Here is a 54,941-nt window from a genome sequence, read left to right on the forward strand (position 1 = left end):
TGACGACCATAGCGAGTGGGAACCACCTGATCCCTTGCCGAACTCAGAAGTGAAACCGCTCAGCGCCGATGGTAGTGTGGGGTCTCCCCATGCGAGAGTAGGTCATCGTCAGGCATTTATTCAGAAGAACCCCGATTATCGAGAGATGGTCGGGGTTTTTCGCATGCATGGGTCGACCCCGCTTTTTATGTGTGGGGCCGCGCCGATAACCGCCTCGGCGCGGTCCGGCCTGGCTCTTCTCAAGGGCGGGCTCGTGGCGTTCGCCACCCCTTGCAGCTTCGCTGCAGCCGTTGTAAAGAGCTCCAGGGTGGCTCACCCCCATGCGAGAGGCAAGCTGCCTGGTTGCTAGTACCTCTGCGGATATCGGGATTTTCCACAAGGTCAAGATCGTTTCCATAGACGAGTGCGGGTCGATGGCTCCCTCGGCGTGGACCGGCCTGGTCCTTCTCAAGGGCGGGCTCGTGGCCCTCGCCACTTCTTGCAGCTTCGCTGCAGCCGTTGTAAAGAGCGCCAGGGTGGCTCACCTACATGCGAGATCAGGCATTTATTCAAAAGAGGCCCGGCTATCTAGAGATGGCTGGGCTTCTTTTATGACGTCCGCCTTTTCCGTCTAGCCGAAGCTTGGCGTAGCGGAAGGCGGGCGTTGGCTCTCTGCAGCCGTACGTTGAAGGCCGCATAAGGCGGCTGTGCATTGGCACCATCTGAACCGACAGATATCGTGAGCACCGCGACGATACTGACGTCACCATTCATTTAGAGGAGCATACATGGATCTTGCAATGATTGGCCTTGGGCGCATGGGCGCCAACATGGCAGAACGTCTGGTTCGCGGCGGTCATCGTGTCATTGGTACAGACCCTGGCGCTGAGGCACTCTCCAGCGCGCAGCAGCGAGGAGTTGAGCCAGCACAGACTCTGGCAGAGGCGGTCGAGCAACTTCCTTCCCCGCGTATCGTATGGCTGATGGTACCTGCGGGGGAAGCCGTTGATGCACTGCTCAAGGAGCTGACATCGCTGCTGTCCCCTGATGACATCGTCATCGATGGTGGCAACTCCATGTACAAGGACAGCGTGCGACGTGCCGCTGAGCTGCGTGAACATGGCTTGAGCTATGTGGATGTGGGAACCAGCGGTGGCGTGTGGGGGCTGGCAGAGGGCTACAGCATGATGGTCGGCGGTGATGATGCCGTGGTCGAGAGGCTCAAGCCGCTGTTCGAGACCCTGGCCCCGGCTGCCGACAAAGGGTGGGGACACGTAGGGCCCAGCGGGGCAGGCCACTTCACCAAGATGGTCCACAATGGTATCGAGTACGGCATGATGCAGGCGTTTGCGGAAGGCTTCGCCATCATGGAGAAGAAGACCTCCTTCGGGCTGGACCTGCATCAAGTCGCTGAGATCTGGCGTCATGGTAGCGTCGTACGGTCCTGGCTGCTCGACCTGACCGCCAATGCCCTCGACAAGAACCCGACCTTTGACGGCATCGCCCCCTACGTCTCTGATTCCGGCGAAGGGCGTTGGACGGTGAGCGAGGCCATCGAACTCGACGTCAGTGCCCCGGTCATCACGATGTCCCTGCTTGAGCGGCTGCGCTCCCGTGAATCCGACTCCTATGCGGACAAGATGCTCGCTGCCATGCGCAATGAGTTTGGCGGCCACGCCATCAAGTCATCCTGAGCATCATTGCGCAGCTATTAGCCTCCCTGGTAGCTCCGGCCGGGGAGGCCAACATTATCTGGTAGCGTGTGCTGATGAGCGCTGACCAGCGACGGATGATCTCCTAGCGCTGAAACAGATTTTTATTGCTGTCTTGACAAGACGGGAAGCGGGCAGTGGCGCGGGCTCCAGCGGTGCCCAAAGTTGTCCACAGGGAATACACAGAAAAAAACTATATCTGTGCTTGGAAAAATCTCCCTCTACCATATATAGTGCCCTACCGAAGGCGGGGAGTACGGCCTGGTGCCGTGACTCCACCGACCGCCCATGTCCACGCCATCCCCTATGATGGGCGTATCATCACGTCACGGACGGTAACGATTATCATGACCATCACGATCTATAGCAAACCCGCCTGCGTCCAGTGCAACGCCACCTACCGCGCCCTGGACAATCAGGGAATCGACTATACCGTGGTCGATCTGACCCAGGACGCCGATGCCATGCAGCGAGTCCAGGAGCTGGGCTACCGCCAGGTGCCCGTCGTCGTCGCTGGCGAGGATCATTGGGCCGGCTTTCGCCCGGACAAGATCAGTACGCTGGTCGCCTGATAACGTCCTTCGCACGTAAGTTCTTCGTATCTAGCGGATGTGCGCGGCGATGGCCGCGTCACGTCCGAGGCTTCAGGGATGCAGGAGAATCGTCTTGGCTGAGCTGGTCTATTTCTCGACAAAGTCTGGCAATACACGACGCTTTGTAGAAAAGCTGGGTCTGTCTGCCAGGCGTATTCCGCTCAGTCGTGACGACGGTCCTCTGCGTGTCGATCAGCCATATATTCTCGTTGTGCCGACCTACGGCGACGGTGACCCGATGAGCTCGGTACCGCCACAGGTGATTCGGTTTCTCAACGATGCACACAATCGGTCCCTGATTCGGGGCGTGATCGCGGGTGGCAACACCAATTTCGGCGCAGCCTTTGGCCTGGCCGGGAGAGTGATCGCGCAGAAGTGTCAGGTGCCGCTTCTTTATCGGTTTGAACTGATGGGCACGGATGAGGATGTCCATCGTGTTCTTGCAGGGGTGAAAGAATTTTGGAAACGCTCAGCCTAGAAAAGGATGCGGCAACGCGACCCGCTGCCGATCACAACGCCAAGACACTCGACTATCACGCGCTGAATGCGATGTTGAACCTGTACGATGCCGAAGGGCGTCTGCAGCTCGACAAGGATCGCGAGGCCGCGCGTCAGTACTTCCTGCAGCACGTGAACCAGAACACCGTGTTCTTTCACTCGCTGCAGGAAAAGCTCGATTACCTGACGGAGCAAGGCTACTACGAGCGCCAGGTGCTCGATCAGTACGACTTTGATTTCGTTACCGCGTTGTTCGATCAGGCCTATGCGGTCAAGTTCCGGTTCCAGAGCTTCCTGGGAGCGTTCAAGTACTACACCAGCTATACCCTCAAGACGTTCGATGGCAAACGCTATCTTGAGCGCTTCGAGGATCGCGTCTGCATGGTCGCGCTGTCGCTCGCGCGTGGCGACGAGACGTTGGCGAAGCAACTGGTCGATGAGATCATCCACGGCCGCTTTCAGCCGGCGACGCCGACGTTCCTCAACTGCGGCAAGCAGCAGCGGGGCGAGTTGGTCTCCTGCTTCCTGCTGCGGATCGAGGACAACATGGAGTCCATCGGGCGCTCCATCAACTCGGCTCTGCAGCTGTCCAAGCGGGGCGGCGGTGTCGCCTTCTCGCTTTCCAACGTGCGCGAGTCTGGTGCTCCGATCAAGCGTATCGAAAACCAGTCTTCAGGCATCATTCCGATCATGAAGATGCTGGAGGATGCGTTCTCCTATGCCAACCAGCTTGGCGCTCGCCAGGGCGCTGGTGCGGTCTATCTCAACGCACACCACCCGGATATCCTGAACTTCCTCGACACCAAGCGCGAGAACGCCGACGAGAAGATTCGCATCAAGACCCTTTCACTGGGGATCGTGATGCCGGATATCACGTTCGAGCTGGCCAAGCGTAACGAGGACATGTATCTGTTCTCGCCCTATGACGTCGAGCGCGTCTATGGTGTGCCTTTTGGCGACATCAGCGTGACCGAGAAGTACGACGAGATGGTCGCTGACGGTCGTATTCGCAAGAAGAAGATCAACGCTCGTGAGCTGTTTCAGACCATTGCCGAGCTGCAGTTCGAGTCTGGCTATCCGTACCTGATGTTTGAGGACACAGTGAACCGCGCCAACCCGATCGATGGCCGGATCAACATGTCCAACCTCTGCTCGGAAATCTTGCAGGTCAATACACCTACCGAATACGACGATGACCTGGGCTATCGCAAGATCGGTGAGGATATTTCCTGCAACCTTGGTTCGCTCAACATCGCCAAGGCCATGGACTCTCCTGACTTCGGTGCGACGGTAGAGACCGCTATCCGTGGATTGACCGCGGTTTCCGAGATGAGCAACATCAGCTCAGTGCCGTCGATTGCCGAGGGCAATGCCAAGTCTCACGCCATCGGCCTGGGCCAGATGAACCTGCACGGTTACCTGGCTCGCGAGCATATCTACTACGGCAGCGAAGAAGGGGTGGATTTCACCAACATCTACTTCTACACCGTAGCGTTTCACGCCATTCGTGCGTCCAACCGCATCGCCATTGAGCGCAACCGTCACTTTGCCGGTTTCGAGAAGTCGAGCTATGCCAGCGGCGAGTACTTCGACAAGTACACCGAGCAGGCGTGGGAGCCGAAGACCGACAAGGTACGCGCGCTGTTCGACAAGAGCGGGATCCATATTCCGACTCAGGAGGATTGGCGTGAGCTGAAGGCGTCGGTGATGGCTCATGGGTTGTTCAATCGCAATCTGCAGGCGATTCCGCCCACCGGGTCCATTTCCTACATCAACAACTCCACGTCGAGTATTCACCCGGTCACGGCCAAGGTGGAGATTCGTAAAGAGGGTAAGTTGGGACGTGTGTACTATCCGGCCCCCTACCTGACGGACGAGAATCAGGACTACTATCAAGACGCCTATGAGCTTGGTCCTGAGAAGATCATCGACACCTATGCTGCCGCCACGCAGCACGTTGACCAGGGGCTGTCGCTGACGCTGTTCTTCCGCGACACGGCGACCACCCGCGACGTCAACAAGGCGCAGATTTACGCCTGGCGCAAGGGCATCAAGACGATCTACTACATCCGTCTGCGTCAGGCGGCGCTGGAAGGGACGGAAGTGGAAGGTTGCGTGTCCTGCACCCTGTAATGATGAGCCGTGATGGCGAAGCCGTCACGGAGTAGGCGGAAAGACAGGCCAAGGCGAAGTCACGGGTAGGAGTCTCTGGCACGATGCCGTGAGCCCTACCTGTCTTCGCCGCTCCTTTGCCAGCGAGACTACTGTTGTGGAATTCGCACGGGCAAAGGGACTGAAGGCCGTCTTGGTCGCCGTTTTTTGCTTCAATCGAGCGACGCGCCGTGCTCAGGGCCCGGCGCCAACCGAACGAGAACCCTCTCATGGATATGCCCGCTACCTCTGCTGCCCGTCGTTTGAGCCGGGTCGACGCGATCAACTGGAACAGACTCCAGGACGACAAGGACCTCGAGGTCTGGAACCGTTTGACCGGTAACTTCTGGTTGCCGGAAAAGATCCCCTTGTCCAACGATATCCCGTCGTGGAATACCCTGACGGAACATGAGCAGCAGCTCACCATTCGTGTCTTCACGGGCCTCACCCTGCTCGATACCATCCAGGGCACGGTGGGGGCTCCTGCGCTGATCGAGGACGCGGTAACGCCTCATGAAGAAGCCGTACTGACCAACGTCAGCTTCATGGAGTCGGTACACGCGCGTTCTTACAGCTCGATCTTTTCCACGCTGTGCGCGACCCGTGATGTGGATGATGCCTACCGCTGGAGTGAAGAGAACCCCTTCCTGCAGAAGAAGGCCGAGTTGATCCTGGAGCGTTACCGCGCCGAGGACCCGCTCATGCGCAAGGTGGCGAGCACCTTCCTTGAGTCCTTCCTGTTCTACTCTGGCTTTTATCTGCCGATGTACTGGTCAAGCCGCGCCAAGCTGACCAACACCGCCGACCTGATTCGTCTGATCATTCGTGATGAGGCTATCCATGGTTATTACATCGGCTACAAGTTCCAGCGTCAGCTGGCCCAGCAGCCGCAGGAGCGTCAGGAAGAGATCAAGGCTTACGCATTTGAGCTGCTGTTCGAGCTCTATGAGAACGAGGTGAAGTACACCGAGGCGCTGTACGACGACGTTGGTCTGACCGAGGACGTCAAGAAGTTCCTGCATTACAACGCCAACAAGGCGTTGATGAATCTTGGCTTCGAGGCACTGTTCCCGTCCAGCGTGACCGATGTGAGCCCGGCCATTCTGGCCGCGCTGTCTCCTGGCTCCGATGAGAACCATGACTTCTTCTCTGGTTCAGGGTCTTCCTATGTCATCGGCAAGACGGTGAGCACCGAAGACGAAGATTGGGCATTCTGACCGTCGTGTGTTGTCACTCACAGCGGAGTGACGTCTGACGACAGGGCCACGGCGATCGCCGTGGCCCTTTTTTTTGCTCCTGGAACGTCGCGCTGTCGCGTCTCGGGGGCAATGCCGATGCGGTGCCTTAGCTGGCGGCGTCTGTGCTGAGTTCGCGCTGAGCGTGACGCCGGCACTGTGCCGGACCTTCACCAAAATGTTGCTTGAAGGCGGTGGCGAAGTTGGCGGCGTGCCGGTAGCCGGCGATACTGGCCGCGGTATCGACGCTGACGTTCTCGTCTTGCAGCGCCGCTCGGGCGCGCAGCAAGTGCTGCTGTCGCAGTCCGGCACTCAACGGCAGCCCATATTCCCGGTGATAACGCCGCTGCAGTTGTCGCAGACTCATCCCCAATCGGCTTGCCATGTCGGCGGGCGACAGGTGCAGCGACTCGCCGCTGGCGATCCAGCCGGCCAGGCGTTGCTGCCAGGCCTTACCATCGTGGGACACAGCAGGGGTCGTCTGGTGCGCCAACGCCTCGGACACCATGGCAAGGGCGATCGATTCGCGCTCCAGGTTAAGGACCGTCGTCATGTCGGCGGTCTGACTCACGCTGTTCAGGCGTGCCACCAGGTCGCTTGACGGTGTCCACCTCAGATGGCCGAGGTGCTGCCTGAGGCCGTGACAGCAAACACTGGGCAGCGGAGAGCCCAGACGACGCTGGAGCCAGTCCGAGGTCAGGCTCAGTACGGCACTGAATTCCACTGCGCCACGCCTGCCGTGGCGGACGAAGGTGGTGGGCTCGTCGACCGCTATCAGCAGGCCGCAGGCTCGCTTGTTGGCATCGAGTGTAAAGCTATGCTCGTCGAAGCTCACGCAGGCCTCTCCGCGCCAGACCAGCGAAATCTTGAGACCTGGATGCAGCCGTGCCCGGGGCGTTACACCGTGGCGGTCACGCAGACGATTGAGCCGCAGGTACATGCCACGCTGGACCTCATGCTGTTGCACGATGCCATGCAGCGGCGCTCCAGTGGCCTGGTGGTCGGCCGCGGTGCATTGATACTGGCTGGTCAGTACGCCCGCCAGTGACGTCAGGTCATGCTGATGAATCCAGCCGGCCTGGGGGGCTTTCGGCTGCGTCGTGGTGAAGGTTGTCGTCATGCCAAAGGTCGCTGGTCAAAGGGCAAAGGTATCGGGGTGCCGTCAGTGACAGAATGTCGCTCCAGGGATTTGAATGCAATAGATTCGCATTAAGTTTTGGAGGTGGCATGAAGGGCAACATGTTGTTGGCGTGGGTGCTTGCCGGAGCGGGGGGTGCGCTGCTGGCCACCGCTGCCCAGGCGCAGGATATCGCCGAGCAGAGGGCAGAGGGTCGGGGAGCAGAGGCCCAGGGGGCTGGGGGGATAGGCGCTGATGATCCGGGAATCGAGGATCAGGAGCTGGACGTTACCCGGGTGATCGGTGTGCGCCTGTACGACATGTTGGCCAGCGAGCAGACCGGGGGCTATAGCGTTGATGCGGCCACGGTGGGTACCAAGGTGCCGGCCGCCCTGCGAGATATCCCGCAGTCGGTCAGCGTGGTCACCCACGATGCCATCGAGGACCAGGGGTTTGTGACCTTGGATCAGTTGGCGGCACGCACGCCGGGGGTGCGGGTACTCAGCAACGATTATGGTCGTTCCTCCATCTTTGCCAGAGGCTATGAGTACGATGCCTACAGCATTGATGGGCTGCCTGCGCCCATGAGCAGTATCCTCGGGTCAGTGCCGAGCCTGACCGCGTTCGACCGGGTCGAAATCATGCGCGGGCCGTCGGGGCTGTTCAACAGCACCAGCGAACTGGGCGGCATCGTCAACCTGGTGCGCAAGCGTCCGACCGAGACCTTCCAGGCTGAGGTGTTCGGCAGCCTGGGCACGCTGGACGATGGTGCGCTGGGAGTGGATGTGGCGGGGCCCATCGATGAGGCCGGCCGGGTAAGAGGGCGGTTTGTGGCACGCTCCACGGAGAACGCACAATGGGTCGATGACAACGATAACCGGCAGGATGACCTTTACGCAGCGGTAGATATCGACCTGACCGATGCCACCGAGCTCTCCCTTGGCATCATTCATAATGCCAAGGACATCACGGTCAACAACGGCCAGCCGACCGATGCCGATGGGGATCTTCTGTATACCCGTCGTAGCGCCTTCTATGGGGCTGACTGGAACGACTTTGACAGTGAGTCCACGGATGTACTGGCAGAGCTGACACATCGCTTTGCCAACGATGGCTACGGTCGCGTTGCGGCCCGCTACTCCGACCGAGATGCGGACTACAACTATGCCTTCGGCGCCGGTGCGGTGGATGATCAGGGCAGGCTGAATGCTGCCGGTTTCGGGGGTAAGACCGACGAGACGTCGCTGTCACTGGACGCCAGCTACACCCAGGCGTTTGACGCTTTTGGCAATGACAACGAGTTTGTGGTCGGGCTCGACCATAAGGACTACGACCAGGACAATCGCCAGGGGCGGGCGCGCGGGCTTGGAAGCAGTCTCAGCGTCGGTCAGCTCAATGATCTGGCCTACGTCAATGTCCTGGACAGTGCCCAGGCTGGCCTGTCCGGCTTCAGTCTTACCGACACCCGCAGCGAGCTGGAAGAGACCGGTGCCTACGCCAAGGTAACGGTCAGACCGATCGCCCCTCTGGCCTTGATCGCCGGCGGCCGCTTCAGTCATTTTTCCACCGAATACGACGACCGCACCAGTGATAGCGAAAGCTCTCGCAGTGACAGCGAATTTACGCCCTATGCAGGGGCTGTGCTGGACCTGGATGCTCAGCACTCCCTCTATGCCAGCTATTCGCGGGTCTTCAAGCCTCAGACGGCGTTCAACGAGGACAATGATCTGATCGATCCCCGTGAGGGCGATCAGTACGAGGTCGGTATCAAGGGCAGTTACCTGGGGGGGCGGCTGAATGCACGCGCCAGCGCCTACCAGCTCGAAGACAGCCATCGTGCAGCCGCGTCGAGTGATCCCGGTGCCAGCTATTCCGTGGATACCGGTGAAGTGCGTATTCGCGGTGCCGAGCTGGAAGTCACTGGAAGTCTCACCGACCAGTGGGACCTGATCTTTGGCTATACCTATACCGATACGGAGATCGAAAAGGCATCCAGTGCCCGGGATGATGGCATCTTCCTGCTGATGCCCGAGAACATGGTCAACCTATGGTCGCAGTATCGTTTCCAGCAAGGGATGCTCAATGGCCTGTCACTGGGCGGCGGGATCACCGCCATGAGCGACTTCAGTTCGAGCAGCGGCGTCGAGGCACCCGGCTATGCAGTGGTGGACGCGATGCTTGGCTATGAATTTACCCCGCAGCTGAGCGGCCAGCTCAACGTCTACAACCTGTTCGACCGTGAGTATTACCTGCGTGCAGGGGGCGAGGGCTCCTTCAACTTCGTGGGTCAGCCAGCCAGCGCCCTGGCCACCTTGCGCTATGCGTTCTAAGGCGTGGCAGATCATCGCGGGCTGGCCCCTGGGCATGCTGGTGCTGGTGTCACTGTTAGCGTCTCTCGTCGACAGCGCTGTCGCCATGGATGACGGCAGCGTGATGCCTGAGCTTGATGGGTCTCGGGTGGTGGTGGACGCGCAGACAGGCCTGTCCTATCAGGTCGAGGTGTCGATGCCGGATGCGCCTCGGCCAGCGCAAGGATACCCCGTGCTGGTGGTGCTGGATGGCAATGCACGCTTCCCGTTGCTGCGTGAGGCGCGGGACACGCTGACGCGAAAAGGTCCTGAGGGCAGCGCCCTGCCTCTGGTCATCGTCGGTGTCGGCTATCCCGGCGCTGAGCGCTTTGATTCCCAGCGACGTCGCTGGGATTTCACGCCCCCTGTGCCAACGGATATCGCCGCGCACGCGGCTGAGGCCGGCGAAGAGGGGGCATCAGCGAAGGGGCAGGAATCTGTGCAGGAAGGAGGGGCAGACCAGTTTCTTCACTTCTTGAGTGCTCAGTTGCTGCCCATGCTCGAGCGGGACTTGACGCTGGATCCGGAGCGTCGCGCGCTGCTGGGTCACTCGTTGGGAGGGCTGTTTGCGCTCTACGCTCAGCAGCGCTGCCCCGAGTGCTTTCGCCGGCTTTTCGCCATCAGCCCCTCGCTGTGGTGGGGTCAGCGTTATCTGGTCCAAGCGCTGGATGCCCGGCTGCAGGATGCTGAGTGGTGCGAGGCGCTTGAGGGAACATCGTTGCTGGTGGGGGTCGGTGCGCGTGAACAGTCACCACGCGAAGGCCATGTCGGGTCCCAGCGAGATCGCTTGCGCCTTCGGCGAGCCATGGTAGATGAAGCGCGTGACTACCAGCGCCGGCTACAGCAGCGCTGCGTTTCCCTGTCGAGTGAACTGATGATCTTTGCCGGTGAAGATCATGGCAGTGTGATGTGGCCAGCGGCGCGACAGGTCGTGGAAAGGCTGGCTGATCACGAGCAGGAGTCGCGTTCTGGGGAGAGTCTTCGCGACAGGGGTAGCAGCTGAAACGGCATACGGGTTGAAGTCTGGGGACTGCATCACTATCTTGTACAAGTGCGTGACAGAGCTTAAGAGAATGTCCAACTTATCTCTACAAGGAGGATGTCATGACGCAGCAAGTGGAAGGCAAACGAGTCGCGATCTTGGCCACTCACGGATTCGAGGAATCCGAGCTCGCGGTGCCAAAGGCCAAACTGCAGCAGCAGGGCATCGTCGTGCACGTGGTCTCGCCTGAGGCGAAAGGCATCAGAGCCTGGGCGGAAAGCGACTGGGGCGATACCTATGGCGTGGACGTGGCCCTGGAAGACGCCAGTGAGCACGATTATCACGCACTGGTGCTGCCCGGTGGCCTGTTCAACCCCGACGCCTTGCGTCTGGATGAAGCGGCCCTGGCGTTTGTCCGAGCGTTCTTCCAGGCGGGCAAGCCCGTTGCCGCGATTTGCCACGCCCCTTGGATCCTGATCAATGCTGATGTAGTAAGCGGGCGCAAGCTGACGTCCTACCCCAGTGTGGCCCAGGATCTACGCAATGCTGGCGCCGAATGGGTGGATCAACAGGTGGTGGTCGACAATGGCCTGGTGACCAGCCGCAAGCCCGATGATTTGGACATCTTCTGCCACAAGCTGGTGGAGGAAATCGGCGAGGGTCGGCACGCTAAGCAGCACGCCTGAGGCAGATCACACGCGGTTGATTCAAGGCCCCCGACGATGCCTTCGTCGGGGGCCTTGTGCTTAGCTGTCACTGGGTTGGCCGAGGAGCCTCCCGCGTGGAAGCAGCTGGCTCGCATGGGGCGGACTCGGTGGCGGCGAGTCGGCGGACGCCGTACCAGCCCGTCCAGGGGCCGATCATCGCCAGCAGGATCGAGAACACAATGCCCAGGTAGTTGAACAGGGCCCAAGGTGCGTAATCCAGGGTGGCGACGCCCAAGGTGCCGGCCATGTAGATGGCAGAGACGGTCCAGGGGGCCAGTGGCTCGGGAATCATGCCGCCATCCTCCATGCTGCGTGACAGTACCAGCGGGTGCAGGCGGCGTTTTTGGTACTGCTCGGCGAACAGTTCTCGGGTAAGGAAGAAGGTCACGTAGCTGTTGCCGGTGGCCAGAATGATGGTGCAGCTGGCAGCCAGTGACGCCAGGATCGTGCCACGTGCCGAGCGCACGTAGGCCAGACTGCGGTCAAGCACCACTTTGAGGATGCCGGAGGCCTCAAGGGCTGAGGCAAAGAAGAAGGCACACAGAGCGAACAGCACCGCACCGTGCATGCTGTAGAGGCCGCCGCGATTTAGCAGACTCGCCAGTGCCGCTGGCAGGGTGGAAACGTCAAGGCCCGGGTTGAAGCTGGTCAGCAGACTGACGTTGAAGCCGGACACTGCTGCCTGAGCGACCGCCTCAAGGCTCGCGCCCTGAACGATCATGGCCAGCAGGGCGGCGCAGGCCGAAGCCAGAAACAGCACCACCAGGGTGGGTTTCTTGCGAATCGATCCGTAGAGCACGATGGCCACCGGCAGCAGCAGCAGCGGGTTGAGGCGATAGAGGCCGTCAAGGGTATTGGCACTGGCAGCGATGGCGGCCGGCATACCCGCGCCCAGCTCCATGTTGAGCCCCAGCATCAGGTAGACCACCGCCGCCACCAGGGCGGCGGGGAGTGAGGTGTACATCAGGTTGCGAATATGGCGATAGAGGTCCTCGCCCACCACCATGGAGGCCATGATGGTGGTGTCCGACAGCGGTGACAGCTTGTCGCCGAAGTAGGCGCCGGAGAGCACGGCGCCGGCGGTGATCGCCAGGTTGATGTCCATGGCTGCAGCGATGCCCATGATGGCCACGCCGAGGGTGCCGGCGGACCCCCAGGAGGTGCCGGTGAAGGTGGAGACGATGGCGGTGCCAAGAAATGCCATGACGTAGAGGTAGCGAGGGTCGATCAGCTCCAGGCCATGGTAGATGAAGTAGGGAATGGTGCCCGAGATCATCCAGCTGCCGATGATGATGCCGATGCTGTAGAGCACCAGCAGGGCGGACAGGGCGGTTTTGACCTTGGCGCCCATGATGTCCATGACCCCTTCCCAGGTTCCGCCATGAAGAAGGCTGAACAGGGTGGCGGCGGCACCTAGGGTAATCAGTACCAGCTCGGTGGGAAGGCCCGCTACCACGATGCCGTAGACGATGGCGAAGGCGATGGCGGTGAGCAGCAGCAGGGATGGAGCAAGGCCAGGTTGTCGTTGTGTTGCTGGCATGGGATGTCCTCCTCAGGGTGATCAGTGATCGAGCGCGGTGAACCCCCGCTCCAGGTCGGCGATGATCTCGTCAATGTCTTCCAGCCCGATGGCCAGACGGATCAGTGGCTGGCCGCTACCGTCGGGACGCAGCGGAGACAGGGCGAGGCTTTCGTAGCCACCCCAGCTCACCCCAATTCGCATCAGCTGCAGGGCATTGATGAAGCGTTCCACCCGCGGGTAGCTGGGATCGTGCAAGGCGAAGCTGAGCAGGCCCGAGTGGCCCTTGAGCTGACGTGCCGCCCACTCAGCCGCCGGACCCTGGGCAAGGCTTGGGTGATACACCGCGGCCACCTGTGGATGGGCGTCAAGGAAGGCGGCAATCGCCTGGCCGTTGCGCAGGTGTTCTGCCATTCGCACCGGCAGAGTGCGCAGGCCACGCAGGATCAGCGACGCGCTGTGGGGCGAGAGCGCCGCTCCCAGCAGCTGGTGACCATTAGCGAAGAGCCTGTCGATCACCTCGGCGTTGCCGATGACGGCGCCACCGACCACGTCGCTGTGGCCGCCGATGTACTTCGATAGCGAGTGCACCACCAGGTCGACTCCATGGGTGATCGGCTTCTGGAACAGCGGAGTCGCCCAGGTATTGTCGATCAGCGTCAGAATGCCGTGCTTTCTGGCGATGCGGGCGATGGCCTCGAGATCGGCCAGTTCCATGCGCAGCGATGAAGGGCTCTCTATGTAGATCAGGCGTGTCTCGGGGCGCAGGTGGGCGCCAATGTCCTGGTCGCCGCTGATGCCGTCATGGCTGACGCCGTAGCGTGCCATCTGGTCGAGCAGCTCCACCGCGGGGCCATAGATCTGATTGATGCGCAGGAGAGATCAGCGCCTACATCGCCGCGCAGGAGCTGGCGCCGGGGACACAGCTACCCTCAATGGGAGAGTGGATGGAGCGTCTCGAGGTAGGTCGCTCGACCCTGAGAGAGGGACTCAAGAAGCTGGAGGCGGAAGGCATCATCGACATCGTCAATGGCAAGGGCCTGTTTGTCAGCGAGCAGCGCACCTTCCAGTTGCTGGCGAGTCTCGGGATCAAGGACGCCAAGGCCCACTTGATCGAGATGCTCGAGGTCCGCGAGGCGCTTGAGGTCCAGGCGATCGTGCTGGCGATACGCCACGCCGCCGATCACCAGCTCGACGCCATGGCCAGCCATCTGGACGATTACCGTCGCGCCAGGGAAAAGGAGGACTTTCTGGGAGTGAGCGAGGCCGACGCCGCCTTTCACCTGGCCATCTACCACGCCTGCGGCAATCGTGTGCTGGTGGGATTGATCCAGATGATGCATGACGAACTGTATCTGTCCTGGGACTCACCGGAAGATCGACTCCGGGTATTCGATGCCGGTTTTCCGTTTCATGAAGCCCTGCTGGAGGCCATGCAGCAACGGGACGAGCCGGCGGCGCGGGCTGCGTTTACCCACTTGATCGCGGCAACCCGCCAAAGCGTCGACGCCCTCTCTGCCTGAGCCCTCACAGGTTGTCGAGCCTGCGTCGACGGGGTGACGGCGGCGCCGCGGCCACTGGGGCATTCACCTCCCAGCCTGGGGCGATTCACGCATCCGGGGCCGGCGTCGCAGGGTTCTGAATGGCGATTATCCTAGGAAGGCGACCGAGAGCCGCGTCTGCTCAAGCGTGAGCCGGAATGCGCGCGCATTTCCGGCGCAAGCTGTCTTTCGATAGACTATGCCCTTTTCCCGCGTAAGGGGCGAGGAATGACCATTGGTGAGCTGATCCGGCTGTTGAGTGATGGCGAGTTTCACTCTGGACAGCAGCTGGGCGAGAAGCTGGGGGTGTCCCGAGCGGCGGTGTGGAAGCAGCTGCGCAAGCTCGAGGATCTTGGCATTCCCATGCAAGCGGTGAAAGGGCAGGGGTATCGCCTGGCAGAGCCGTTGGAACTGCTTGAAGGACCGGCGGTGGTGGCGGCGCTGTCCCGTGACTCGCGTCAGCACCTCGCTCGCCTGTTCGTGGAAGACACTCTTCCATCCAGTAACGAGTTTCTGCGCGAGCGCTTTCGTCAGGGGGCTGGGCATGGCGAGGCTTGCCTGGTCGAGCAGCAGTCTGCGGGACGCGGACGACGTGGCCGGATCTGGACGACCCCCTGGGGGCGTACCCTGATGTGCTCCGTGGGCTGGCGCTTTGACGCCGGCGTTGCGGCGCTGGAAGGGCTCAGTCTGGCGATCGGCGTGGTGCTGGCCCAGATGCTGGAGCGCCACGGCTTGAATCCCGCCTTGAAATGGCCGAATGACGTACTGCTTCCCGATGGCCAGGGTGGCTTTGGCAAGTTGGCCGGCATCCTGGTGGAAATGAGCGGAGATGCCGCGGGCCCCTGTGAGGTAGTGCTGGGGATGGGAATCAACGTGGATCTGCCTGATAGCTTCCGGGCGCGCATCGATCAGCCGGTCGCCTGTGTACATGATCAGGCGCCAGGGCTTTCCCGCAACGTCATGGCGGCAGAGCTGATGGACGGCTTGTTGACCATGCTGGCAGGCTTTGAGGAGAACGGGTTTGCGGCCTGGAAAGACGAGTGGAACGCGCGCCACGCCTTTGCTGGCTGGGATATCGAGATCATCAGGGGTGAGCGCCGGGAGCTCGCCCGGGCGGGAGAAGTGGATGACAACGGCAATCTCTGGGTGCGCAAGGATGAGCAGGATGAGCGCCTTGTCGGAGGAGAGATCAGCGTGCGAGCGCGCCCATGATTCTTGACCTGGATATCGGCAATACTCTGTCCAAATGGCGCCTCAAGGATGCTGATAGCAGCGAGATACGCTCGCGCGGTGCGGTATGGACCCGGGAGGAGTGGAAGCCTGGAGCGGACATCCCGGATCTCGACGTGGTCGAGACCGTGCGGATTTCCAGCGTGGCGCGTCGTTCGGTGCTGGCCCAGACGGAATCGTTGCTGAAGGACAGGGTACGCTCCGTCCACGTGGCACGTTCCTGTCGTGAGGCCCTTGGGGTCACCAACGGCTACCACGAACCTGGACGATTGGGCGTGGATCGCTGGATGGGGGTCCTGGCCGGTTATCAACTGGCGGGAGCCAGCTGCACGGTGGACTGTGGTAGTGCCATCACGGTGGATTTCGTGCTGCCTGGGGGGCGTCATCTTGGGGGCTATATACTCCCTGGGCTTCGTCTCATGAAGGAAAGCCTGAAACTCGGCACACGTAACGTGGCCATCGATCCGGACAGCGAGGCGGACGAGCTGCTGGCGCCAGGCCGGCGCACAGTGGAGGCCGTGAATCACGGGATTTATATGGCGGCTGTGAGTGCCGTCAACCGGATTTACAGTGAAGTGTGCGATCGCGAAGGGGTTGCCCTGCCGATGCTGGTCACGGGAGGGGATGCCCGAGTCGTCTCGAGGGGTATCCAGGTGCCCCACGCCATTTGGCCAGATATGGTCTATGCGGGACTCGAGGCGTGCTTTCCGCTCACCGCAGCAGAGCGTGCTGGCAAGATGGCTGGCGCCCCAGTGCCGCCTGCGCCAGTGGCGCTGGAAAAGATTCGTGCCGGATTAGCCTTCTCGATGCTGCTGTGACAAGGCCGGGAGCCGCGAGCCCCTGGTGTGCTCAGCGACGATGGGTGGGGCGGCTGTCGCCCAGGTCGGGGAGCCGCTCGGGGAAGTCGAGAGTCCTTTTGTCCCACGCCAACAGGCGAGAAGGATGTGGTGTCCGAGCGAAAAAAGCGTTGAGGGCCTTGCGTTATTCGTTGGGCTTTGACACAATGCGCCGCGTTCCAAGGCAGGCGGCGAGGCCGCTGTCCTGTGTCGAGAAGGTGAAAAAGAATCTAGAGGAGCCGATTCTTTTTAAAACAGCCACTTGACATCTTGGGGTGAGGCGATAAAATACGTCGCCAGTTGGAGGGGTTCCCGAGTGGCCAAAGGGAGCAGACTGTAAATCTGCCGCGAAAGCTTCGAAGGTTCGAATCCTTCCCCCTCCACCAGATTTTTTTCGATTGCCCTTGGGTGGTCGAAGCGGAGCAGGCGGTCGGACGCTGCCAGGCTGGTCGGGTTCGATGAGCATGTTTCAGCAAGAATGACCTTGGGTCATGATGCGGGCATAGTTCAATGGTAGAACCTCAGCCTTCCAAGCTGATGATGCGGGTTCGATCCCCGCTGCCCGCTCCAGGTTTCGGCGTGTGCCGTGTGTGTTGCGCCAAAGAGTGCGCTCATGTAGCTCAGGGGTAGAGCACACCCTTGGTAAGGGTGAGGTCGACGGTTCAAATCCGTCCATGAGCTCCATATAGAAAAGCGAGCCTTGGCTCGCTTTTTCTTTCTCCATCGCGTCTGCAGGGTGGAGTAGGGGTTGCCAGGCAAGCGTTGCTTCGCTATCATGGCGCCCGCTGTTGCAGAGGCTGCCCGCAAAGGGTGGTTTGCATCGAGTACAGGCCAGTAGCTCAATTGGCAGAGCAGCGGTCTCCAAAACCGCAGGTTGGGGGTTCGATTCCCTCCTGGCCTGCCAGTCTTCCCCAGGCTGGCAGTTTTTTATATACTTTCGTGTTTCGATTGCCGCGCCCTGAGGAGTCTCGTTTTCATGAAGCATAACGCCGAGGTGCAGGAGTCGCGCCACGACGGGCTCAAGTGGGCGGTTGTCGTCGTTCTTCTGGTGCTGGCCGTTGTCGGCAACACCTATTTTGCCGACCAGCCGCTTCTGTATCGTGTCCTGGGCGTTGTCGCCCTGTCTGTCGTTGCCGCTCTGGTGGCGCTGATGACCACCAAGGGGCGTGAGCTGGTCGAGCTTGCTCGTAGCGCCAGAAAGGAAATTCAACGTGTCGTCTGGCCGACGCGCCCTGAGACCATTCAGACCACTGCCATCGTGCTGGTGGCGGTGCTGGTAGTCGGGCTGCTGCTCTGGTTGATCGACACGCTGCTCAGCTGGGCGATGTCCGGCGTCATCGGTTAGGAGTCTTCATGTCCAAGCGTTGGTACGTCGTCCACGCCTACTCCGGCTTCGAGAAGCACGTCATGCGCTCGCTGATCGAGCGTGTGAAGATGCATGGCATGGAAGATCGCTTCGGTGAGATTCTGGTGCCGACCGAGGAAGTCGTCGAGATGCGCGACGGCAAGCGCCGCAAGAGTGAGCGCAAGTTCTATCCCGGCTACGTTCTGGTCGAGATGGAGATGGTTGACGAGACCTGGCACCTGGTCAATGAGACTCCGCGAGTCATGGGGTTCATTGGCGGTACCAAGGAAAAGCCGGCGCCGATCACTCAGCGTGAAGCTGATGCCATCCTTAGTCGTGTGAGAGATGGTGCGGAAAAGCCGCGGCCCAAGACCATGTTCGAGCCTGGGCAGTCTGTCCGCGTTATCGACGGGCCCTTTGCCGACTTCAATGGCGTGGTCGAAGAGGTCAATTATGACAAGAGCCGTCTGCAGGTCAGTGTGCTGATCTTCGGGCGTGCGACTCCGGTCGAACTGGAATTTTCCCAGGTCGAGAAGGAGTAAGGCGAACAGCGCGCGGTGGGTCTGTCTAGGCAGGCCCGCCGCGGTGTGCTGTCCGCCTGTAGTCAGTAGGGGTCGTCTGGAATCAGGCGGCCGTTTTGTCCGGGGAGCCGCAAGGCGCTATTACCCAACTGGAGTCCATCATGGCCAAGAAAGTACAGGCTTACATCAAGCTGCAGGTTGCAGCCGGTAAAGCCAATCCGAGTCCCCCCGTGGGTCCCGCGCTGGGTCAGCACGGTGTCAACATCATGGAGTTCTGTAAGGCGTTCAACGCTGAAACGCAGAACATCGAGCCGGGTCTCCCGACTCCCGTGGTCATCACCGTCTACTCCGACCGCAGCTTCACCTTCGTCACCAAGACTCCGCCCGCTGCGGTGCTGCTGAAGAAGGCTGCTGGCATCAAGTCCGGCTCTGGCGAGCCGAACAAGAAGAAGGTCGGTACCGTGACCCGTGAGCAGCTCGAAGAGATCGCCAAGACCAAGGAGCCGGATCTGACGGCTGCCGATCTCGACGCCGCGGTGCGTACCATTGCTGGTAGCGCCCGTAGCATGGGCCTCAACGTGGAGGGTCTCTGATCATGGCTAAGCTTACCAAGCGCGCAAAGCAGATTCGCGACAAGGTTGACGCCAACAAGGCTTACTCTGTCGACGAGGCCGTGGCACTGCTCTCCGAGCTGTCCACCGTCAAGTTCAAGGAATCCCTGGACGTCGCTATCAACCTGGGTGTTGATCCGCGTAAATCTGACCAGGTGGTTCGCGGTGCAACCGTGATGCCTAACGGTACTGGCAAGGACGTGCGCGTTGCCGTCTTTACCCAGGGTGCCAACGAAGAAGCCGCCAAGGAAGCCGGTGCCGACATCGTCGGTATGGACGACCTGGCCGAGCAGGTCAAGAAAGGCCAGCTCGACTTCGACGTGGTCATCGCTTCTCCTGACGCCATGCGTGTGGTCGGTCAGCTGGGTCAGATCCTGGGTCCGCGCGGCCTGATGCCGAACCCCAAGGTCGGTACCGTGACCCCTGACGTTGCTACCGCCGTCAAGAACGCCAAGGCCGGTCAGGTGCGCTTCCGTACCGACAAGAACGGCATCATCCACGCTACCCTGGGCAAGGTCGATTTCGACGCCGACGCCATCAAGGGCAACCTGGATGCGCTGATCGCCGACCTGAAGAAGCTCAAGCCGAGCACTTCCAAGGGCGTGTACTTCAAGAAGATGACCCTGTCCACTACCATGGGCCCGGGTCTGACTGTCGATCACTCCGCGCTGGTGTGATGCGACACAACAGGCAAGACACTTTGCGGTCCCCGTGCCGGGTGAATCACCCGGCCGGCGGGGCACCGTCAAAGACCGCAGGCGCCGCCGTCTGACCCTCGGGTTGAACGCGGCTTAATCGCCCTCAGGGCACCTGCGCAGATGGTGTTGCCGCCAGGCATCTGGTGAGCACCATCCAAGAAGCCCCTCTTCTTTGAGTTATCGAGAAGGGGAGATGGTAACCACCGGAGCCCTCGGGTTCCGGCACGAAGGAGTGATCACAGTGGCACTAGCACTCGAAGGCAAGAAGGCAATTGTTGCCGAGGTCAGTGAAGTCGCCAAGGATGCACTCTCCGTCGTAGTTGCCGACTCTCGCGGCGTCGCGGTCCACAAGATGACCGAACTGCGCAAGCAGGCTCGCGAGAATGGCGTCCAGGTGCGCGTTGTGCGCAACACCCTGGCACGCCGCGCCCTGGCCGGTACTCCCTGGGAGTGCCTGTCAGAGTCTTTCGTAGGTCCGACCATGCTGGCCTTCTCCAATGAGCACCCGGGCGCTGCCGCCCGTCTGTTCAAGGAGTTCGCTAAGGATGAGAAGAACTTCGAAGTCAAGGCGCTGGCCTATGAAGGTGAGCTGATCCCGGCAAGCGATATCGACCGTCTGGCAACTCTGCCGACGTACGATGAGGCGATCGCCAAGCTGATGTCCGTCATGAAGGAAGCTTCTGCCGGCAAGCTGGTTCGTACCCTCGCTGCGCTGCGCGACCAGAAGCAGGAAGAAGCCGCTTAAGGCTCCCTGTCGACCGACCACGATCCACGCGTTCTCGGAAAACCGGGACGCCCGCAAAGTTAGGAATCTAGACAATGGCACTGACCAAAGAAGATATCATCAACGCCGTCTCCGACATGTCCGTGATGGAAGTTGTCGAGCTGATCGAAGCGATGGAAGAGAAGTTCGGCGTTAGCGCTGCCGCCGCTGTTGTGGCTGGCCCGGGTGCTGGCGGCGACGCCGGTGCTGCCGAAGAGCAGACCGAGTTCGACCTGGTGCTGACCTCTGCTGGCGACAAGAAAGTGAACGTCATCAAGGCCGTCCGCGAGATCACTGGTCTTGGCCTGAAGGAAGCCAAGGGCGCCGTCGACGGTGCTCCGGCGACCATCAAGGAAGCGATGAGCAAAGACGACGCAGAAGAAGCCAAGAAGAAGTTGGAAGAAGCCGGCGCTTCCGTGGAGCTCAAGTAATCCTTGTGCCCATGGCTTCACGCGCTGCGTAAGCTTCCACGGCTGGTGGCGGGACGCCCGCTACCGGCCTTTTTCTGTTGTCACTAGCTGCCTGTCCAACATCGGTCATGTAGCTTGCAGAATTCCGACGGCGAGTCACTCATTCCGAGGACTTGCCGTCAGCGCCTGACGGAGACCGTCCGTCGGGTGGCGCCGACACGCATCGGTCACCCATGGTGAACAAGCTGGGGAATACAGATGGCTTACTCATACACTGAGAAAAAACGCATCCGCAAGGATTTCGGCAAACTGCCCCAAGTGATGGATGTGCCTTACCTGCTGGCCATCCAGCTTGATTCCTACTACGACTTTCTCCAGCAGGACCGCTCCCCTGAGGAGCGCATGGAGGTAGGCCTGCACGCCGCCTTCAAGTCCGTGTTCCCGATCGAGAGCTTCTCCGGCAACGCCGCGCTCGAGTACGTGAGCTACCGCTTCGGCACTCCGGCGTTCGACGTCAAGGAATGCCAGCTGCGCGGTGTCACCTATTCCGCTCCCCTGCGTGTCAAGGTCCGCCTGATCATCTACGACAAAGAGTCGTCGAACAAGGCCATCAAGGACATCAAGGAGCAGGAAGTCTACATGGGGGAAATCCCCCTGATGACCGAGAACGGTACCTTTGTCGTGAATGGTACCGAGCGGGTCATCGTGTCCCAGCTGCACCGTAGTCCCGGCGTGTTCTTTGATCACGACAAGGGCAAGAGCCATAGCTCCGGCAAGCTTCTGTACTCTGCACGCGTGATTCCTTACCGCGGCTCCTGGCTGGACTTCGAGTTTGATCCGAAGGACAACGTCTTCGTGCGTATTGACCGTCGCCGCAAGCTGCCGGCATCTGTGCTGCTGCGCGCGCTGGGCATGAGTGCCGAAGAGATTCTCGACGAGTTCTTCGACACCAGCACCTTCCACATCGAGAAGTCTGGCTTCTCTGTGGAGCTGGTGCCGTCGCGTCTGCGCGGCGAAACGGCCACCTTTGACATCAAGGGTGCCGACGGTGAGGTCATCGTCGAGGAAGGTCGTCGTGTTACTCAGAAGCACATTCGTCAGCTGGAGAAGGCTGGCCTTGAGCGTCTTGAAGTGCCGATGGATTATCTGTTCGGCAAGACCCTGGCCAAGGATCAGATCAATCCGGCCACGGGTGAGCTGATCTGCCCCTGCAACACCGAGATCACTCCAGAAATCCTGGAAGGCCTCGGGCAGGCCGGCATCACTACCATCGAAACGCTCTATACCAACGATCTGGACTGCGGTCCCTTCGTCTCCGACACGCTGAAGCTGGATACTACCGGCTCGCAGCTCGAGGCGTTGGTGGAAATCTACCGCATGATGCGTCCTGGCGAGCCGCCCACCAAGGAAGCCGCCGAGACGCTGTTCAACAACCTGTTCTTCACTGAAGACCGTTACGACCTGTCCGGCGTCGGTCGCATGAAGTTCAACCGTCGTCTGCGTCGTGAGTCCGACACCGGTTCCGGTGTGCTTGACCGTGCTGACATCCTGGATGTGCTGCGCGAGTTGATCAACATCCGTAACGGCTTCGGCGACGTCGATGATATCGACCACCTGGGTAACCGTCGTATTCGCTGCGTCGGTGAAATGGCAGAAAACCAGTTCCGTGTTGGCCTGGTGCGCGTCGAGCGTGCGGTCAAGGAGCGTCTGTCCATGGCCGAAAGCGAAGGCCTGATGCCCCAGGACCTGATCAATGCCAAGCCGGTGGCCGCTGCGGTGAAGGAGTTCTTTGGCTCCTCCCAGCTGTCCCAGTTCATGGACCAGAACAACCCGCTGTCCGAGGTGACCCACAAGCGTCGTGTGTCCGCTCTCGGCCCGGGTGGTCTGACCCGTGAGCGCGCAGGCTTCGAGGTGCGTGACGTTCACGCGACTCACTACGGCCGTCTGTGCCCGATCGAGACCCCTGAAGGTCCGAACATCGGTCTGATCAACTCGCTGGCGACCTACAGTCACACCAACAGCTACGGTTTCCTCGAGACCCCGTACCGTAAGGTCGTGGACGGTGTGGTCACCGACGACGTGGTCCACCTGTCGGCCATCGAGGAAGGTGACTTCGTCATCGCCCAGGCGTCTGCCACCGTCAACGGTGACAACAAGCTGGTCGACGACCTGGTCCAGGTCCGTCACCGCGGTGAAACCACCTTCATGCGTCCTGAGCAAGTGACGCTGATGGACGTGTCTCCGCGTCAGGTCGTCTCTGTGGCAGCGGCGCTGATCCCGTTCCTTGAGCACGATGATGCTAACCGCGCCCTGATGGGTGCGAACATGCAGCGTCAGGCGGTGCCCACCCTGCGTGCCGACAAGCCGCTGGTCGGTACCGGCATGGAGCGCTTCGTCGCCCGTGACTCCGGCGTCTGTGCCGTGGCTCGTCGTGGCGGCGTGATCGACTCGGTCGACGCCAAGCGCATCGTGGTGCGGGTCAATGAAGATGAGATCATCGGCGGTGAAGCCGGCGTCGATATCTACAACCTGACCAAGTACCTGCGCTCGAACCAGAACACCTGTCAGAACCAGCGCCCGATCGTGCGTCCTGGTGACAACGTGGCACGCGGTGACATCCTGGCCGACGGTCCGTCTGTCGACATGGGTGATCTGGCGCTTGGCCAGAACATGCGCATCGCCTTCATGCCCTGGAACGGCTACAACTTCGAGGACTCCATCCTGCTGTCCGAGCGGGTCGTCCAGGAAGACCGTTTCACCACCATCCACATCCAGGAACTGACCTGTGTGTCGCGCGACACCAAGCTGGGGCCGGAAGAAATTACTTCCGATATCCCCAACGTCGGTGAGTCGGCACTCGGCAAGCTGGATGAAGCCGGCGTCGTGTACATCGGTGCCGAGGTGGGTGCAGGCGATATCCTGGTCGGTAAGGTCACCCCTAAGGGTGAAACCCAGCTGACTCCGGAAGAGAAGCTGCTGCGTGCCATCTTTGGTGAGAAGGCGTCCGACGTTAAGGACACCTCCCTGCGTGCCCCCACCGGCATGAAGGGTACCGTCATCGACGTTCAGGTGTTCACCCGTGACGGCGTCGAGAAGGACTCCCGTGCGCTGTCCATCGAGCAGATGCAGCTCGACGAAGTGCGCAAGGACCTTCAGGAAACCTACCGCATCGCGGAAGATGCCACCTTCGAGCGTCTCAAGCGCACGCTGTCTGGTCAGCCGGTCAACGGTGGTCCGCGTCTGTCCAAGGGCGACGTGCTGTCCGACGCCTATCTCGAGGAGCTCCCGCGTCAGCAGTGGTTCAAGCTGCGCATGCAGGACGAGAAGCTCAATGAACTGCTGGCCCAGGCCGACGAGCAGCTCGAGAACCGTCGCAAGGAAATGGACGAGCGCTTTGAAGACAAGAAGCGCAAGCTGACTCAGGGCGATGACCTGGCGCCGGGCGTGCTCAAGATCGTCAAGGTCTACCTGGCCATCAAGCGTCGTCTGCAGCCCGGTGACAAGATGGCCGGCCGTCACGGTAACAAGGGTGTCATCTCGGCCATCATGCCGATCGAGGACATGCCGTTCGACGATAACGGTGAGCCGATCGACGTCGTGCTGAACCCGCTGGGTGTACCGTCGCGTATGAACGTTGGTCAGATCCTCGAGACCCACCTGGGTATGGCTGCCCGTGGGCTTGGTGTGAAGATCGAGCACATGCTGCGTGACGCTCGCGAGCAACAGCTCGGCCAGCTGCGCGAGTTCCTGGGGCAGGTGTACAACTCCACCCAGGGCACTCGCGTCGAAGAGATCGAGTCGCTGACCGATGACGAGGTCATCGCGCTGGCCAAGAACCTGAAGAAGGGCGTGCCGATGGCGACGCCGGTGTTCGACGGTGCCAAGGAGCACGAGATCAAGCACCTGCTGAAGCTGGCCGACCTGCCGGATTCTGGTCAGATGACGCTGTATGACGGGCGTACCGGTGAGTCGTTCGATCGTCCGGTGACCGTGGGCTACATGTACATGCTCAAGCTCAACCACCTGGTCGACGACAAGATGCACGCGCGTTCCACCGGCTCCTACTCGCTGGTCACCCAGCAGCCGCTGGGCGGCAAGGCGCAGTTCGGTGGTCAGCGCTTTGGTGAGATGGAGGTCTGGGCCCTGGAGGCCTACGGCGCCGCTTACACTCTGCAGGAAATGCTCACGGTCAAGTCCGATGACGTGGAAGGTCGTACCAAGATGTACAAGAGCATCGTGGATGGCGATCACACCATGCAGGCGGGCATGCCGGAATCCTTCAACGTACTCGTGAAGGAAATCCGCTCGCTGGGCATCGATATCGAACTGGAGAGCTGAGGCGGCCCGAAAGGCGCTTCAACGAATGACGGTCCGCGGGGGCGCAAGCCCCCGCCCATGACAACTCCGCAACGGAGCCGACCTAATGAAAGATTTGGTGAAAGTCCTCAAATCGCAGTCTCAGTCCGACGAGTTCGATGCGATCAAGATTACGCTCGCGTCGCCGGACATGATCCGCTCCTGGTCCTTTGGCGAGGTCAAGAAGCCGGAGACTATCAACTATCGGACGTTCAAGCCCGAGCGTGATGGCCTGTTCTGTGCCAAGATCTTTGGCCCGGTGAAGGACTACGAGTGCCTGTGCGGCAAGTACAAGCGCATGAAGCACCGCGGCATCATCTGCGAAAAGTGTGGCGTTGAAGTCACCAAGGCCGCCGTGCGTCGTGAGCGCATGGGGCACATCGAGCTGGCAAGCCCTGTCGCGCACATCTGGTTCTTGAAGTCACTGCCGTCGCGTATCGGCATGCTGATGGACATGACCCTGCGTGACATCGAGCGTGTGCTCTATTTCGAGAGCTTCATGGTCGTCGATCCCGGCATGACCACCCTCGAGCGTGGCCAGCTGCTCAACGACGAGCAGTATTTCGAGGCCCTCGAGGAATTCGGCGATGACTTCGATGCCCGCATGGGTGCCGAAGCCGTCCAGGCCATGCTCAAGGATATCGATCTCGAGGAAGAGATCGAGCGCCTGCGTGAAGAGATTCCGCAGACCAATTCCGAGACCAAGATCAAGAAACTGTCCAAGCGCCTCAAGCTGCTCGAAGCCTTCCAGGGCTCTGGCAACGACCCGGCGTGGATGGTGATGGAAGTGCTGCCTGTTCTGCCCCCGGACCTGCGTCCGCTGGTGCCGCTGGACGGTGGTCGCTTCGCGACCTCGGACCTGAACGATCTGTACCGTCGCGTGATCAACCGTAACAACCGCCTGAAGCGTCTGCTCGACCTCAACGCGCCGGACATCATCGTGCGCAACGAGAAGCGCATGCTGCAGGAGTCCGTGGATGCGCTGCTCGACAACGGTCGTCGCGGTCGTGCCATCACCGGTTCCAACAAGCGCCCGCTCAAGTCGCTGGCCGACATGATCAAGGGTAAGCAGGGGCGTTTCCGTCAGAACCTGCTGGGTAAGCGTGTCGACTACTCCGGTCGTTCCGTTATCACCGTGGGTCCGACCCTGCGTCTGCACCAGTGCGGTCTGCCCAAGAAGATGGCGCTGGAGCTGTTTAAGCCGTTCATCTACTCCAAGCTGCAGGCAAGCGGCCAGGCGTCCACCATCAAGGCCGCCAAGAAGATGGTCGAGCGCGAGCTGCCGGAAGTGTGGGACATCCTCGCTGACGTCATTCGCGAGCACCCGGTGCTGCTGAACCGTGCGCCGACCCTGCACCGTCTCGGCATCCAGGCCTTCGAGCCGCTGCTGATCGAAGGTAAGGCGATCCAGCTCCACCCGCTGGTGTGTGCTGCCTACAACGCCGACTTTGACGGTGACCAGATGGCCGTTCACGTACCGCTGACGCTGGAAGCCCAGCTCGAGGCGCGTGCGCTGATGATGGCCACCAACAACGTGCTGTCGCCGGCCAACGGCGAGCCGATCATCGTGCCTTCCCAGGACGTGGTGTTGGGTCTGTACTACATGACCCGCGAGCGCATCAACGCCAAGGGCGAGGGCATGGTGTTCTCCGACCTCAACGAGGTCGAGCGTGCCTTCGGCACCCAGAGTGTATCGCTGCACGCCCGCGTCAAGGTTCGTCTGGACGAAGTGGATGTCGACGAGGAGACCGGCGAGCGCAGCGAGCACCGTCGCCTGCGTGACACCACGGTCGGTCGTGCGCTGCTGTTCCGCATTCTGCCGGAAGGGGTGCCCTTCGACCTGGTCGATCAGGCCATGAAGAAGAAGGCCATCTCCAAGCTGATCAACGAAGTGTATCGCCGTGCCGGTCTCAAGGCAGCGGTCATCTTTGCTGACCAGCTGATGTACACCGGTTTCCGCCTGGCGACCTGGTCTGGCGCCTCCATCGGCGTCAACGACTTCGTCATCCCGGACGCCAAGGCCGAGATCGTCGAGGCGGCTGAGGAAGAGGTCAAGGAAATCGAGGACCAGTTCTCCTCCGGTCTGGTGACCGCGGGCGAGAAGTACAACAAGGTCATCGATATCTGGGCGCGTGCCAACGACCAGGTGGCCAAGGCCATGATGGCGGGCATCTCCAAGGAGACCGTGGTCGATCGTGAAGGCAAGGAAGTCGAACAGGACTCCTTCAACAGCGTCTTCATCATGGCCGACTCCGGTGCTCGTGGTAGTGCCGCCCAGATCCGCCAGCTGGCGGGTATGCGTGGCCTGATGGCCAAGCCGGACGGCTCGATCATCGAGACCCCGATCGTCGCCAACTTCCGTGAAGGCCTGAACGTACTGCAGTACTTCATCTCGACCCACGGTGCACGTAAAGGTCTGGCGGATACGGCCCTCAAGACGGCCAACTCCGGTTACCTGACACGCCGTCTGGTCGACGTGGCGCAGGACATGGTCATCACCGAGACCGACTGTGGTACCGAGCACGGCCTGACCCTGCACCCGGTCATCGAAGGCGGTGACATCATCGTCTCGCTGGCTCAGCGTGTACTCGGCCGCGTGGTCGCTCAGGACGTCATCGACCCGAGCACCGACGAAGTGCTGATCCCGCGCGGCACCCTGTTGGACGAGGCCTGGTGTGCCCAGCTCGACACCATGGGCGTCGACGAGATCATCGTGCGCAGCACCATCACCTGTGAAACCAGTCACGGTGTGTGTTCTTCCTGCTACGGTCGTGACCTGGCCCGTGGTCATCAGGTCAATATCGGTGAGTCGGTCGGCGTTATCGCCGCCCAGTCCATCGGTGAGCCTGGTACCCAGCTGACCATGCGTACCTTCCACATCGGTGGTGCCGCCTCGCGGGCCTCTGCGGTGGACAGCGTTCAGGTCAAGCACGGTGGCAAGGTCCGCCTGCACAACATCAAGTATGTTGAGCGCGCCGACGGCAAGCTGGTGGTGGTGTCTCGCTCCAGTGCCCTGGCGGTAGCCGATGAGCACGGTCGTGAGCGCGAGTACTACAAGCTGCCCTACGGTGCTGAGCTGTCGGTACGTGACGGTGATGCAGTGGACGCCGGTCAGTCAGTGGCCAAGTGGGATCCGCACACTCACCCGATCGTGGCCGAGGCAGAAGGGCAGGTGCACTACGTCGACATGGACGAAGGCCTGACCATGCACCGCAGCGTCGATGAGATGACCGGTCTGTCCTCGATCGAAATCATCGAGTCCGCCGCTCGCCCGATGGCCGGTCGCGACAAGCGCCCGATGATCATGCTCAACGACGCTGGCGGCAAGCCGGTGACCGTGACTGGTAGCGATACGCCCGTGCAGTATCCGCTGCCTGGTAACGCCATCGTCACCGTCGACAATGGATCAGCCATCGGCGTGGGTGAAATCGTCGCTCGTATCCCGGTGGAAGCGTCCGGTAACAAGGACATCACCGGTGGTCTGCCGCGCGTGGCCGACCTGTTCGAAGCGCGTAAGCCGAAAGAGCCGGCGATCCTGGCCGAAATCAGCGGTGTGATCAGCTTCGGCAAGGAAACCAAGGGTAAGCGTCGCCTGACGATCACCCCGTCCGAAGGCGATCCTTTCGAGATGCTGATTCCCAAGTGGCGTCAGATTGCCGTCTTCGAGGGTGAGTCGGTCGAGAAGGGTGAGGTGATCTCGGACGGCCCGAGCAACCCCCATGACATCCTGCGCCTGCTCGGCATCGCCGAACTGGCCAAGTACATCGTGGCCGAAGTTCAGGACGTCTATCGTCTGCAGGGCGTTGGCATCAACGACAAGCACATCGAAGTGATCGTGCGTCAGATGCTGCGCAAGGTCGAAATCACTGATGCTGGTGATTCCGACTTCATCCCGGGTGATCAGGTCGAGCTGGTCCGCGTGCTGGAGCAAAATGGCGAGCTCCAGACGAAGGACAAGTTCCAGGCCAAGTACCAGCGCCTGCTGCTGGGTATCACCAAGGCCAGCCTGGCCACCGAGTCGTTCATCTCTGCGGCCTCCTTCCAGGAGACAACCCGCGTGCTGACCGAGGCGGCGGTAACCGGCAAGCGCGACTATCTGCGCGGCCTGAAGGAAAACGTGGTGGTGGGACGTCTGATCCCGGCCGGTACCGGTCTGACCCATCACGAGGAGCGTCGCCGCAAGCGTGAAGACGCCGAGCGACTGCTTCAGCCGTCTGCGTACGATGTCGAGCAGGAGCTGGGTGCCCAGCTTACCGCGCTGGACTCGGACGACGACGAGATCTGATGTCGGCATAAGCCTGGAGCCTTTGCGGCTCCGGGCTTGACGCGCCTTGGCATCAGCCAGTAGAATGCGCAGCCTTTAACAGTGGGGTGGGTGTATCCGCGCCACTGTGAAAAGGCTTAGGCAACCCATTGGAGTCAGCTAACAGCTATGGCAACGATTAATCAGCTCGTGCGCAAGCCGCGCAAGCGCCAGGCCGCGAAGACCGACGTGCCTGCGCTTCAGGCCTGCCCGCAGAAGCGCGGCGTCTGTACCCGCGTCTACACCACCACCCCGAAGAAGCCGAACTCCGCACTGCGGAAGGTCTGCCGTGTGCGCCTGACCAACGGCTACGAGGTGTCCTCTTACATCGGCGGTGAAGGCCACAACCTGCAGGAGCACTCCGTGGTCCTGATCCGTGGCGGTCGAGTAAAGGACCTTCCGGGTGTGCGTTATCACACCGTTCGCGGCGCTCTCGACACCTCCGGTGTCCAGAACCGTAAGCAGGGCCGTTCCAAGTACGGTACCAAGCGTCCGAAGTCCTAAGGGCTACGTCGCTTCCATTACCAGATTGACCCGGTCTGATAAGAGTAAGGTCGAGCCGCATATATAGCGTGTCTCGGGTTTACCTGAAGGACCCTTCAACCGAGGGCTTATCATGCCTAGAAGAAGAGTTGCGGCCAAGCGCGAGATTCTGCCGGATCCTAAGTTCGGATCCGAGCGTCTGGCCAAGTTCATGAACCACCTGATGATCAGCGGCAAGAAGTCCGTAGCTGAGCGTATCGTCTATGGTGCGCTGGACAGGGTTGCCGAGCGTTCCAATGAAGAGCCGCTGGAGATCTTCGACAAGGCGCTGGAAACTATCCAGCCGATGGTCGAGGTGAAGTCTCGCCGCGTTGGCGGTGCGACCTATCAGGTGCCGGTCGAAGTCCGTCCGTCCCGCCGCCAGGCGCTTGCCATGCGCTGGCTGGTGGACGCCGCTCGCCGTCGTGGCGAGAAGACCATGGTGCAGCGTCTGGCTGGCGAAATGCTGGATGCAGCCGAAGGCAAGGGTTCGGCAGTCAAGAAGCGTGAAGACGTGCATCGCATGGCAGAAGCCAACAAGGCCTTCTCTCACTACCGCTTCTAAAGCGCATCGCCAACCAACGGGAGTTACATCGTGGCTCGCAAGACTCCGCTTAAGCGTTACCGCAATATCGGTATCGTGGCCCACGTCGACGCCGGTAAGACGACTACTACCGAGCGTGTCCTGTTCTATACCGGTCTGTCCCACAAGGTCGGTGAGGTCCATGAGGGCGCTGCCACCATGGACTGGATGGAGCAGGAGCAGGAGCGTGGTATCACTATCACCTCCGCGGCGACTACCTGCTTCTGGCAGGGCATGAACAAGCAGTTCGATGAGCACCGCATCAACATCATCGACACTCCTGGACACGTTGACTTCACCATCGAAGTCGAGCGTTCCCTGCGTGTTCTTGACGGTGCCGTCGTCGTGCTGTGTGGCTCCTCCGGTGTGCAGCCGCAGACCGAGACCGTCTGGCGCCAGGCCAACAAGTACGAAGTTCCGCGCATGGTGTTCGTCAACAAGATGGACCGTAGCGGCGCTGACTTCTTCATGGTCGTCAACCAGCTGAAGGATCGTCTTGGCGCCAACGTCGTGCCGATCCAGATCAACTGGGGCTCCGAGGACGAGTTCAAGGGCGTTATCGACCTCATCCAGATGAAGGCCATCCTGTGGGATGAAGACAACTTCGGGATGAACTACGACCTCGTTGATATCCCGGCGGAGCTCCAGGAGACCGCTGAAGAGTATCGCGAGCAGATGGTCGAGGCCGCCGCCGAGGCGTCCGAAGAGCTGATGGAGAAGTACCTCGAAGAGGGCGAGCTGACCATCGACGAGATCAAGGCTGGTCTGCGTCGTCGTACTCTCGACAACGAGATCGTGCTGGTCACCTGTGGTTCTGCGTTCAAGAACAAGGGTGTTCAGGCCGTTCTCGATGGCGTCATCGAGTACATGCCGTCTCCCACCGAGGTCAAGGCGATCGAAGGTGAGCTGGACGACAAGGACGGCACCATCGCGACTCGTGAAGCCGACGACAGCGCTCCGTTCGCTGCGCTGGCATTCAAGATCGCGACCGACCCCTTCGTTGGTACCCTGACCTTCATTCGCGTCTACTCTGGCGTGCTGAAGTCCGGTGACAGCGTCTACAACTCCGTCAAGCAGAAGAAGGAGCGCGTCGGTCGTATCGTCCAGATGCACTCCAACTCTCGCGAGGAGATCAAGGAAGTTCTGGCTGGCGACATCGCCGCCTGTATCGGCCTGAAGGACGTGACCACCGGTGACACCCTGTGCGACCTGAACGACAAGATCGTTCTCGAGCGCATGGAGTTCCCGGATCCGGTTATCTCTGTCGCGGTCGAGCCTAAGTCCAAGGCTGACCAGGAAAAGATGGGTATTGCACTGGGCAAGCTGGCCCAGGAAGATCCGTCCTTCCAGGTCAAGACCGACGAAGAGACTGGCCAGACCATCATCTCCGGCATGGGTGAGCTTCACCTGGACATCATCGTTGACCGCATGCGTCGCGAGTTCAAGGTGGAAGCCAACATCGGTAAGCCGCAGGTGGCCTATCGCGAGACGATTCGTCAGAGCGTCGAGCAGGAAGGCAAGTTCGTTCGTCAGTCCGGTGGTCGCGGTCAGTACGGTCACGTACACCTGCGTATCGAGCCGTTGACGGCCGAAGACAAGGGCGACGACGAAGATATGCACTTCAAGTTCGCTTCCGAGATCGTCGGCGGTGTGGTTCCCAAGGAATACGTACCGGCCGTCGAGAAAGGGGCCTATGAGCAGCTCCAGAACGGTGTCATCGCGGGCTACCCGATGATCGACGTTAAGGTGACGCTGTTCGACGGTTCCTACCATGACGTGGACTCCAACGAGACCGCGTTCAAGGTCGCCTCTTCCATGGCGATCAAGCAAGGCGCACCCAAGGCCAAGGCAGTTCTGCTCGAGCCGGTGATGAAGGTCGAGGTCGTGACCCCTGAAGAATTCATGGGTGACGTCATGGGCGACCTGAACCGCCGTCGGGGCCTGGTCCAGGGTATGGATGACTCTTCCTCTGGTAAGGTCATTCGCGCCACCGTGCCGCTGGCTGAGATGTTCGGTTACGCAACCGATCTGCGCTCTCAGACCCAGGGCCGCGCAAGCTACACCATGGAGTTTGCGGACTACGAAGAGGCGCCGTCCAGCGTCGTTGAAGCCGTCATCAACCAGAACGGTTAACCGTTAGCTAACGAAAGAGGTCATAGCAGTGGCTAAGGAAAAATTCGAACGTTCCAAACCGCACGTCAACGTCGGCACCATCGGTCACGTCGACCACGGTAAGACTACCCTGACGGCGGCCCTGACCCGCGTTTCTGCCGAGGTATTCGGCGGTGACTGGCGCGAGTTCGACACCATCGACAACGCTCCGGAAGAGCGTGAGCGTGGTATCACCATCGCGACCTCTCACGTCGAGTATCAGTCCGAGGAGCGTCACTACGCTCACGTCGACTGCCCGGGACACGCTGACTACGTCAAGAACATGATCACCGGTGCTGCCCAGATGGACGGCGCTATCCTGGTCTGTTCCGCCGCTGACGGCCCCATGCCGCAGACTCGCGAGCACATCCTGCTGTCTCGCCAGGTTGGCGTTCCGTTCATCGTCGTGTTCCTGAACAAGGCCGACATGGTCGACGACGAAGAGCTGCTCGAGCTGGTCGAGATGGAAGTTCGTGAACTTCTGTCCGAGTACGACTTCCCGGGCGACGACACTCCGATCATCACCGGCTCTGCCCTGATGGCTCTGGAAGGCAAGGACGACAACGGCATGGGTACTACCGCCGTTGCCAACCTGATCAAGGCCCTGGATGCTTACATCCCTGAGCCGGAGCGTGCTGTCGACCAGCCGTTCCTGATGCCGATCGAAGACGTGTTCTCCATCTCTGGTCGCGGTACCGTTGTGACCGGTCGTGTTGAGCGCGGCATCGTCAAGCCGGGCGAAGAGATCGAGATCGTTGGTATCAAGGACACCACCAAGACTACCGTTACCGGTGTCGAGATGTTCCGTAAGCTGCTCGACGAAGGTCGTGCAGGCGAGAACGTCGGTGCCCTGCTGCGTGGTACCAAGCGTGACGAAGTCGAGCGTGGTCAGGTTCTGGCCAAGCCGGGCACCATCACTCCGCACACTCAGTTCGAGGCGGAAGTGTACGTGCTGAGCAAGGACGAAGGTGGTCGTCACACTCCGTTCTTCAAAGGCTACCGTCCGCAGTTCTACTTCCGTACCACTGACATCACTGGTACCTGTGAACTGCCGGAAGGCGTTGAGATGGTTATGCCGGGCGACAACGTCCAGATGACTGTCAACCTGATCGCCCCGATCGCCATGGACGAAGGTCTGCGCTTCGCCATCCGCGAAGGCGGCCGTACCGTCGGCGCTGGCGTCGTGGCCAAGATCCTGGTCTAAGTTAGACCGGTGATCACCGAAGGGGGCTCCGCAAGGAGCCCCCTTTTCTGCGCATCGTCATTGAGGGTTTGACTCTCGGTGGCGTGGCGCATATAATGCGCATCCTTTGAATGCGTGGGTTGACGGCTCGCGCCGTCAAGTTCCATTGGAGTTAGGGCAAATGCAGAACCAGAAGATTCGCATTCGGTTGAAGGCTTTCGACCATCGCCTGATCGACCAGTCCGCTGCGGAAATCGTTGATACCGCCAAGCGTACCGGCGCCCAGGTTCGTGGTCCGATTCCTCTGCCGACTAATCGCGAGCGTTACACTGTGCTGGTTTCCCCGCACGTGAACAAGGACGCCCGTGATCAGTACGAGATTCGTACCCACAAGCGTGTGCTCGACATCGTTGAGCCGACCGAGAAGACTGTCGATGCCCTGATGAAGCTCGACCTCGCCGCTGGCGTGGACGTGCAGATCAAGCTCGACTGATATCACTAGACACTCGCGGCCCAGCGTTCCTCGAGATGAAAGATGAGGTTCAGCAGCCGCCACGCCGGGATGGCGTTACACAACGTGCTAGTGGAATGCTCTGGAAAGGGCAGCCATAGCGGGTGATAGCCCCGTACACTATAGGAGACTAAGCATGACTATCGGTTTGGTCGGTAGAAAGGCCGGTATGACCCGTGTCTTTACCGAAGACGGCGCATCTGTGCCCGTGACCGTTATCGAGGTTGAGCCCAACCGCGTGACCTGCGTGAAGTCTGTCGAATCCGACGGCTACGCTGCGGTTCAGGTGACAACCGGCTCCCGCAAAGCCAAGCATCTGTCCAAGGCCCAAGCTGGCCTGTACGCCAAGGCAGGTGTTGAGGCTGGTCGTTCTCTGATGGAGTTTCGTCTGACTGAAGGCGAAGACGCTCCTGAAGTGGGCGGCGAACTCACCGTATCCCTCTTCGAAGCTGGTCAAAGCGTTGACGTGACCGGCACTTCCAAGGGTAAGGGCTTCCAGGGCGCTGTTAAGCGCTGGAACTTCCGTACCCAGGACAACAGCCACGGTAACTCTCTGTCCCACCGTGCCCCCGGTTCTATCGGCATGTGCCAGACCCCGGGTCGCGTATTCAAGGGCAAGAAGATGGCCGGCCAGATGGGCAACGCACGTTGCACCGTTCAGAGCCTGGAAATCGTCCGTGTCGATGCCGAGCGCAACTTGCTGCTGATCAAAGGTGCCGTTCCTGGCGCTACTGGCAGTGATGTCATCGTGCGCAGCGCCGTCAAAGCTGGCTGAAGGGGAACTTTCCAATGAATCTGAATCTTGCAGGTGCAAGCGCTGGGACTGTTGAACTGTCCGACGCTACCTTTGGCAAAGAATTCAACGAAGCGCTCGTGCATCAGGTCGTCACTGCCTATCTGGCTGGTGGTCGCCAGGGTACCCGCGCCCAGAAGAACCGTTCCGACGTCCGTGGCGGCGGCAAGAAGCCGTGGCGCCAGAAGGGCACCGGTCGCGCTCGCGCCGGTACCATCCGTTCGCCGATCTGGCGCACCGGTGGTGTGACCTTCGCGGCTCGTCCGCAGGACCACTCCCAGAAGGTCAACCGCAAGATGTACCGTGCGGCCATGCGCTCGATTCTGTCCGAGCTGGTCCGTCAGGAACGCCTTGTTGCCGTTGACGCCTTTTCTGTCGAGTCACCGAAAACCAAGCAGCTGGTCGCCAAGCTTTCCGACCTGGGCCTGGAAAAGGTGCTGATCGTCACCGAAGAAGTTGACGAGAACCTGTACCTGGCCGCCCGCAACATCCCCAACGTGGATGTAGTGGACGTCGCCGCCGCCGACCCGGTCAGCCTGGTCGCCTTCGACAAGGTCCTGGCTACCGTCTCCGCACTGCGCAAATTTGAGGAGAAGCTGGCATGAACCAGGAGCGTGTATTCAAGGTTCTGCTTGGTCCCCACGTGACCGAGAAGGCCGCCATGGCCGCCGAGCGTAACCAGTACGTGTTCAAGGTGGCGAGTGACGCAACCAAGCCCGAGATCAAGGCTGCCGTTCAGCAGCTGTTCGGCAAGAAAGTCGATCGCGTTTCTGTGCTGAACGTGAAGGGCAAGACCAAGCGCACCGCGCATGGTGTTGGTATGCGCAAGGGTTATCGCAAGGCGTACGTGACACTGGCCGCCGGCGAGACGCTTGAAGACTTCTCTGGCGCCGAGTAAAGGCAGGAGTACGGATCATGGCAATCGTCAAGACAAAACCCACATCCGCCGGTCGTCGCCACGTCGTCAAGATTGTTGGTGAAGAGCTGTACAAGGGCCGCGCCTACGCGCCGCTGCTCGAAAAGCAGTCCAAGTCCGGTGGTCGTAACAACAATGGTCGCATCACTACTCGCCACGTTGGCGGTGGTCATCGCAACCATTACCGGATCATTGACTTCAAGCGCACCAAGGATGGCGTTCCGGCCATTGTTGAGCGTCTGGAGCATGACCCGAACCGCAGCGCCCACATCGCACTGCTGAAGTACCTCGACGGTGAGCGTCGTTACATCATTGCCCCCAAGGGCGTGAGTGCTGGTGACCGCCTCGAGTCCGGCGTCAATGCGCCGATCAAGAAGGGTAACGCACTGCCGCTGCGCAACATCCCGCTGGGTTCCACGGTGCACTGCATCGAACTGAAGCCTGGCAAGGGTGCTCAGATTGCACGCAGCGCCGGTACCAGCGCCCAGCTGGTGGCTCGTGAAGGTAACTACGCCACTCTGCGTCTTCGCTCCGGCGAAATGCGCAAGGTGCTGTCAGAGTGCCGCGCGACCCTGGGTGAGGTGAGCAATTCCGAGCACAGCCTGCGTCAACTTGGCAAGGCCGGTGCGAAGCGCTGGAGAGGTGTGCGCCCGACCGTTCGCGGTGTCGCGATGAACCCGGTGGATCACCCGCACGGTGGTGGTGAAGGCCGCACCAGCGGTGGTCGTCATCCGGTGTCCCCGTGGGGTATGCCCACCAAGGGATACAAGACCCGCAAGAACAAGCGCACCGACAAGCTGATCGTCCGCCGCCGTAAGGCTCGCGGTTAAGATCCCACGCCAAGACATTAAGAGGTAACGGCTGTGCCACGTTCACTGAAGAAAGGTCCTTTCGTCGACCTTCATCTGCTGAAAAAGGTTGAGACTGCAGCGGAAAAGAACGATCGCAAACCGATCAAGACCTGGTCGCGTCGTTCAATGGTCCTGCCCAACATGGTCGGGCTCACCATTGCAGTCCATAACGGTCGCCAACACGTCCCGGTGCATGTTTCCGAGGAAATGGTTGGCCACAAGCTGGGCGAATTCGCTGCTACCCGCACCTATCGCGGCCATGCGGCGGACAAGAAAGCCAAACGGTAAGCCAGAGAGGATTAAGAGATGGAAGTCACAGCAAAGCTGCGTGGCGCCAGTTTATCCGCCCAGAAGGCCCGTTTGGTGGCTGATCAGGTGCGCGGTAAGCCTGTCGCCGAAGCACTCGACCTGCTGACCTTCTCCCCGAAGAAGGCGGCCAAGCTGGTCAAGAAGGTGCTGCAGTCCGCCATCGCGAATGCGGAAGAAAATAACGGCATGGACATCGACGAGCTGCGTGTCTCGACCATCTGCGTCGATGAGGGCATGACGCTCAAGCGCATCCGTCCGCGCGCCAAGGGCCGTGCGGATCGCATTCTGAAGCGCACTTGCCACATCACCGTCAAGGTAGCCGAGAAGTAGGAGTCGACCAGATGGGTCAGAAAGTCAATCCGACAGGCATCCGACTGGGTATCGTCAAAGACCATACCTCTGTCTGGTACGCCGAGCGCGGCGCCTATGCCGACAAGCTGAACAACGACCTCGCGGTTCGTAGCTTCCTGGAAGAGCGTTTGAAGAACGCCTCTGTCAGCAAGATCACCATCGAGCGTCCCGCGAACAACGCACGCATCACCATTCACACTGCCCGTCCGGGCATCGTGATTGGCAAGAAGGGCGAAGATGTCGATCGCCTGCGTCGCGACGTCACCGAGATGATGGGCGTGCCCGTTCACGTCAACATCGAGGAAGTTCGCAAGCCTGAGCTGGATGCCCAGCTCGTCGCGCAGAACATTGCCGGTCAGCTTGAGCGCCGCGTCATGTTCCGTCGCGCCATGAAGCGCGCTGTCCAGAACGCCATGCGTCTGGGCGCCGGCGGCATCAAGGTGCAGCTCTCCGGTCGCCTCGGCGGCGCGGAAATTGCCCGCACCGAGTGGTACCGCGAAGGTCGTGTTCCGCTGCATACCCTGCGTGCGGACATCGATTACGCCACCTACGAAGCCAAGACCACCTACGGCATCATCGGTGTCAAGGTCTGGGTCTTCAAGGGTGAAATCCTCGGGGGCATCGAAGAGGTCCGCGCCAAGGCTAAGCAAAGCCAGGCAGCGCCCTCCAAGAAGAAAGGTTCCAGGTAAGGGGAGAGCGATTCGATGTTACAACCCAAGCGTACAAAATTCCGCAAGGTGCAAAAGGGCCGCAACCGTGGCCTGGCGCATCGCGGAAGCAAAGTGAGCTTCGGCGAATTCGGCCTGAAGGCCACCGGCCGCGGCCGCGTCACCGCCCGTCAGATCGAAGCTGGTCGTCGTGCGATCACTCGTCACGTCAAGCGTGGCGGCAAGATCTGGATCCGCGTCTTCCCGGATAAGCCGATTTCCAAGAAGCCTCTGGAAGTCCGGATGGGTAAAGGTAAGGGCTCCGTCGAGTACTGGGTCGCTCAGATCCAGCCCGGTCGTGTCCTTTACGAGATCGAAGGTGTTTCTGAAGAGCTGGCACGCGAAGCCTTCGCTCTGGCCGCTCAGAAGTTCCCGGTCTCCACCACCTTTGTGAAACGGACGGTGATGTGATGAAAGCCCAGGAAATTCGTGAAAAGTCCGCCGAGCAGCTCCAGGAGCAGCTCCTCGAACTCCTCCGCGAGCAGTTCAACCTGCGCATGCAGAAGGCCACCGGCCAACTGAGCCAGACTCATCTGCTCAAGCAGGTTCGTCGGGATATCGCCCGCGTGAAGACTGTGCTCAACGAGAAGGCAGGTGTCTGAGATGGCCGAAGAGAAAAAAGCCCGTACGCTCACCGGCAAGGTGGTGAGCGACAAGATGGACAAGTCCATCGTCGTCATGATCGAGCGTCGTGAGCGCCACCCGATCTACGGCAAATACGTTAAGCGCTCCACCAAGCTGCACGCCCACGACGAGACCAATCAGGCCAAGGCCGGCGATACGGTATCCATTCAGGAATGCCGTCCGCTGTCCAAGAAGAAGGCCTGGACCCTGGTCGAGGTCGTCGAACAGGCCAAGGGTTAAGGCCACGGCCTTAACCTCGTGCAGTCAGTTTAGGTTTGGAGAAAACCGATGATTCAGACTCAGACAATGCTGGATGTCGCCGACAACAGCGGAGCGCGCCGGGTGCAGTGCATCAAGGTGCTGGGTGGTTCACACCGCCGCTACGCTCGCGTTGGTGATGTCATCAAGGTCACGGTGAAGGAAGCCATTCCGCGCGGCAAGGTCAAGAAAGGCCAAGTGCTGAAGGCGGTGGTTGTCCGTACCCGCAGTGGCGTCCGTCGCAACGACGGTTCGCTGATTCGCTTCGATGGAAATGCGGCTGTGTTGTTGAACAACACCAACGAACAGCCGATCGGTACCCGTATCTTCGGGCCGGTGACGCGTGAACTTCGTACTGAGAAGTTCATGAAGATCATTTCCTTAGCGCCTGAAGTGCTGTAAGGGAGCGAGGCGACATGCAAAAGATCAAACGTGATGATGAAGTGATCGTCATCGCCGGCAAGGACAAGGGTAAGCGCGGTACTGTGAAGCGCGTCCTCCAGGACGACCGTTTCGTGGTAGCGGGTGTGAACATGATCAAGCGTCACACCAAGCCGAACCCCATGGCCGGCAATCAGGGCGGTATCGTCGAGCGCGAGGCTCCGATTCACGCGTCCAACGTAGCCATCTTCAATCAGGAGACCGGTAAGGCGGATCGCGTCGGCTTCCAGATCAAGGAAGACGGTACCAAGGTACGTATCTACAAGTCGACGCAAGCGCAGATCGACGCCTAACGCGAGTCGGGTAGCAAAATGGCGAACTTGAAAGAACGTTATCAAAACGAGGTGGTGGCTCAACTCAAAGAGCAGTTTAGCTACGCCAACGTTATGCAGGTACCCAGGATCACCAAGGTGACCCTGAACATGGGTATCGGCGAAGCGACCAGCGATAAAAAGCTGATCGATGCGGCCGTCGGCGACCTGGAGAAGCTCTCCGGTCAAAAGCCGATGGTCACCAAGGCACGCAAGTCCATCGCGGGCTTCAAGGTGCGTGAAGGCTGGCCGATCGGCGTGAAGGTCACACTGCGCAGTGAGCGTATGTGGGACTTCCTCGATCGCCTGGTGAATATCGCGATCCCCCGCGTTCGTGACTTCCGTGGTCTCAACCCGAAGTCCTTCGACGGTCGTGGCAACTACAGCATGGGGGTGCGTGAGCAGATCATCTTCCCGGAGATCGAATATGATAAGATCGACCGGATTCGTGGTCTGGATGTCACCATCACCACCACTGCCAACACCGATGACGAAGGTCGTGCGCTCTTGAGCGCATTGAACTTCCCGTTCAAGAAATAAGGGTGGGATCATGGCAAAGAAGAGCATGATTGAGCGTGAGCAGAAGCGCGCGCAACTGGTTGAGAAGTATGCTGCCAAGCGTGCCGAGCTCAAGGCGATCATCCAGGACGTGAACAGCTCCGATGAGGAGCGCTTCGATGCGCAGCTGAAGTTGCAGTCGCTGCCGCGTGACTCCAGCCCCGTGCGTCAGCGTAACCGCTGCCGCGTGACTGGCCGTCCGCACGGCTACTACAACAAGTTCGGCCTCGGCCGTAACAAGCTGCGTGAAGCCGCCATGCGTGGCGACGTGCCCGGACTCAAGAAGTCCAGCTGGTAACGCCACGTAGAATCATCAGGAGCGCAAGTTAAATGAGCATGCAAGACACTCTGGCGGATATGTTTACTCGTATCCGCAATGCGCAGCAGGCCACCAAGGAGACGGTCACCATGCCGTCCTCCAAGATCAAGGTTGAAGTGGCCCGCGTGCTGAAAGAAGAGGGTTACATCACTGACTTCGCCGTGAGCGAATCAGCCAAGCCCGAGCTGACCGTCAGCCTGAAGTACTTCGAAGGCAAGCCGGTCATCGAGCATCTGCAGCGGGTTTCCAAGCCGTCCCTGCGTAGTTACAAGGGCAAGGATGCGCTGCCGAAGGTCGCCGATGGCCTGGGTGTCGCGATCGTCACTACCTCCAAGGGTGTGATGACCGATCGTGCCGCGCGTCAGGCTGGTGTCGGCGGCGAAGTCCTCTGCACCGTATTCTAGGAGTTTGGAATGTCCCGCGTAGCCAAATATCCGGTTAAAGTGCCCGCTGGCGTCGAGGTCAAGATCGACGACGCCACGCTGACCGCCAAGGGCGGTCAGGGCACCCTCTCCATGCCCGTTCACGGCGATGTCGTGATCGCGCAGGAAGACGGCCAGCTGACCTTCCAGCCGAGCGAATCCGCTAAGAGCTGGGCCATGGTCGGCACCACCCGTGCCCTGGTTCAGAACCTGGTCACCGGCGTGTCCGAGGGCTTTACCAAGACCCTCGAAATCATCGGCGTCGGTTATCGCGCTCAAGCGAAAGGCCAGACGCTTAACCTGACACTGGGCTTCTCTCACCCGGTCGATTATGCCCTGCCTGAGGGTGTCTCTGCGGAAACGCCGAAGAACACCGTCATCGTGCTGAAGAGCGCGGACAAGCAGAAGCTCGGCCAGGTCGCAGCGGAAATCCGCGCCTTCCGTCCGCCCGAGCCCTATAAGGGTAAGGGTGTGCGTTACGCGGATGAGCAGGTCCGCCGTAAAGAAGCCAAGAAGAAGTAAGGCAGGGTTATGAACGCGAAGAAAGAATCTCGTCTCCGTCGTGCCCGCCGCGCTCGCGCCAAGATCCGCGAGCTGGGCGTGTCTCGCCTGTGCGTCAACCGTACCCCGCGTCACATCTACGCGCAGATTATCTCGCCGGATGGTGGCAAGGTCCTGGCCAGCGCTTCCACGCTGGACAAGAGCCTGCGCGAAGGTGCAACCGGCAACGCAGACGCCGCAGCCAAAGTTGGTGCGCTGATCGCTGAGCGCGCCAAGGAAGCGGGCATCACCCAGGTGGCCTTCGACCGCGCTGGCTTCAAGTACCACGGTCGTGTGAAGGCCCTGGCCGACGCCGCTCGTGAAGGCGGCCTGGAATTCTAAAGGGTTTTACGATGGCGAAGAACGAACAGCAAAACGGCGATCTGCAAGAAAAGCTCGTGCAGGTCAACCGTGTCGCCAAGGTGGTCAAGGGTGGCCGTATTTTCGGCTTCACCGCTCTGACTGTCGTCGGTGACGGAAACGGTCGTGTTGGCTTCGGTCGTGGCAAGGCGCGTGAAGTGCCGGTCGCGATTCAGAAGGCGATGGACCAGGCGCGTCGCAACATGGTCAAGGTGAACCTGGTCGGCGGCACACTCCAGTATCCGGTCAAGGCTCGTCATGGCGCCTCCAAGGTGTACATGCAGCCGGCTTCCGACGGTACTGGTATCATCGCCGGCGGCGCCATGCGCTCCGTGCTGGAACTGGCCGGCGTGCACAACGTCCTGGCCAAGTGCTATGGCTCCACCAATCCGGTGAACGTGGTCCGCGCGACCGTGAATGGCCTGGCTTCCATGCAGTCGCCGGAAGACGTGGCCGCCAAGCGCGGTCTCTCAGTCGAAGCGATCACGGGGTAATAGACCATGGCAGCTACGATCAAGGTTACCCAGACCCGCAGCACCATCGGCACGTTGGCCAAGCACAAGGCCACCATGAAGGGCCTCGGCCTGCGCCGCATCGGTCACACGGTTGAACTGGAAGACACCCCTGCCGTCCGCGGCATGATCCACAAGGTCAACTACCTTGTGCGTGTTGAGGGAGAGTAATCCATGAAACTTAACAGCCTGAGCCCGGCACCGGGCTCCAAGCACGCTGAAAAGCGCGTCGGTCGTGGCATCGGCTCCGGTCTGGGCAAGACCGGCGGCCGTGGCCACAAGGGCCAGAAGTCGCGTAGCGGTGGCAGCGTCAAGCCCGGCTTCGAGGGCGGTCAGATGCCCCTGCAGCGTCGTCTGCCGAAGTTTGGCTTCACCTCCGCCAAATCACTGGTTTCCGAGGAAGTCCGCCTGGCCGAACTGGCCAAGGTCGCGGGTGACGAAGTCACTCTGGAAAGCCTCAAGGAAGCCAATGTGCTGAAGGACGCTACGCAGCATGCGAAAGTGATCCTTTCCGGCGATCTGAACAAGGCGGTTACCGTTCGCGGTCTGCGGGTCACCAAAGGTGCCCGCGCAGCGATCGAAGCCGCCGGTGGCAAGGTAGAGGACTAAATGGCCAAGTCAGGAAACATGCCGGCGATGGGCAGCGGTCTGAGTGAACTGTGGGCGCGTCTGCGCTTCGTGCTCCTCGCCATCGTGGTCTACCGTATCGGTGCCCACATCCCCGTTCCCGGTATCAATCCTGACCAGCTTGCTGCCTTGTTCAGGGAGCAGCAGGGCACCATCCTGGGCATGTTCAACATGTTCTCGGGCGGTGCCCTGGAGCGCATGAGTATCCTCGCCCTCGGCATCATGCCGTACATCTCGGCGTCGATCATCATGCAGCTCCTGACTGCCGTCTCGCCTCACCTTGAGCAGTTGAAGAAGGAAGGCGAGGGCGGCCGCCGCAAGATCAGCCAGTACACGCGCTACGGCACGGTGGTGCTGGCCCTGGTTCAGGCCACCGGTATGTCGGTGGGCCTGGCCAGCCAAGGCATTGCCTACACGGCCGATCTCAGCTTCTATTTCACCGCGATCATCACCTTCGTGTGTGGCGCGGTGTTCCTGATGTGGCTGGGTGAGCAGATTACCGAGAAGGGTATTGGCAACGGTATCTCGTTGCTGATCTTCGCGGGTATCGTCGCCGGCCTGCCTGGCGCTGTGGCGCAAGCCTTCGAGCTTGCCCGCAACGAGGGCGCGTGGAATGTGTTGCCGCTGTTGGCGTTGAGCCTTCTGGGTATCGCCACCGTGGCGTTTGTCGTGTTCATCGAACGCGGTCAGCGCCGGATTACGGTGAACTACCCGCGCCGCCAGGTCGGCAACAAGATGTACGCAGGACAGAGCAGCTACCTTCCGCTCAAGGTCAACATGGCGGGCGTTATCCCGGCCATCTTTGCCTCGAGTATCCTGCTGTTCCCGGCCTCCCTCGGTCAGTGGGTAGGTGCCGGTGATGGCATGGAGTGGTTGCAGCGCGCGTCCCAGGCGTTGGCCCCTGGTCAGCCCCTGTATATCTTGCTTTTCGCGGCGGCGGTGGTATTCTTCTGCTTCTTTTACACAGCGCTGGTCTTCAACCCCAAGGACGTAGCCGACAACCTCAAGAAGTCGGGTGCTTTCCTGCCGGGGATTCGTCCTGGCGAGCAAACCGCTCGTTATGTCGACAAGGTCATGACTCGTCTGACTTTGTTCGGCGCTCTCTACATCACTGCGGTTTCCCTGATGCCCCAGTTCCTGATCGTAGCGTGGAACGTGCCGTTCTTCTTTGGCGGTACCTCGCTTCTGATCGTGGTCGTGGTCATCATGGACTTCATGGCCCAGGTGCAGTCGCACCTCATGTCGCACCAGTATGAGTCGGTGATGAAGAAGTCCAACCTGAAAGGCTACGGTAGCGGCGGCATCATGCGCTAAACGCGCCGCAGGCCGATTTGGCACGCCGCAAGCCGATATTGGAGAGAACGATGAAAGTTCGAGCTTCCGTCAAGAAAATGTGCCGCAATTGCAAGATCATTCGTCGCAATGGCGCCGTGCGCGTCATCTGCAGCGAGCCGCGGCACAAGCAGCGCCAGGGTTGATCCTGGGCTGAATTGAACCGGGTGCTGGCATACCCCTTGCCCTTTTGATGGGAAGGGGGTATGCTATTGCGCCTTTTGTAGTTGATTAACCGAGCAAGCCGCTCAAATTTCGGAGTAAGCTGATGGCCCGTATTGCAGGCGTCAATATCCCGGACAACAAGCATGCGGCGATCTCGCTGACCTACATCTTCGGGATTGGCCGCACTCGCGCACAGGAAATCTGTGAAGCGACCGGCATCGCGCCGACCACCAAAATCCAGGACCTGTCATCTGAAGAGATCGACAACCTGCGTAGTGAAGTCGGCAAGTATACCGTTGAAGGCGACCTTCGTCGTGATGTGACGCTGAACATCAAGCGTCTCATGGACCTGGGTTGCTATCGTGGTCTGCGTCATCGTCGTAGTCTTCCGATGCGCGGTCAGCGCACCAAGACTAACGCGCGTACCCGTAAGGGACCGCGTAAGCCGATCCGCAAATAACACGCACGTTCTGGCGTAAAGACAGGAATTGACATCAACATGGCTAACCCGCGTAGCAACCGTAAAAAGGTTAAAAAGCAGGTAGTGGATGCGGTTGCGCATATCCACGCCTCTTTTAACAACACGATCATTACGATCACAGACCGCCAGGGCAACGCTCTTTCCTGGGCGACAGCCGGTGGTTCGGGTTTTCGTGGTTCTCGCAAGAGCACCCCGTTCGCTGCTCAAGTAGCAAGCGAGCGTGCAGCGACCGCTGCAGCCGAGTATGGTGTGAAAAACGTCGACGTGCTGGTCAAGGGCCCCGGTCCTGGCCGTGAATCCGCCGTGCGCGCGCTCAACGCCGCCGGCTTCCGCGTGCAAAGCATCACCGACGCGACGCCCATTCCCCACAATGGCTGCCGTCCGCCGAAGAAACGCCGCGTTTAAGGAGACAGATTCATGGCTCGTTACATTGGACCTAAGTGCAAACTGTCTCGCCGGGAAGGTACCGACCTCTTCCTCAAGAGCGGTGTCACTCCCTTCGAGAAAAAGTGCAAATCCGAGCAGATTCCGGGTGTGCACGGCCAGCGCCGTCAGCGTCTTTCCGACTACGGCTTGCAGCTTCGCGAGAAGCAGAAAGTACGTCGCATGTATGGCGTACTCGAAAAGCAGTTCCGCAACTACTACAAGGAAGCCGCCCGTCTGAAGGGTGCGACCGGTGAGTTGTTGCTGCAGCTGCTTGAGTCCCGACTGGACAACGTCGTCTACCGCATGGGCTTTGGCGCCACTCGCTCCGAGGCTCGTCAGCTGGTGAGCCACAAGGCGATTGCCGTTAACGGCAAGACCGTCAACGTGGCCTCCTACCAGGTCAAGCCCGGCGACGTGGTATCCGTTCGTGAAAAGGCCAAGCAGCAGGCGCGTATCCAAAACGCCCTGACCATCGCTGCCAACCGTGGCGATGTGGCCTGGATCGAACTCGACGCCAAGAAGATGGAAGGCACCTTCAAGGCCCTGCCCGAGCGCGGTGACCTGACTGCCGACATCAACGAGCAACTGATCGTCGAGCTGTACTCGAAGTAAACGGCCAGTCCGCGCCGCCCTCCCTCGGGAGGGCGGCGATCATTACCGAGTATTCGTTTGGCAGCCTGAAAGGTGTTCATATGCAGCGTTCAGTGACAGAGTTTCTCCGTCCTCGCGACATCAAGGTCGAAGAGATCAGCGCACACCACGCAAAGATCGTGCTCGAGCCGTTCGAGCGTGGCTTCGGCCACACGCTGGGCAATGCTCTGCGTCGTATCCTGCTCTCGTCCATGCCCGGCTGTGCCGTGGTGGAAACCGAGATCGCAGGCGTCGACCATGAGTACAGCGCGATCGAGGGCGTCCAGGAAGATGTCATCGAAATCCTCCTGAACCTCAAAGACGTGGCGATCAAGATGCACAGCCGCGACGAGGCGATGCTCTCGCTGAACAAGCAGGGCCCGGCCGTCGTCACCGCTGGTGACATCGCCGTCGATCACGACGTCGAAGTGGTCAACCCCGAGCACGTCATCGCCCACGTCAATGAAGGCGCCGAGCTCAAGATGCAGCTCAAGGTGGCCCGTGGTCGCGGCTATGAGCCTGCGGATGTCCGCAGCGAAGCCGACGACGAAACACGCGCCATCGGCCGTCTGCAGCTGGATGCGACCTTCAGCCCCGTGCGCCGCGTTTCCTACAGCGTCGAAGCCGCTCGTGTTGAACAGCGTACCGACCTCGATAAGCTGATCATCAACCTGGAAACCGACGGCACCCTGGATCCGGAAGAGGCCATCCGTCGCAGCGCGACCATCCTGCAAGAGCAGCTGGCAGCGTTTGTCGATCTGGAAGCCGACAAGGAACAGGAAGTGGTCGAGGAAGAGGATCACATCGATCCGATCCTGCTGCGCCCCGTAGACGATCTCGAGTTGACCGTTCGTAGCGCCAACTGCCTGAAGGCCGAGAATATCTATTACATCGGTGATCTGATTCAGCGTACTGAAGTTGAGCTGTTGAAGACCCCGAACCTCGGCAAGAAATCCTTGAACGAGATCAAGGACGTGTTGGCTGCTCGTGGTCTGTCCCTTGGCATGCGGCTTGAAAATTGGCCGCCGGCTAGCCTGAAGGACGACAAGGCCACCGCCTAAGCGTCGGCTCGAGTCCCAGTTTGGTAAGGAATCACAACCATGCGTCATCGTAAGAGTGGTCGTCACCTCAATCGTACCAGCTCGCACCGCCAGGCCATGTTCCGCAACATGAGCGTGTCGCTGGTCGAGCACGAAGTGATCAAGACAACCCTTCCCAAGGCAAAAGAGCTGCGTCGTCATATCGAGCCGCTCATTACCCTGGCGAAGGAAGACAGCGTCGCTAACCGTCGTCTGGCCTTCAGCCGTACTCGCTCCAAAGAAGCAGTCGGCAAGCTCTTCAATGAGCTGGGTCCGCGTTACGTCGAGCGTCCGGGCGGTTACGTCCGTATTCTCAAGTGCGGCTTCCGCACCGGCGACAACGCCCCCATGGCCTTCGTCGAGTTGGTCGATCGTCCCGTCGCTGAAGAAGAGGCCGTCGGCGAGGAGTAATCCTTTCGACAGCGCTTCAACACGACGCGAAACCGCCACCCTGAGTGTTCAGGGTGGCGGTTTTTTTTGTTCCGATGTTTTCACATAGGACTTGATACGGGGACGGTCGTCACTGCGTCGAAATGTCCTCCACGCCGATCTCATAGGTATGCTGGGTGCGATCGATGTGGGCATCCAGCAGTTGGCGTAGGGCGGCGATGTCTTTGTTCATGACAGCGTCGACGATTTCAGAGTGTTCCTTCAGCGACAGTCGCGTATGGTCGGGTCGAGTTGCCAGGTGTGTTCTCAGCGCAGAGATCTTTCCCGAATACTGCTCGTAGGACGACTGTAGATAGGGATTACCGCAGTGGTGGAAAAAGGTGAGGTGAAAGTCGGTATCCAGGTCCAGGTATTCGACGATCTTGCCTGAGCCGTGGGCGACCTGCATCTGACTTTCGATCTGCCTCAGTCGCTGTGAGAGCCCTGCATGATCGAAGGCGATGGCAAGCTCCAGTGCGGCGGGCTCGAGGGTGCGACGGAAGGTGCAGATGTTTCCCACTTCCCTGGCGCTGAGCGTAAACACCCTGGCTCCGGACTGGGGCACAATAGTGACCAGTCCTTCGTGCTTCAGGCGAGTCAATGCTTCGCGGACAGGCGTCTTGGATACGTTCAGTAGCGCGGATATGCCGCGCTCGGAGATGGCTTCACCCAGCGCCAGTTCGCCGCGCACGATCATGCTGCGTACGTGATCGGTGACCAGGGTGCCCAGTGAGGGAGGGCGTTCAAAGTCTTGCATCGTGATCCCGTGACGGAAGTGGTTAGAAAGGGTCGCCACAGCCTAGCACACCGGACTGGAATACCAGATACCCGCCGCTTGTAAGGACGCGGGCCTCGCACCCCTGGTCAGCGAGGCCTGGCGTGCCACCGCCATGGCTTGCTGCAAGCTCAGTACGGCTTGGCGTACTCCCGCAGAAAGTCGCGGTCGATGGTAAAGCCGAGGCCCTCACCGGTGGGGACGCTGACCCAGCCATCGCTCTGGCTCACCGGCACGGTAACGAGCTCCGAGCGGAAGGGGTGGCTCGAGGTGTCGTACTCGAAGATCGGACCCTTGGCCATCAAGGTCGGATTGACCAGTGGCGTCGCCGCGATGGCGTGCAGTGAGGCGTACTGGCCGATGGCGGTGCCCCATACATGCGGATTGATCTGGACGCCGTTGGCCAGCGCCAGCGTAGTGATATGCGCCATGGCGGTCAGGCCGCCGGCCATGGCCACATCCGGCTGGGCGATATCGATGCAGCGTCCGGCAAGCAAGTCACGAAAGCCATAAAGGCTAAACTCCGCCTCCCCTCCGGCCAGCGGAATCAGCGTCTTCTGTTTTAACAGGCGGTAGCCCTCCTTGTCATCGGGGTTGACCGGCTCCTCGAACCAGCGCAGCCCGAAGTCCTTGAGGCCATCGGCCAGCAGCGCGGCTTCGCTGAGGGTATAGGCGTGGTTGGCATCGATCATCAGCTCGATGTCATCGCCCAGGGCGCCGCGTATATCGGTCATGACCTTGATGTCATTGGCGACGCCGAAGCCCAGCTTGATTTTCATGCTGGTAAAGCCTGCCTCCCGGTGGCGGCAGGCTTCTTCCACCAGGGCCTGGGTGTCGTCGCCGAGCTCGGTACGAAAGAAGCCGGTGGCATAGGCGGGGATGCGCCGGCGAAAAGCGCCCCCCAGCAGATCCGACACGGGGCGTTGGGTGGCCTTGCCCTTGAGGTCCCAGAGGGCGATATCGAGGGCGCTGATCGCGGCGATCACCACGCCCTTCCTGCCATAGTCCCGAGTGTGATTGTAGAGCTCGTGCCAGATGACCTCGCTGTCGAACGCCGAGCGGCCGAGGATCCGTGGCGTAATCACGTGCTTGAGCACTGAAGCGGCCAGCTCCGGTTCCAGCAGTCCCGCGCACAGCGCCTCGCCCCAGCCACTCTGGCCATCCTGGGTGATCACTTCGACCAGGGTGGCAGAGCGGCGAGTAACCCATTGCTGGGAAAAGGCGAAGGGGCGGGGCAGCTCGGACGCCATGGTATAGACGTTGATGCGTTCGATGATCATGGAGGGACTCCAGTCGGGGGAAGGGGCATTGGGGTGCCATGCCGTCTACGGGTTGGCGGTCGACGCCCAGTCGGCGTGCGCCTGAATAAATGCCCGGGCTCGCCTGGCGACCTCGCCGGGAGTCGAGCCAGGTTGATAGAGCGCGCCACCCAGGCCGAAACCGCTCACACCTGCATCAAGGTAGTCCGCCATGCTGGCTGGTGTGATGCCACCGACCGGTAATAGAGGCGTTGTCTCGGGCAGTACCGCGCGCATGGCCTTGACCGCCGCCGGCGAGATCGCCTCGGCGGGGAACAGCTTGAGAAAGGCGGCGCCGGCCTCGATGGCCGCGAAGGCCTCGCTGACGGTGCCCACACCTGGGCCATAGACCAGGCCCCGCGTCGAGGCTTCCCGGGCGATTCGGGTATCCAGGTTGGGCGCGATGATCAGGCGACCACCGACCTGTTCGACCTCGGCCACGCGTTCGGGGGTGATGACAGTGCCCGCCCCCACCAGGGCCTCCTCGCCCACATGGGCCGCCAGTCGCTGAAGACTGGTCAGCGGGTCGGGAGAATTGAGCGGCACTTCGATCAGTCGGAAGCCTGCATGGAGCAGTGCATCAGCGACAGGAATCACTTCGTCCGGTGTGATACCGCGCAGGATGGCGACAAGGGGGCAGGCAGCGAAGGCCTGTTGCCAGTTCAGCATGAGATCAGCTCCGCGGCGCGTGCGATGGCCAGTTGCCCGTGGCGTGACAGGCCGGGTGTGGCCAGGGTAGAGGGTAGTGACAGAAGCTCAGTGGCGATGCGGTAGCGTTCGGCCAGGTCAGGGCGACCGATGATGGTGACCTGCTCCGGCGGCGGCCCCTGGCGCATCTGGCCAAGGCATTCCTCGCCGATCAGCAGGCCCGAGAGATAGTCGGCGCTGTGCTCCGGGGACAGCTGATCGAACAGGTGCAGAGAGCGTGTGGTGAACAGGGTCGCCAGCAGCTCTCCGGGATGGCGGCGGGCGGTCTGTACTCCGCGGACAAAGGCCTCGGGGCAGAACTCACCCTGGCGCATGGTACGACCGAGCAGCGAGTGCTCACGCAGCAGCGCGTAGAGCTCGCCGGTCATGCAGGTGACAAACCGAGTGATCCTGCCCTGCTCGACGGTCAGCCACTTGTTATGGGTGCCGGGTAGCAGGAAGGTGCCATCGCTGACCCCCTGGGTGGCCAGATAGCCGAATATCTCGGTTTCCGCGCCGCGGATCACGTCCGGACGCTCGCCCTCGGGCGACTGTACCGCGCCGGTGACGAAGTGCACCTGGCCGAGGCCGGGGGCGTCTGCACTGACCAGCGCGTGGGCCAGCTCCTTGATGCCCAATGGAAGCGGCTGGTAGGGCGTCTCGATCCAGCCATTGCGGCTGGTGATCATGCCCGAGGCCAGTATTGGCATGCCGGGATGGGCGGCCAGCCAGTCATCGATGGTATGGCGGAGAAAACCGGCAAAGTCCCTGTCGGGAACCGCAAGAATCCCGTGGGGACTCTCGCGGCTTTCGAGGGCCTCGCCGTGGCGATCGACGAGGCTTGCCCGAAACGAAGAGGTCCCCCAGTCGATGCCGATCATCACGGGAGACGGCATCCTAGATCCTCCCGAACTCGGCCAGCAGGTCCTCGACCGTCTTGCCCTGCTGAACCCATGCGCGGGTGGCTTCCTCGCGTTCGGCCTGTTCGAGTGCCAGTTCCACCACCTCGGCAGCTCTGGCCAGGGGGATGACGGTCACGCCCATCACATCGGCAACGATAAAGTCGCCGGGATTGACTGGTACCCCGCCACAGGCGATAGGCACATTGATCGACAGTTCCTCCTTGCGCTCGGAGAACATGGTGTGGGTACCGCGCGGAGTGATGGCTCGGGTCCAGATTGGCCAGTGGATGTCCTCGAGCTCATCGGTATCGCGACCTGCGCCGTCCACCACCATGGCGCGGATACCACGATTCTTGGCCAGCGCCCCCATCAGGCCGCCGCATACAGACGTATTGGGATCACCTCCGGCATCGACGACGATGATGTCGCCGGGCTGGCCCATCTCCAGCGCCTTGAGTGGGTCGACCAGGTCGCCCTTGGACAGCTGCACCGTGATCGCCTGGCCACACACCTTGGCACGGAAGGCGGGCTTGATGGCGCTATCCATCACCCCGGTGCGGTACTGGGAGTCGGCAAACACCGCCGTGGCGGAGTAGTAGGACAGCACCTTGTCGAATTTCTCGAGCAGTGCCGGGTCGCGCTTGAAATCGTTGAGTTGCTTAAGCATGTGCTGGCTCCTTGGGGTGGGGTCAGTGAGACGGCGTGTTGACCGGATTGAGGGGCGCCTGGCCGGACAGCACTCGGGCGACTTCCTGGGCGGCGATGGTGCGAGCCGCGCGCAGGGACTCCTCGGAGTAGTAGGCGGCGTGGGGCGTCACGATGACGTTGGGTAGAGAGAACAAGGGGTTGTCGGCGGGGGACCAGTGCTTGCGCTTGGCCGGTTCTTCCTCAGGATCGTCCAGGCCGGCGCCGGCAATGCGGCCCTCGTGCAGCGCTTGATAGAGGGCACGGTTGTCGATGGTAGGACCGCGACCGGTACACACCACCAACGCATTCGGTTTCATCAGACGAAACTCCCGCTCTCCCAGGAAGTGATAGGTCTCTGCCGTCTTTGGGACCTGCATCATGACCACATCGGCTTCGGCGACCAGGGTGTCCTTGTCCACCGCCGCTACCTGATGGGTGGCGATAGTGGCGTCGTCGATATAGGGGTCGTGAATGATCACTTGGGCACCGAAGGCCTTGGCGCGCTGGGCGATGGCCTGGCCGATGGCACCAAAGGAGACGATGCCGACGGTCTGGCCACGCAGACGATACAGCGGGGCCGCGCTTTGCCAGCGCCACTCACCGCGATGGGTGGCCCGGTCGTAGGCGAACAGCCCGCGGGCCAGGGCCAGCCACAGGCTGATGGCGTGATCGGCGACCTCTTCGGTGCAGTAGTCGCGCACGTTGGTGACCTGGATGCCCTTGGCGGTGGCCGCCGCGACGTCGACGATGTCGGTGCCGACGCCGTAGCGGGCGATCACCTGACAGTGCTGCATGGCGGCGATGGTGGTGGCGCCGATATAGGCGTACTGGTTGATCATTGCGGCGCAGTCGTGGGCGTGTTCCAGCAGGTCCTGTTCCGACTTGGCCTGCAACGCCACCACCTCCGCGCCCGCCTGCTCGAGAATTTCCCGTTCCAGTTCGACATCGGCGAAGTCGTGATCGGTGATGATCACCTTCGGTCTGGTGGACATGGCACTTCCTCGTAGTTGCTTGTTGTCATGTAGTTGTTCGTTGTCATGTGGCTGTTCGATGTCGTGTGGTTGTTCGATGTCGTGTGGTTGTTCGATGTCGTGTGGTTGTTCGTTGTCATGTGGTTGTTCGATGTCTTCTTATGATCTAACTGGTGTACCAGGCACCAGATTGAGTGAAATATACAAGCTGGAAGAGAACTGTCAAAGGTCCATGATCGGCCCTTCTGTTAGACATTGGTCGCGTTTCGAGGCCCTGAAAGAGGAGCGAAAACACTGGCGCCTAGACCCTGTTGTGAACGCGCTATCTCCATTTGAGAAGACTTATATTTTATATAAAACAATAGGTTATTATGGTTTTTTGGCCGTTGCTTGCCGACGTTGTCACGCGCTGTCCGTGGTGCGTCCTGGTGCCCGCGTGATGGGCCGTCTGGGAGGAAGGGCTGGCACTGTCTTGACAGAGTCTTTCGGCATCCACCAATCTTTCAATCGAAATCTGGAATACCAGTTGGCGGGATGGATACTCCCTCAGCGTTCCAACCCCTCGACAGTTCAATTCTTCAACAGCCCAATTTCTCAACAACAACAGCGAGTGTTCGATATGACAATCAAGTGGCTTTTACTCGGAATACTGGTCGCCGCGGCTCCGGCGCAGGCCGCCACCGTCATCAAGCTGGGACACGGTGCCAACGAAAACTTCCATATGTCGCGTGCGATGGTGGAGTTCGAGCGCCTGGTGGAGGAAGGCTCCGATGGCGAGATCGACGTGCAGATATTCCCGTCGTCCCAGATGGGGCCAGATCGCGCCATGATCGAGGGCGTACAGACGGGCATCCTGGAGATGGCCGTCTCGCCGTCGTCCTTCTTCACCAACTGGGACCCGGCCTTCGGGGTCGTTGAGCTGGCCTACATCTATCCGGACAAGGACACGGCTCTGACGGTGCTCGACGGTCCACAGGGGGATGCCCTGCTGGCACGACTGGACTCGCTTGGATTGAAGGGGCTTGGCTGGGTCGAGAGCGGCATGCGCCACATCACCAACAACGTGCGTCCCATCGAGTCGCCGGATGACCTGGACGGCGTAAAGCTGCGCACCATGAAGGTGCCGGCCCACGTCGACACCTTCAAGGCGCTGGGGGCCAACCCGACGCCGATGAACTTTGGCGAGGTCTACTCTGCGTTGCAGCAAGGGGTCATCGACGGTCAGGAAAACCCGCTCTCACTGATCGACACCCAGCGTTTTCATGAGGTTCAGCACTACCTGACCCTGTCAGGGCATATCTTTACCGTCTATACGCCGGTCATCTCCAAGGCCTTCTTCGAGTCGCTGCCTGAAGACCAGCAGCAGCTGATCCAGCAGTCCATGGACCAGGCCATCGCCTACGATCGACAGCTGGTGGCCGCCGAAGACGCCGACCACCTGGCGCGCATCGTCGAACAAGGCGTCGAGGTATCTGAACTGTCCGAAGAGCAGTACCAAGCCTTCGCTACCATCGCCGAAGGCGTCAACGCCCAATATCGCGAGCGTATCAGTGGCGAGGTCTTCGATGGCTGGATGGCCGCCATCGACAGCGCCGCAGCACAGTAACCAAGCACAAGACCGGCACGCCTATCGCGCCGGGGACACCGCCTTGGCGGCTGTCTCCCGGCCAGCGGCTAAAGCCGGCCACCTGAGGACACGCCGATGATTCGTTGGCTCAATGAACGACTGGAAGAATGTCTGTCAGTGGTACTGCTGGCGCTGATCGTCGCGCTCG

62 protein-coding genes, 4 tRNA genes and 1 rRNA gene (1 of these 67 running past the window's edge) are annotated in these 54,941 nt (G+C 60.6%); 58 read left to right on the forward strand and 9 right to left on the reverse strand.

All coding sequences use genetic code 11. The features are described from left to right. From rrf to nrdF, 6 genes are all read left to right on the forward strand, one after another. Positions 1–114 (forward strand): 5S ribosomal RNA (gene rrf, locus KUW18_RS16915); the annotation flags it as partial. 653 nt (positions 115–767) lie between these two features. Then, complete coding sequence (gene gnd / locus KUW18_RS16920) at positions 768–1,673, forward strand: phosphogluconate dehydrogenase (NAD(+)-dependent, decarboxylating) (RefSeq protein WP_222164154.1); 906 nt, start codon at positions 768–770, stop codon at positions 1,671–1,673. A gap of 365 nt (positions 1,674–2,038) precedes the next feature. Beyond that, positions 2,039–2,263 carry a glutaredoxin-like protein NrdH gene (nrdH, locus tag KUW18_RS16925; protein ID WP_206944232.1) on the forward strand — a complete coding sequence of 75 codons (225 nt, stop codon included), beginning with the start codon at positions 2,039–2,041 and terminating at the stop codon, positions 2,261–2,263. 94 nt (positions 2,264–2,357) lie between these two features. Beyond that, complete coding sequence (gene nrdI, locus KUW18_RS16930; protein WP_224852158.1) at positions 2,358–2,762, forward strand: class Ib ribonucleoside-diphosphate reductase assembly flavoprotein NrdI; 405 nt, start codon at positions 2,358–2,360, stop codon at positions 2,760–2,762. After that, entirely contained in the window at positions 2,744–4,915 is a 2,172-nt protein-coding gene (gene nrdE, locus KUW18_RS16935) for a class 1b ribonucleoside-diphosphate reductase subunit alpha (RefSeq protein ID WP_206944230.1), read from the forward strand. Before nrdI ends, nrdE begins: the two co-directional genes overlap by 19 nt. 254 nt (positions 4,916–5,169) lie before the next feature. Further along, a complete protein-coding gene (gene nrdF, locus KUW18_RS16940; RefSeq protein WP_206944255.1) occupies positions 5,170–6,150 on the forward strand; it encodes a class 1b ribonucleoside-diphosphate reductase subunit beta in 981 nt (326 codons plus the stop codon). A 127-nt stretch (positions 6,151–6,277) separates the two neighbouring features. On the opposite strand, the gene KUW18_RS16945 is transcribed toward nrdF, so the two are convergent. Beyond that, positions 6,278–7,288 (reverse strand): helix-turn-helix transcriptional regulator, encoded by a 1,011-nt coding sequence (locus tag KUW18_RS16945; protein ID WP_206944229.1) that lies wholly within the window; start codon positions 7,286–7,288, stop codon positions 6,278–6,280. A gap of 107 nt (positions 7,289–7,395) precedes the next feature. On the opposite strand from KUW18_RS16945, the gene KUW18_RS16950 reads away from it, so the two are divergent. The 3 genes from KUW18_RS16950 (at position 7,396) to KUW18_RS16960 (ending at position 11,301) form a co-directional block, all read left to right on the forward strand. Next, positions 7,396–9,615: a TonB-dependent siderophore receptor gene (locus KUW18_RS16950; protein WP_242520939.1), complete on the forward strand. Its 2,220-nt coding sequence runs from the start codon at positions 7,396–7,398 to the stop codon at positions 9,613–9,615. Then, entirely contained in the window at positions 9,605–10,636 is a 1,032-nt protein-coding gene (locus KUW18_RS16955) for an alpha/beta hydrolase (RefSeq protein ID WP_222561970.1), read from the forward strand. Before KUW18_RS16950 ends, KUW18_RS16955 begins: the two co-directional genes overlap by 11 nt. A gap of 101 nt (positions 10,637–10,737) precedes the next feature. Next, on the forward strand, positions 10,738–11,301 hold the full coding sequence (locus KUW18_RS16960; protein ID WP_222164148.1) for a type 1 glutamine amidotransferase domain-containing protein: 564 nt from the start codon (positions 10,738–10,740) through the stop codon (positions 11,299–11,301). A gap of 67 nt (positions 11,302–11,368) precedes the next feature. On the opposite strand, the gene nhaC is transcribed toward KUW18_RS16960, so the two are convergent. Beyond that, entirely contained in the window at positions 11,369–12,862 is a 1,494-nt protein-coding gene (nhaC, locus tag KUW18_RS16965; protein WP_206944226.1) for a Na+/H+ antiporter NhaC, read from the reverse strand. 21 nt (positions 12,863–12,883) lie between these two features. After that, positions 12,884–13,717, reverse strand: coding sequence for a trans-sulfuration enzyme family protein (locus KUW18_RS16970; protein WP_261396779.1), 834 nt, complete (start codon positions 13,715–13,717; stop codon positions 12,884–12,886). A 5-nt stretch (positions 13,718–13,722) separates the two neighbouring features. Between KUW18_RS16970 and KUW18_RS19925 the strand changes: the two genes are divergently transcribed. The 47 genes from KUW18_RS19925 to rplQ all read left to right on the forward strand — a co-directional run bounded on the left by KUW18_RS19925 (position 13,723) and on the right by rplQ (position 47,828). Further along, positions 13,723–14,364, forward strand: a complete 642-nt coding sequence (locus KUW18_RS19925) for a FadR/GntR family transcriptional regulator (RefSeq protein WP_315900688.1) — start codon at positions 13,723–13,725, stop codon at positions 14,362–14,364. Between the two features lie 246 nt (positions 14,365–14,610). Continuing rightward, positions 14,611–15,594 carry a biotin--[acetyl-CoA-carboxylase] ligase gene (locus KUW18_RS16980; RefSeq protein WP_222561973.1) on the forward strand — a complete coding sequence of 328 codons (984 nt, stop codon included), beginning with the start codon at positions 14,611–14,613 and terminating at the stop codon, positions 15,592–15,594. Continuing rightward, complete coding sequence (locus KUW18_RS16985; RefSeq protein ID WP_206944222.1) at positions 15,591–16,430, forward strand: type III pantothenate kinase; 840 nt, start codon at positions 15,591–15,593, stop codon at positions 16,428–16,430. Before KUW18_RS16980 ends, KUW18_RS16985 begins: the two co-directional genes overlap by 4 nt. A gap of 320 nt (positions 16,431–16,750) precedes the next feature. Then, a tRNA-Tyr gene (locus tag KUW18_RS16990) sits at positions 16,751–16,834 on the forward strand. Positions 16,835–16,944: 110 nt separating this feature from the next. Then, positions 16,945–17,018 (forward strand) — tRNA-Gly (locus KUW18_RS16995). Between the two features lie 39 nt (positions 17,019–17,057). Continuing rightward, a tRNA-Thr gene (locus tag KUW18_RS17000) sits at positions 17,058–17,132 on the forward strand. Positions 17,133–17,276: 144 nt separating this feature from the next. After that, positions 17,277–17,352 (forward strand) — tRNA-Trp (locus KUW18_RS17005). A gap of 72 nt (positions 17,353–17,424) precedes the next feature. Further along, positions 17,425–17,793, forward strand: coding sequence for a preprotein translocase subunit SecE (gene secE, locus KUW18_RS17010; RefSeq protein WP_206944221.1), 369 nt, complete (start codon positions 17,425–17,427; stop codon positions 17,791–17,793). A gap of 8 nt (positions 17,794–17,801) precedes the next feature. Beyond that, positions 17,802–18,335, forward strand: coding sequence for a transcription termination/antitermination protein NusG (nusG, locus tag KUW18_RS17015; protein WP_206944220.1), 534 nt, complete (start codon positions 17,802–17,804; stop codon positions 18,333–18,335). Positions 18,336–18,475: 140 nt separating this feature from the next. Next, positions 18,476–18,907 (forward strand): 50S ribosomal protein L11, encoded by a 432-nt coding sequence (rplK, locus tag KUW18_RS17020; protein WP_206944219.1) that lies wholly within the window; start codon positions 18,476–18,478, stop codon positions 18,905–18,907. A 2-nt stretch (positions 18,908–18,909) separates the two neighbouring features. Further along, complete coding sequence (gene rplA / locus KUW18_RS17025) at positions 18,910–19,602, forward strand: 50S ribosomal protein L1 (protein WP_206944218.1); 693 nt, start codon at positions 18,910–18,912, stop codon at positions 19,600–19,602. 262 nt (positions 19,603–19,864) lie between these two features. Next, on the forward strand, positions 19,865–20,368 hold the full coding sequence (gene rplJ, locus KUW18_RS17030) for a 50S ribosomal protein L10 (protein WP_206944217.1): 504 nt from the start codon (positions 19,865–19,867) through the stop codon (positions 20,366–20,368). 74 nt (positions 20,369–20,442) lie between these two features. After that, the gene (gene rplL / locus KUW18_RS17035; protein WP_206944216.1) at positions 20,443–20,817 is read left to right on the forward strand and encodes a 50S ribosomal protein L7/L12; all 375 of its coding nucleotides are present in this window, start codon (positions 20,443–20,445) and stop codon (positions 20,815–20,817) included. Positions 20,818–21,054: 237 nt separating this feature from the next. Next, the gene (gene rpoB, locus KUW18_RS17040; protein WP_206944215.1) at positions 21,055–25,134 is read left to right on the forward strand and encodes a DNA-directed RNA polymerase subunit beta; all 4,080 of its coding nucleotides are present in this window, start codon (positions 21,055–21,057) and stop codon (positions 25,132–25,134) included. Between the two features lie 85 nt (positions 25,135–25,219). Further along, positions 25,220–29,437, forward strand: a complete 4,218-nt coding sequence (gene rpoC, locus KUW18_RS17045) for a DNA-directed RNA polymerase subunit beta' (protein ID WP_206944214.1) — start codon at positions 25,220–25,222, stop codon at positions 29,435–29,437. Between the two features lie 147 nt (positions 29,438–29,584). Next, positions 29,585–29,959: a 30S ribosomal protein S12 gene (gene rpsL / locus KUW18_RS17050; protein ID WP_206944213.1), complete on the forward strand. Its 375-nt coding sequence runs from the start codon at positions 29,585–29,587 to the stop codon at positions 29,957–29,959. Positions 29,960–30,071: 112 nt separating this feature from the next. Then, a complete protein-coding gene (gene rpsG / locus KUW18_RS17055) occupies positions 30,072–30,542 on the forward strand; it encodes a 30S ribosomal protein S7 (RefSeq protein ID WP_023007554.1) in 471 nt (156 codons plus the stop codon). 30 nt (positions 30,543–30,572) lie between these two features. Further along, on the forward strand, positions 30,573–32,693 hold the full coding sequence (gene fusA, locus KUW18_RS17060; RefSeq protein WP_206944212.1) for an elongation factor G: 2,121 nt from the start codon (positions 30,573–30,575) through the stop codon (positions 32,691–32,693). A 28-nt stretch (positions 32,694–32,721) separates the two neighbouring features. Further along, the gene (tuf, locus tag KUW18_RS17065; RefSeq protein WP_206944210.1) at positions 32,722–33,915 is read left to right on the forward strand and encodes an elongation factor Tu; all 1,194 of its coding nucleotides are present in this window, start codon (positions 32,722–32,724) and stop codon (positions 33,913–33,915) included. A gap of 160 nt (positions 33,916–34,075) precedes the next feature. After that, entirely contained in the window at positions 34,076–34,387 is a 312-nt protein-coding gene (gene rpsJ, locus KUW18_RS17070; RefSeq protein ID WP_089848256.1) for a 30S ribosomal protein S10, read from the forward strand. Positions 34,388–34,541: 154 nt separating this feature from the next. After that, a complete protein-coding gene (gene rplC, locus KUW18_RS17075) occupies positions 34,542–35,180 on the forward strand; it encodes a 50S ribosomal protein L3 (protein WP_206944207.1) in 639 nt (212 codons plus the stop codon). A 14-nt stretch (positions 35,181–35,194) separates the two neighbouring features. Beyond that, positions 35,195–35,803 carry a 50S ribosomal protein L4 gene (gene rplD / locus KUW18_RS17080; protein WP_206944205.1) on the forward strand — a complete coding sequence of 203 codons (609 nt, stop codon included), beginning with the start codon at positions 35,195–35,197 and terminating at the stop codon, positions 35,801–35,803. Then, positions 35,800–36,096, forward strand: coding sequence for a 50S ribosomal protein L23 (rplW, locus tag KUW18_RS17085; RefSeq protein ID WP_206944202.1), 297 nt, complete (start codon positions 35,800–35,802; stop codon positions 36,094–36,096). Before rplD ends, rplW begins: the two co-directional genes overlap by 4 nt. A 17-nt stretch (positions 36,097–36,113) precedes the next feature. Then, the gene (gene rplB / locus KUW18_RS17090) at positions 36,114–36,944 is read left to right on the forward strand and encodes a 50S ribosomal protein L2 (RefSeq protein WP_206944200.1); all 831 of its coding nucleotides are present in this window, start codon (positions 36,114–36,116) and stop codon (positions 36,942–36,944) included. Between the two features lie 33 nt (positions 36,945–36,977). Continuing rightward, positions 36,978–37,253, forward strand: a complete 276-nt coding sequence (gene rpsS / locus KUW18_RS17095) for a 30S ribosomal protein S19 (RefSeq protein WP_045990857.1) — start codon at positions 36,978–36,980, stop codon at positions 37,251–37,253. 18 nt (positions 37,254–37,271) lie between these two features. Then, positions 37,272–37,604, forward strand: coding sequence for a 50S ribosomal protein L22 (rplV, locus tag KUW18_RS17100; protein ID WP_016856415.1), 333 nt, complete (start codon positions 37,272–37,274; stop codon positions 37,602–37,604). Positions 37,605–37,615: 11 nt separating this feature from the next. Next, a complete protein-coding gene (gene rpsC, locus KUW18_RS17105) occupies positions 37,616–38,314 on the forward strand; it encodes a 30S ribosomal protein S3 (RefSeq protein WP_045990855.1) in 699 nt (232 codons plus the stop codon). Positions 38,315–38,329: 15 nt separating this feature from the next. Beyond that, complete coding sequence (rplP, locus tag KUW18_RS17110; protein ID WP_045990854.1) at positions 38,330–38,743, forward strand: 50S ribosomal protein L16; 414 nt, start codon at positions 38,330–38,332, stop codon at positions 38,741–38,743. Continuing rightward, a complete protein-coding gene (gene rpmC / locus KUW18_RS17115) occupies positions 38,743–38,934 on the forward strand; it encodes a 50S ribosomal protein L29 (protein WP_035596360.1) in 192 nt (63 codons plus the stop codon). The genes rplP and rpmC overlap by 1 nt, the downstream gene beginning before the upstream one ends. 1 nt (position 38,935) lies before the next feature. Next, a complete protein-coding gene (gene rpsQ, locus KUW18_RS17120) occupies positions 38,936–39,196 on the forward strand; it encodes a 30S ribosomal protein S17 (protein WP_045990852.1) in 261 nt (86 codons plus the stop codon). A gap of 48 nt (positions 39,197–39,244) precedes the next feature. Continuing rightward, positions 39,245–39,616, forward strand: coding sequence for a 50S ribosomal protein L14 (rplN, locus tag KUW18_RS17125; RefSeq protein ID WP_016856410.1), 372 nt, complete (start codon positions 39,245–39,247; stop codon positions 39,614–39,616). Between the two features lie 14 nt (positions 39,617–39,630). Next, a complete protein-coding gene (gene rplX, locus KUW18_RS17130; protein WP_206944198.1) occupies positions 39,631–39,948 on the forward strand; it encodes a 50S ribosomal protein L24 in 318 nt (105 codons plus the stop codon). A gap of 18 nt (positions 39,949–39,966) precedes the next feature. Beyond that, the gene (rplE, locus tag KUW18_RS17135; RefSeq protein WP_045990850.1) at positions 39,967–40,506 is read left to right on the forward strand and encodes a 50S ribosomal protein L5; all 540 of its coding nucleotides are present in this window, start codon (positions 39,967–39,969) and stop codon (positions 40,504–40,506) included. A gap of 10 nt (positions 40,507–40,516) precedes the next feature. Continuing rightward, positions 40,517–40,822 (forward strand): 30S ribosomal protein S14, encoded by a 306-nt coding sequence (rpsN, locus tag KUW18_RS17140; protein WP_206944196.1) that lies wholly within the window; start codon positions 40,517–40,519, stop codon positions 40,820–40,822. A 32-nt stretch (positions 40,823–40,854) separates the two neighbouring features. Continuing rightward, positions 40,855–41,247, forward strand: a complete 393-nt coding sequence (rpsH, locus tag KUW18_RS17145) for a 30S ribosomal protein S8 (RefSeq protein WP_045990848.1) — start codon at positions 40,855–40,857, stop codon at positions 41,245–41,247. Positions 41,248–41,256: 9 nt separating this feature from the next. Beyond that, entirely contained in the window at positions 41,257–41,787 is a 531-nt protein-coding gene (gene rplF / locus KUW18_RS17150) for a 50S ribosomal protein L6 (RefSeq protein WP_206944194.1), read from the forward strand. Positions 41,788–41,796: 9 nt separating this feature from the next. Next, on the forward strand, positions 41,797–42,147 hold the full coding sequence (rplR, locus tag KUW18_RS17155; RefSeq protein ID WP_206944192.1) for a 50S ribosomal protein L18: 351 nt from the start codon (positions 41,797–41,799) through the stop codon (positions 42,145–42,147). Between the two features lie 11 nt (positions 42,148–42,158). Beyond that, entirely contained in the window at positions 42,159–42,659 is a 501-nt protein-coding gene (gene rpsE / locus KUW18_RS17160) for a 30S ribosomal protein S5 (RefSeq protein WP_206944190.1), read from the forward strand. Between the two features lie 6 nt (positions 42,660–42,665). Continuing rightward, positions 42,666–42,848: a 50S ribosomal protein L30 gene (gene rpmD, locus KUW18_RS17165; protein ID WP_045990844.1), complete on the forward strand. Its 183-nt coding sequence runs from the start codon at positions 42,666–42,668 to the stop codon at positions 42,846–42,848. 3 nt (positions 42,849–42,851) lie between these two features. Further along, complete coding sequence (gene rplO / locus KUW18_RS17170; RefSeq protein WP_206944189.1) at positions 42,852–43,286, forward strand: 50S ribosomal protein L15; 435 nt, start codon at positions 42,852–42,854, stop codon at positions 43,284–43,286. Further along, complete coding sequence (gene secY, locus KUW18_RS17175; RefSeq protein ID WP_206944188.1) at positions 43,287–44,618, forward strand: preprotein translocase subunit SecY; 1,332 nt, start codon at positions 43,287–43,289, stop codon at positions 44,616–44,618. Positions 44,619–44,668: 50 nt separating this feature from the next. Continuing rightward, entirely contained in the window at positions 44,669–44,782 is a 114-nt protein-coding gene (gene rpmJ / locus KUW18_RS17180) for a 50S ribosomal protein L36 (protein ID WP_008959154.1), read from the forward strand. Between the two features lie 122 nt (positions 44,783–44,904). Further along, positions 44,905–45,261 (forward strand): 30S ribosomal protein S13, encoded by a 357-nt coding sequence (gene rpsM / locus KUW18_RS17185; RefSeq protein WP_206944187.1) that lies wholly within the window; start codon positions 44,905–44,907, stop codon positions 45,259–45,261. Positions 45,262–45,300: 39 nt separating this feature from the next. Then, complete coding sequence (rpsK, locus tag KUW18_RS17190; RefSeq protein WP_013331014.1) at positions 45,301–45,687, forward strand: 30S ribosomal protein S11; 387 nt, start codon at positions 45,301–45,303, stop codon at positions 45,685–45,687. 12 nt (positions 45,688–45,699) lie between these two features. Beyond that, on the forward strand, positions 45,700–46,320 hold the full coding sequence (gene rpsD, locus KUW18_RS17195; RefSeq protein ID WP_206944186.1) for a 30S ribosomal protein S4: 621 nt from the start codon (positions 45,700–45,702) through the stop codon (positions 46,318–46,320). 80 nt (positions 46,321–46,400) lie between these two features. Next, positions 46,401–47,399, forward strand: a complete 999-nt coding sequence (locus tag KUW18_RS17200; protein ID WP_108133880.1) for a DNA-directed RNA polymerase subunit alpha — start codon at positions 46,401–46,403, stop codon at positions 47,397–47,399. Positions 47,400–47,438: 39 nt separating this feature from the next. Then, a complete protein-coding gene (gene rplQ, locus KUW18_RS17205; protein WP_206944185.1) occupies positions 47,439–47,828 on the forward strand; it encodes a 50S ribosomal protein L17 in 390 nt (129 codons plus the stop codon). A gap of 109 nt (positions 47,829–47,937) precedes the next feature. Here rplQ and KUW18_RS17210 read toward each other — a convergent pair whose 3' ends face one another. The 6 genes from KUW18_RS17210 to KUW18_RS17235 all read right to left on the reverse strand — a co-directional run bounded on the left by KUW18_RS17210 (position 47,938) and on the right by KUW18_RS17235 (position 53,187). Then, positions 47,938–48,603 carry a GntR family transcriptional regulator gene (locus KUW18_RS17210; RefSeq protein ID WP_222483877.1) on the reverse strand — a complete coding sequence of 222 codons (666 nt, stop codon included), beginning with the start codon at positions 48,601–48,603 and terminating at the stop codon, positions 47,938–47,940. Between the two features lie 149 nt (positions 48,604–48,752). Next, a complete protein-coding gene (locus tag KUW18_RS17215) occupies positions 48,753–49,901 on the reverse strand; it encodes a mandelate racemase/muconate lactonizing enzyme family protein (RefSeq protein WP_222561974.1) in 1,149 nt (382 codons plus the stop codon). Positions 49,902–49,946: 45 nt separating this feature from the next. After that, the gene (locus tag KUW18_RS17220) at positions 49,947–50,588 is read right to left on the reverse strand and encodes a 2-dehydro-3-deoxy-6-phosphogalactonate aldolase (protein ID WP_222561975.1); all 642 of its coding nucleotides are present in this window, start codon (positions 50,586–50,588) and stop codon (positions 49,947–49,949) included. Then, positions 50,582–51,502, reverse strand: a complete 921-nt coding sequence (locus tag KUW18_RS17225) for a 2-dehydro-3-deoxygalactonokinase (protein ID WP_222561976.1) — start codon at positions 51,500–51,502, stop codon at positions 50,582–50,584. The genes KUW18_RS17220 and KUW18_RS17225 overlap by 7 nt, the downstream gene beginning before the upstream one ends. Before the next feature lies 1 nt (position 51,503). Further along, the gene (locus tag KUW18_RS17230) at positions 51,504–52,175 is read right to left on the reverse strand and encodes an RraA family protein (protein WP_222561977.1); all 672 of its coding nucleotides are present in this window, start codon (positions 52,173–52,175) and stop codon (positions 51,504–51,506) included. A 22-nt stretch (positions 52,176–52,197) separates the two neighbouring features. After that, positions 52,198–53,187 (reverse strand): C-terminal binding protein, encoded by a 990-nt coding sequence (locus KUW18_RS17235; protein ID WP_222483866.1) that lies wholly within the window; start codon positions 53,185–53,187, stop codon positions 52,198–52,200. A gap of 598 nt (positions 53,188–53,785) precedes the next feature. Between KUW18_RS17235 and KUW18_RS17240 the strand changes: the two genes are divergently transcribed. Together KUW18_RS17240 and KUW18_RS17245 are read left to right on the forward strand one after the other, a co-directional pair. Further along, positions 53,786–54,772, forward strand: a complete 987-nt coding sequence (locus tag KUW18_RS17240) for a TRAP transporter substrate-binding protein (RefSeq protein WP_222483864.1) — start codon at positions 53,786–53,788, stop codon at positions 54,770–54,772. Positions 54,773–54,868: 96 nt separating this feature from the next. After that, positions 54,869–54,941, forward strand: the 5' end (the start) of a protein-coding gene (locus KUW18_RS17245; protein WP_222483862.1) for a TRAP transporter small permease. Its footprint extends 419 nt past the window's final position; 73 of the gene's 492 nt are visible here — the first part of the coding sequence; the start codon lies at positions 54,869–54,871; the stop codon falls past the right edge of the window.

It is taken from the genome of Halomonas sp. DP5Y7-2, assembly GCF_019802025.1.
In the GTDB taxonomy this organism is placed as follows: Bacteria; Pseudomonadota; Gammaproteobacteria; order Pseudomonadales; family Halomonadaceae; genus Halomonas; species Halomonas litopenaei_A.

What these genes read in the sequence shown, in the direction of transcription:
- nhaC (WP_206944226.1), bottom strand. Translation starts at nt 12,862, where the DNA reads ATGCCAGCAACACAACGACAACCTGGCCTTGCTCCATCCCTGCTGCTG.
- KUW18_RS17235 (WP_222483866.1), bottom strand. Translation starts at nt 53,187, where the DNA reads ATGTCCACCAGACCGAAGGTGATCATCACCGATCACGACTTCGCCGAT.
- rplA (WP_206944218.1), top strand. Translation starts at nt 18,910, where the DNA reads ATGGCTAAGCTTACCAAGCGCGCAAAGCAGATTCGCGACAAGGTTGAC.
- KUW18_RS17215 (WP_222561974.1), bottom strand. Translation starts at nt 49,901, where the DNA reads ATGATCATCGAACGCATCAACGTCTATACCATGGCGTCCGAGCTGCCC.
- secE (WP_206944221.1), top strand. Translation starts at nt 17,425, where the DNA reads ATGAAGCATAACGCCGAGGTGCAGGAGTCGCGCCACGACGGGCTCAAG.
- KUW18_RS17230 (WP_222561977.1), bottom strand. Translation starts at nt 52,175, where the DNA reads ATGCTTAAGCAACTCAACGATTTCAAGCGCGACCCGGCACTGCTCGAG.
- gnd (WP_222164154.1), top strand. Translation starts at nt 768, where the DNA reads ATGGATCTTGCAATGATTGGCCTTGGGCGCATGGGCGCCAACATGGCA.
- secY (WP_206944188.1), top strand. Translation starts at nt 43,287, where the DNA reads ATGGCCAAGTCAGGAAACATGCCGGCGATGGGCAGCGGTCTGAGTGAA.
- rplC (WP_206944207.1), top strand. Translation starts at nt 34,542, where the DNA reads ATGACTATCGGTTTGGTCGGTAGAAAGGCCGGTATGACCCGTGTCTTT.
- rpmD (WP_045990844.1), top strand. Translation starts at nt 42,666, where the DNA reads ATGGCAGCTACGATCAAGGTTACCCAGACCCGCAGCACCATCGGCACG.
- KUW18_RS16950 (WP_242520939.1), top strand. Translation starts at nt 7,396, where the DNA reads ATGAAGGGCAACATGTTGTTGGCGTGGGTGCTTGCCGGAGCGGGGGGT.
- KUW18_RS17210 (WP_222483877.1), bottom strand. Translation starts at nt 48,603, where the DNA reads ATGCAAGACTTTGAACGCCCTCCCTCACTGGGCACCCTGGTCACCGAT.
- KUW18_RS17200 (WP_108133880.1), top strand. Translation starts at nt 46,401, where the DNA reads ATGCAGCGTTCAGTGACAGAGTTTCTCCGTCCTCGCGACATCAAGGTC.
- rplW (WP_206944202.1), top strand. Translation starts at nt 35,800, where the DNA reads ATGAACCAGGAGCGTGTATTCAAGGTTCTGCTTGGTCCCCACGTGACC.
- KUW18_RS16960 (WP_222164148.1), top strand. Translation starts at nt 10,738, where the DNA reads ATGACGCAGCAAGTGGAAGGCAAACGAGTCGCGATCTTGGCCACTCAC.
- rplF (WP_206944194.1), top strand. Translation starts at nt 41,257, where the DNA reads ATGTCCCGCGTAGCCAAATATCCGGTTAAAGTGCCCGCTGGCGTCGAG.
- rpsN (WP_206944196.1), top strand. Translation starts at nt 40,517, where the DNA reads ATGGCAAAGAAGAGCATGATTGAGCGTGAGCAGAAGCGCGCGCAACTG.
- rpmJ (WP_008959154.1), top strand. Translation starts at nt 44,669, where the DNA reads ATGAAAGTTCGAGCTTCCGTCAAGAAAATGTGCCGCAATTGCAAGATC.
- rpsQ (WP_045990852.1), top strand. Translation starts at nt 38,936, where the DNA reads ATGGCCGAAGAGAAAAAAGCCCGTACGCTCACCGGCAAGGTGGTGAGC.
- rpsE (WP_206944190.1), top strand. Translation starts at nt 42,159, where the DNA reads ATGGCGAAGAACGAACAGCAAAACGGCGATCTGCAAGAAAAGCTCGTG.
- rplE (WP_045990850.1), top strand. Translation starts at nt 39,967, where the DNA reads ATGGCGAACTTGAAAGAACGTTATCAAAACGAGGTGGTGGCTCAACTC.
- nusG (WP_206944220.1), top strand. Translation starts at nt 17,802, where the DNA reads ATGTCCAAGCGTTGGTACGTCGTCCACGCCTACTCCGGCTTCGAGAAG.
- KUW18_RS16980 (WP_222561973.1), top strand. Translation starts at nt 14,611, where the DNA reads ATGACCATTGGTGAGCTGATCCGGCTGTTGAGTGATGGCGAGTTTCAC.
- rplR (WP_206944192.1), top strand. Translation starts at nt 41,797, where the DNA reads ATGAACGCGAAGAAAGAATCTCGTCTCCGTCGTGCCCGCCGCGCTCGC.
- rplX (WP_206944198.1), top strand. Translation starts at nt 39,631, where the DNA reads ATGCAAAAGATCAAACGTGATGATGAAGTGATCGTCATCGCCGGCAAG.
- rpoB (WP_206944215.1), top strand. Translation starts at nt 21,055, where the DNA reads ATGGCTTACTCATACACTGAGAAAAAACGCATCCGCAAGGATTTCGGC.
- KUW18_RS17240 (WP_222483864.1), top strand. Translation starts at nt 53,786, where the DNA reads ATGACAATCAAGTGGCTTTTACTCGGAATACTGGTCGCCGCGGCTCCG.
- rplB (WP_206944200.1), top strand. Translation starts at nt 36,114, where the DNA reads ATGGCAATCGTCAAGACAAAACCCACATCCGCCGGTCGTCGCCACGTC.
- KUW18_RS17225 (WP_222561976.1), bottom strand. Translation starts at nt 51,502, where the DNA reads ATGCCGTCTCCCGTGATGATCGGCATCGACTGGGGGACCTCTTCGTTT.
- rplN (WP_016856410.1), top strand. Translation starts at nt 39,245, where the DNA reads ATGATTCAGACTCAGACAATGCTGGATGTCGCCGACAACAGCGGAGCG.
- rpsJ (WP_089848256.1), top strand. Translation starts at nt 34,076, where the DNA reads ATGCAGAACCAGAAGATTCGCATTCGGTTGAAGGCTTTCGACCATCGC.
- rpsM (WP_206944187.1), top strand. Translation starts at nt 44,905, where the DNA reads ATGGCCCGTATTGCAGGCGTCAATATCCCGGACAACAAGCATGCGGCG.
- rplO (WP_206944189.1), top strand. Translation starts at nt 42,852, where the DNA reads ATGAAACTTAACAGCCTGAGCCCGGCACCGGGCTCCAAGCACGCTGAA.
- rplP (WP_045990854.1), top strand. Translation starts at nt 38,330, where the DNA reads ATGTTACAACCCAAGCGTACAAAATTCCGCAAGGTGCAAAAGGGCCGC.
- rpsK (WP_013331014.1), top strand. Translation starts at nt 45,301, where the DNA reads ATGGCTAACCCGCGTAGCAACCGTAAAAAGGTTAAAAAGCAGGTAGTG.
- rpsH (WP_045990848.1), top strand. Translation starts at nt 40,855, where the DNA reads ATGAGCATGCAAGACACTCTGGCGGATATGTTTACTCGTATCCGCAAT.
- nrdF (WP_206944255.1), top strand. Translation starts at nt 5,170, where the DNA reads ATGCCCGCTACCTCTGCTGCCCGTCGTTTGAGCCGGGTCGACGCGATC.
- rpsG (WP_023007554.1), top strand. Translation starts at nt 30,072, where the DNA reads ATGCCTAGAAGAAGAGTTGCGGCCAAGCGCGAGATTCTGCCGGATCCT.
- rpoC (WP_206944214.1), top strand. Translation starts at nt 25,220, where the DNA reads ATGAAAGATTTGGTGAAAGTCCTCAAATCGCAGTCTCAGTCCGACGAG.
- rplL (WP_206944216.1), top strand. Translation starts at nt 20,443, where the DNA reads ATGGCACTGACCAAAGAAGATATCATCAACGCCGTCTCCGACATGTCC.
- nrdH (WP_206944232.1), top strand. Translation starts at nt 2,039, where the DNA reads ATGACCATCACGATCTATAGCAAACCCGCCTGCGTCCAGTGCAACGCC.
- rpsC (WP_045990855.1), top strand. Translation starts at nt 37,616, where the DNA reads ATGGGTCAGAAAGTCAATCCGACAGGCATCCGACTGGGTATCGTCAAA.
- rpmC (WP_035596360.1), top strand. Translation starts at nt 38,743, where the DNA reads ATGAAAGCCCAGGAAATTCGTGAAAAGTCCGCCGAGCAGCTCCAGGAG.
- rplQ (WP_206944185.1), top strand. Translation starts at nt 47,439, where the DNA reads ATGCGTCATCGTAAGAGTGGTCGTCACCTCAATCGTACCAGCTCGCAC.
- KUW18_RS16955 (WP_222561970.1), top strand. Translation starts at nt 9,605, where the DNA reads ATGCGTTCTAAGGCGTGGCAGATCATCGCGGGCTGGCCCCTGGGCATG.
- rpsD (WP_206944186.1), top strand. Translation starts at nt 45,700, where the DNA reads ATGGCTCGTTACATTGGACCTAAGTGCAAACTGTCTCGCCGGGAAGGT.
- rpsL (WP_206944213.1), top strand. Translation starts at nt 29,585, where the DNA reads ATGGCAACGATTAATCAGCTCGTGCGCAAGCCGCGCAAGCGCCAGGCC.
- rplD (WP_206944205.1), top strand. Translation starts at nt 35,195, where the DNA reads ATGAATCTGAATCTTGCAGGTGCAAGCGCTGGGACTGTTGAACTGTCC.
- KUW18_RS17220 (WP_222561975.1), bottom strand. Translation starts at nt 50,588, where the DNA reads ATGCTGAACTGGCAACAGGCCTTCGCTGCCTGCCCCCTTGTCGCCATC.
- rplK (WP_206944219.1), top strand. Translation starts at nt 18,476, where the DNA reads ATGGCCAAGAAAGTACAGGCTTACATCAAGCTGCAGGTTGCAGCCGGT.
- KUW18_RS16945 (WP_206944229.1), bottom strand. Translation starts at nt 7,288, where the DNA reads ATGACGACAACCTTCACCACGACGCAGCCGAAAGCCCCCCAGGCCGGC.
- KUW18_RS16985 (WP_206944222.1), top strand. Translation starts at nt 15,591, where the DNA reads ATGATTCTTGACCTGGATATCGGCAATACTCTGTCCAAATGGCGCCTC.
- rplV (WP_016856415.1), top strand. Translation starts at nt 37,272, where the DNA reads ATGGAAGTCACAGCAAAGCTGCGTGGCGCCAGTTTATCCGCCCAGAAG.